At 70.6% G+C, this 42,236-nt stretch carries 42 protein-coding genes, 1 rRNA gene and 1 pseudogene (1 of these 44 only partly in view); 15 read left to right on the top strand and 29 right to left on the bottom strand.

Annotated features, from left to right (window positions below):
• A 5S ribosomal RNA gene (gene rrf, locus NMK44_RS42945) occupies positions 1-67 on the top strand; the annotation flags it as partial.
• Positions 68-214: 147 nt separating this feature from the next.
• On the opposite strand, the gene NMK44_RS34745 is transcribed toward rrf, so the two are convergent.
• The 7 genes from NMK44_RS34745 to NMK44_RS34715 all read right to left on the bottom strand — a co-directional run bounded on the left by NMK44_RS34745 (position 215) and on the right by NMK44_RS34715 (position 8,426).
• Positions 215-1,906 carry a type IV secretory system conjugative DNA transfer family protein gene (locus NMK44_RS34745; RefSeq protein WP_254750687.1) on the bottom strand — a complete coding sequence of 564 codons (1,692 nt, stop codon included), beginning with the start codon at positions 1,904-1,906 and terminating at the stop codon, positions 215-217.
• Position 1,907: 1 nt separating this feature from the next.
• Positions 1,908-3,311, bottom strand: a complete 1,404-nt coding sequence (locus NMK44_RS34740; protein ID WP_302888980.1) for an ATP-binding protein — start codon at positions 3,309-3,311, stop codon at positions 1,908-1,910.
• A gap of 75 nt (positions 3,312-3,386) precedes the next feature.
• Positions 3,387-4,952 (bottom strand): SCO6880 family protein, encoded by a 1,566-nt coding sequence (locus NMK44_RS34735; RefSeq protein ID WP_254750683.1) that lies wholly within the window; start codon positions 4,950-4,952, stop codon positions 3,387-3,389.
• Positions 4,949-6,307: a hypothetical protein gene (locus NMK44_RS34730; RefSeq protein ID WP_254750681.1), complete on the bottom strand. Its 1,359-nt coding sequence runs from the start codon at positions 6,305-6,307 to the stop codon at positions 4,949-4,951. Before NMK44_RS34730 ends, NMK44_RS34735 begins: the two co-directional genes overlap by 4 nt.
• Entirely contained in the window at positions 6,297-7,187 is an 891-nt protein-coding gene (locus tag NMK44_RS34725) for a DUF8175 domain-containg protein (RefSeq protein WP_254750679.1), read from the bottom strand. The genes NMK44_RS34730 and NMK44_RS34725 overlap by 11 nt, the downstream gene beginning before the upstream one ends.
• 385 nt (positions 7,188-7,572) lie before the next feature.
• On the bottom strand, positions 7,573-7,881 hold the full coding sequence (locus tag NMK44_RS34720; RefSeq protein WP_009716148.1) for a DUF8827 family protein: 309 nt from the start codon (positions 7,879-7,881) through the stop codon (positions 7,573-7,575).
• Positions 7,882-8,219: 338 nt separating this feature from the next.
• Entirely contained in the window at positions 8,220-8,426 is a 207-nt protein-coding gene (locus NMK44_RS34715) for a DUF397 domain-containing protein (protein WP_254750677.1), read from the bottom strand.
• Between the two features lie 200 nt (positions 8,427-8,626).
• Between NMK44_RS34715 and NMK44_RS34710 the strand changes: the two genes are divergently transcribed.
• Positions 8,627-9,652: a C40 family peptidase gene (locus tag NMK44_RS34710; protein WP_254750675.1), complete on the top strand. Its 1,026-nt coding sequence runs from the start codon at positions 8,627-8,629 to the stop codon at positions 9,650-9,652.
• A gap of 252 nt (positions 9,653-9,904) precedes the next feature.
• On the top strand, positions 9,905-10,627 hold the full coding sequence (locus tag NMK44_RS34705; RefSeq protein ID WP_254750673.1) for a phosphatase PAP2 family protein: 723 nt from the start codon (positions 9,905-9,907) through the stop codon (positions 10,625-10,627).
• Between the two features lie 73 nt (positions 10,628-10,700).
• Here the strand turns inward: NMK44_RS34705 and NMK44_RS34700 are convergent, their stop codons facing one another.
• Entirely contained in the window at positions 10,701-12,299 is a 1,599-nt protein-coding gene (locus NMK44_RS34700; RefSeq protein WP_254750671.1) for an FAD-binding oxidoreductase, read from the bottom strand.
• Between the two features lie 281 nt (positions 12,300-12,580).
• On the bottom strand, positions 12,581-12,799 hold the full coding sequence (locus NMK44_RS34695) for a hypothetical protein (protein WP_254750701.1): 219 nt from the start codon (positions 12,797-12,799) through the stop codon (positions 12,581-12,583).
• Positions 12,800-12,890: 91 nt separating this feature from the next.
• On the opposite strand from NMK44_RS34695, the gene NMK44_RS34690 reads away from it, so the two are divergent.
• Positions 12,891-13,802, top strand: coding sequence for an SCO4651 family lipoprotein (locus tag NMK44_RS34690; protein WP_254750669.1), 912 nt, complete (start codon positions 12,891-12,893; stop codon positions 13,800-13,802).
• Between the two features lie 52 nt (positions 13,803-13,854).
• Positions 13,855-14,250: a hypothetical protein gene (locus tag NMK44_RS42510; protein WP_254750699.1), complete on the top strand. Its 396-nt coding sequence runs from the start codon at positions 13,855-13,857 to the stop codon at positions 14,248-14,250.
• A 141-nt stretch (positions 14,251-14,391) separates the two neighbouring features.
• Here NMK44_RS42510 and NMK44_RS34680 read toward each other — a convergent pair whose 3' ends face one another.
• Positions 14,392-14,796, bottom strand: a complete 405-nt coding sequence (locus NMK44_RS34680) for a metal-sensitive transcriptional regulator (protein ID WP_254750667.1) — start codon at positions 14,794-14,796, stop codon at positions 14,392-14,394.
• Positions 14,797-14,988: 192 nt separating this feature from the next.
• Here NMK44_RS34680 and NMK44_RS34675 point away from each other — a divergent pair, with 192 nt between their 5' ends.
• Entirely contained in the window at positions 14,989-15,609 is a 621-nt protein-coding gene (locus NMK44_RS34675; RefSeq protein ID WP_254750665.1) for a DUF47 domain-containing protein, read from the top strand.
• Between the two features lie 8 nt (positions 15,610-15,617).
• On the top strand, positions 15,618-16,616 hold the full coding sequence (locus tag NMK44_RS34670; protein WP_254750663.1) for an inorganic phosphate transporter: 999 nt from the start codon (positions 15,618-15,620) through the stop codon (positions 16,614-16,616).
• A gap of 219 nt (positions 16,617-16,835) precedes the next feature.
• On the opposite strand, the gene pstB is transcribed toward NMK44_RS34670, so the two are convergent.
• The 4 genes from pstB to pstS form a co-directional block, all read right to left on the bottom strand.
• Entirely contained in the window at positions 16,836-17,612 is a 777-nt protein-coding gene (gene pstB / locus NMK44_RS34665) for a phosphate ABC transporter ATP-binding protein PstB (protein WP_254750661.1), read from the bottom strand.
• A 23-nt stretch (positions 17,613-17,635) separates the two neighbouring features.
• Entirely contained in the window at positions 17,636-18,715 is a 1,080-nt protein-coding gene (gene pstA / locus NMK44_RS34660; protein ID WP_254750659.1) for a phosphate ABC transporter permease PstA, read from the bottom strand.
• Positions 18,712-19,701, bottom strand: coding sequence for a phosphate ABC transporter permease subunit PstC (gene pstC, locus NMK44_RS34655; protein ID WP_254750657.1), 990 nt, complete (start codon positions 19,699-19,701; stop codon positions 18,712-18,714). The genes pstA and pstC overlap by 4 nt, the downstream gene beginning before the upstream one ends.
• Before the next feature lie 112 nt (positions 19,702-19,813).
• Positions 19,814-20,932, bottom strand: a complete 1,119-nt coding sequence (pstS, locus tag NMK44_RS34650) for a phosphate ABC transporter substrate-binding protein PstS (protein WP_254750655.1) — start codon at positions 20,930-20,932, stop codon at positions 19,814-19,816.
• A gap of 604 nt (positions 20,933-21,536) precedes the next feature.
• On the opposite strand from pstS, the gene NMK44_RS34645 reads away from it, so the two are divergent.
• Positions 21,537-22,643: a C40 family peptidase gene (locus tag NMK44_RS34645; RefSeq protein WP_254750653.1), complete on the top strand. Its 1,107-nt coding sequence runs from the start codon at positions 21,537-21,539 to the stop codon at positions 22,641-22,643.
• Positions 22,644-22,650: 7 nt separating this feature from the next.
• Here the strand turns inward: NMK44_RS34645 and NMK44_RS34640 are convergent, their stop codons facing one another.
• Positions 22,651-23,169: an O-acetyl-ADP-ribose deacetylase gene (locus NMK44_RS34640; RefSeq protein ID WP_254750651.1), complete on the bottom strand. Its 519-nt coding sequence runs from the start codon at positions 23,167-23,169 to the stop codon at positions 22,651-22,653.
• 236 nt (positions 23,170-23,405) lie between these two features.
• Between NMK44_RS34640 and NMK44_RS34635 the strand changes: the two genes are divergently transcribed.
• Positions 23,406-24,638 (top strand): PP2C family protein-serine/threonine phosphatase, encoded by a 1,233-nt coding sequence (locus NMK44_RS34635; protein ID WP_254750649.1) that lies wholly within the window; start codon positions 23,406-23,408, stop codon positions 24,636-24,638.
• Positions 24,639-24,659: 21 nt separating this feature from the next.
• Here NMK44_RS34635 and NMK44_RS34630 read toward each other — a convergent pair whose 3' ends face one another.
• The 3 genes from NMK44_RS34630 to NMK44_RS34620 form a co-directional block, all read right to left on the bottom strand.
• Positions 24,660-25,004: a DUF2516 family protein gene (locus NMK44_RS34630; RefSeq protein ID WP_254750647.1), complete on the bottom strand. Its 345-nt coding sequence runs from the start codon at positions 25,002-25,004 to the stop codon at positions 24,660-24,662.
• 110 nt (positions 25,005-25,114) lie between these two features.
• The gene (locus tag NMK44_RS34625) at positions 25,115-25,738 is read right to left on the bottom strand and encodes a hypothetical protein (protein WP_254750645.1); all 624 of its coding nucleotides are present in this window, start codon (positions 25,736-25,738) and stop codon (positions 25,115-25,117) included.
• A gap of 17 nt (positions 25,739-25,755) precedes the next feature.
• Complete coding sequence (locus NMK44_RS34620; RefSeq protein ID WP_254750644.1) at positions 25,756-26,160, bottom strand: helix-turn-helix domain-containing protein; 405 nt, start codon at positions 26,158-26,160, stop codon at positions 25,756-25,758.
• A gap of 139 nt (positions 26,161-26,299) precedes the next feature.
• Here NMK44_RS34620 and NMK44_RS34615 point away from each other — a divergent pair, with 139 nt between their 5' ends.
• Both NMK44_RS34615 and NMK44_RS34610 read left to right on the top strand, forming a co-directional pair.
• Complete coding sequence (locus NMK44_RS34615; RefSeq protein WP_254750642.1) at positions 26,300-27,187, top strand: oxidoreductase; 888 nt, start codon at positions 26,300-26,302, stop codon at positions 27,185-27,187.
• A 77-nt stretch (positions 27,188-27,264) separates the two neighbouring features.
• Positions 27,265-27,801, top strand: a complete 537-nt coding sequence (locus NMK44_RS34610) for a GNAT family N-acetyltransferase (protein ID WP_254750640.1) — start codon at positions 27,265-27,267, stop codon at positions 27,799-27,801.
• Between the two features lie 36 nt (positions 27,802-27,837).
• Here NMK44_RS34610 and NMK44_RS34605 read toward each other — a convergent pair whose 3' ends face one another.
• From NMK44_RS34605 to NMK44_RS34595, 3 genes and pseudogenes are all read right to left on the bottom strand, one after another.
• Positions 27,838-28,713: an SCO4651 family lipoprotein gene (locus NMK44_RS34605; protein WP_254750638.1), complete on the bottom strand. Its 876-nt coding sequence runs from the start codon at positions 28,711-28,713 to the stop codon at positions 27,838-27,840.
• Between the two features lie 92 nt (positions 28,714-28,805).
• Positions 28,806-29,577 (bottom strand): annotated as a pseudogene (locus NMK44_RS34600) (NAD(P)H-dependent oxidoreductase).
• Between the two features lie 81 nt (positions 29,578-29,658).
• On the bottom strand, positions 29,659-30,471 hold the full coding sequence (locus tag NMK44_RS34595) for a TetR/AcrR family transcriptional regulator (RefSeq protein WP_374215384.1): 813 nt from the start codon (positions 30,469-30,471) through the stop codon (positions 29,659-29,661).
• 67 nt (positions 30,472-30,538) lie between these two features.
• On the opposite strand from NMK44_RS34595, the gene NMK44_RS34590 reads away from it, so the two are divergent.
• Both NMK44_RS34590 and NMK44_RS34585 read left to right on the top strand, forming a co-directional pair.
• Positions 30,539-31,525, top strand: a complete 987-nt coding sequence (locus NMK44_RS34590; RefSeq protein ID WP_254750636.1) for an ATP-binding cassette domain-containing protein — start codon at positions 30,539-30,541, stop codon at positions 31,523-31,525.
• Positions 31,476-32,261, top strand: a complete 786-nt coding sequence (locus NMK44_RS34585) for an ABC transporter permease (protein ID WP_302888965.1) — start codon at positions 31,476-31,478, stop codon at positions 32,259-32,261. Before NMK44_RS34590 ends, NMK44_RS34585 begins: the two co-directional genes overlap by 50 nt.
• 55 nt (positions 32,262-32,316) lie before the next feature.
• Here NMK44_RS34585 and NMK44_RS34580 read toward each other — a convergent pair whose 3' ends face one another.
• On the bottom strand, positions 32,317-32,943 hold the full coding sequence (locus NMK44_RS34580; protein ID WP_254750632.1) for an NADPH-dependent FMN reductase: 627 nt from the start codon (positions 32,941-32,943) through the stop codon (positions 32,317-32,319).
• Between the two features lie 52 nt (positions 32,944-32,995).
• On the opposite strand from NMK44_RS34580, the gene soxR reads away from it, so the two are divergent.
• Positions 32,996-33,454, top strand: coding sequence for a redox-sensitive transcriptional activator SoxR (gene soxR / locus NMK44_RS34575; RefSeq protein ID WP_254750630.1), 459 nt, complete (start codon positions 32,996-32,998; stop codon positions 33,452-33,454).
• 35 nt (positions 33,455-33,489) lie between these two features.
• On the opposite strand, the gene NMK44_RS34570 is transcribed toward soxR, so the two are convergent.
• Entirely contained in the window at positions 33,490-34,734 is a 1,245-nt protein-coding gene (locus NMK44_RS34570) for a GNAT family N-acetyltransferase (protein WP_254750628.1), read from the bottom strand.
• A gap of 277 nt (positions 34,735-35,011) precedes the next feature.
• The gene (locus tag NMK44_RS34565) at positions 35,012-35,659 is read right to left on the bottom strand and encodes an RsiG family protein (protein ID WP_254750626.1); all 648 of its coding nucleotides are present in this window, start codon (positions 35,657-35,659) and stop codon (positions 35,012-35,014) included.
• A gap of 146 nt (positions 35,660-35,805) precedes the next feature.
• Between NMK44_RS34565 and dtd the strand changes: the two genes are divergently transcribed.
• Positions 35,806-36,231, top strand: a complete 426-nt coding sequence (gene dtd, locus NMK44_RS34560) for a D-aminoacyl-tRNA deacylase (protein WP_254750624.1) — start codon at positions 35,806-35,808, stop codon at positions 36,229-36,231.
• A 19-nt stretch (positions 36,232-36,250) separates the two neighbouring features.
• Here the strand turns inward: dtd and NMK44_RS34555 are convergent, their stop codons facing one another.
• The 5 genes from NMK44_RS34555 to NMK44_RS34535 all read right to left on the bottom strand — a co-directional run.
• The gene (locus NMK44_RS34555; protein ID WP_254750622.1) at positions 36,251-37,201 is read right to left on the bottom strand and encodes a carbohydrate ABC transporter permease; all 951 of its coding nucleotides are present in this window, start codon (positions 37,199-37,201) and stop codon (positions 36,251-36,253) included.
• Positions 37,198-38,568, bottom strand: a complete 1,371-nt coding sequence (locus NMK44_RS34550) for an ABC transporter permease subunit (RefSeq protein ID WP_254750620.1) — start codon at positions 38,566-38,568, stop codon at positions 37,198-37,200. The genes NMK44_RS34555 and NMK44_RS34550 overlap by 4 nt, the downstream gene beginning before the upstream one ends.
• 9 nt (positions 38,569-38,577) lie before the next feature.
• On the bottom strand, positions 38,578-39,894 hold the full coding sequence (locus NMK44_RS34545; RefSeq protein ID WP_254750618.1) for an ABC transporter substrate-binding protein: 1,317 nt from the start codon (positions 39,892-39,894) through the stop codon (positions 38,578-38,580).
• A gap of 23 nt (positions 39,895-39,917) precedes the next feature.
• Positions 39,918-41,609: a glycoside hydrolase family 13 protein gene (locus NMK44_RS34540; RefSeq protein ID WP_254750616.1), complete on the bottom strand. Its 1,692-nt coding sequence runs from the start codon at positions 41,607-41,609 to the stop codon at positions 39,918-39,920.
• Positions 41,610-41,829: 220 nt separating this feature from the next.
• A protein-coding gene (locus NMK44_RS34535) for an ABC transporter substrate-binding protein (RefSeq protein WP_254750614.1) crosses the window boundary here: on the bottom strand, positions 41,830-42,236 show its 3' end. 874 nt of this gene lie beyond the right edge of the window; the window shows 407 of its 1,281 coding nt (coding positions 875-1,281); its start codon lies beyond the right edge, outside the window; the stop codon is at positions 41,830-41,832.

The raw sequence follows: 42,236 nt of genomic DNA, 5'->3' as shown, positions 1-42,236 counted from the left end.
AGCTAAGCCTTTCAGCGCCGATGGTACTGCAGGGGGGACCCTGTGGGAGAGTAGGACGCCGCCGAACAATTTTTAGCCTCGGTCCCGGACATTCAATGTCCGGGACCGAGGCATTTTTGCGTTCAGGGACATTCTCCTTCCCTGGCCACGGGCGCATGCGCACCGCGCGGGCGGTACACCACCCATGGCAGGTGCTCGTGCGGCTGGCGGGCCGTCAGTCCTGGTCCTGAGCCGCCAGGGTGCGGTGCGGCCAGCGAGCCCGTGCCTGTTCCTGCGAGCGCATCAGCGCCAGGGTGGGCATCCCCTGGGCCGCTCCCTGGGCCAGCAGATCGGGCAGGGCCGGGAGAGGGGCCACAGCAGCCACATCGTCCAGGACGAGGGTGAGTGGTGGGTCGAGCCGACCGGAGGATGACCGTTCGGCCATGCGCCGGCCGTGCTCGACCACGTGCGAGGCGAGTGCGGTCAGCAGGGGCATCGCACCCGGATGGGTCCGCGGATCCTCAATGGATTCGCCCATCACATAGAGCGTTCCCCCTTCGCCCACGAATGACTCCAGCGCGAGGGAATCGGCACGGCCCGGATTGCACGCGTCCCGGATATGGATCGAGGACAGTGCGCCGAGCGCCCGGGCCGTCAGTTCCTGGGCCAGGTCCCGCCGTTCGGGATGAGCGGTGAGCGTCGCCTCCAGCTCGCCCGCGGTACCGCCCGCCGCCTTGGGGTTCGTCCGCAGGATCCGTACGGGCTCGTGTGCGGAGTTGCCCTGGGCCCAGCGGTGCACCTGGCGGAAGGGACGGCCGTCCACCGCTGCGGCGTGCAGCCAGCAGCGCAGCAGTGTCTCCGCGGCCTCCGCCATGGGCTTGTCCATGGCGTGCGCGGGGCGTACGGGCGCGAGGAGCGCTGCGGCGCGTGCGGCCGCGATGTCACGGGACCCGCAGTCCGACGCCGGGTTCCAGCGCAGCCGGGCGGGGGTGTCGAGGAGATGGGACGGATCGAAGACATGGGTGGGGCCGAACCTGCTCCGGGCGTCCTTTGTCGCGGACCAGAGCGCGGCGTCGCTGGTGACCACCAGGACCGGGCCGGCCGCCTCCAGGACGGCTTCGGCGGCCGATGTACCGCGCTGGGCGCCGTAGAGGACACGGGACCGGGTCAGTTCGCCACCGGAGAGCGTGGCGCTCACCGGGTCGGCGGGCGCATGCGGTGCGGCAGCGGTGGCCGGGGCGGACGTCGCGGATCCGGGCGCGGTGTCGGCGGCGGCGACCGTGGGGGCCACGTCGGAGGGCGGGGGGCCGCCGGGGCCCGGAACCGTCGGGGCGCTCGCGGTGGCCACCGGCGGGGGCGTCGCCTCCGCACGGGGGGTGCCGTAGCCCGCCGTTTCGATGCCGGACGCGTTCGCCGGGTACGTTCCACCGGGGGCCTGAGCGGACGGGGCCGGCCCGGCGGCGCCGTTGACCGTTCCCCGCCGCTTCGCGTCGGTGTCCGCCTGTGCCTCGGCCGCCGCCTGGATCGCCTCGGCACGGCGTCTGGCGCGGACCGCGCGGTAGCGGGTCAGCGTGCCGACCGTGAAGACCGTCAGCACGATCAGCACCATCAGCTCGCTGATGAAGAGACCCCAGAAGAGTCCGTAGCCGGACAGTTGGGCCTTGGGGGTGTCGGGCCAGGCCGCCGCGAGGTTGTGCGGCTCCTCGACCAGATGGCGCAGAGCCAGCGGTGTGCGCATGAAGGCCAGGCCGTCCGGCCAGGCGCCGTGCGCGAAGAGCCCGGCCAGGCCGGTCGCGGACCACACCAGACAGGTCAGGCCCAGCAGGAAAGCCATGATGCCGATCAGCAGCCCGTCCGGAATACCGCGCTCCGGGCCGGGAGGTCTCCCGTGTTCCGCGGGTCCGCCGCGGTTCAGCCCCGCTGTCATCTCATGCCACCGTGGATCCGTACGACGGTCCGCCGTATGCCTCCGCCTCCGCTGCCTCGACCGCCGCGGCGGCCCGTTCCTCGGCTTCCGCCTCGGCCGCCATCTGGACGGCCAGCCCGTCCTCCGTCATCGCCCGGTCGGTGTAGACGAGGGGGCGTTCGGCCTCGGTGATCAGGTGTTTGACGACCTGTACGTTGCCGTTGACGTCCCAGACCGCGATACCGGGGGAGAGCGTCGGAATGATTTCCACCGCCCAGCGCGGCAGACCGAGCACCCGGCCGGTGGCTCGTGCCTCGTCGGCCTTCTGGGCGTAGATGGTCCGGGTGGACGCCATCTTGAGGATCGCCGCGGCTTCCCGCGCGGCCGCTCCGTCGACCACGTCGGAGAGGTGGTGGACCACGGCGACGAAGGACAGACCGAGCCGGCGGCCGAACTTCAGCAGCCGCTGGAAGAGCTGGGCGACGAAGGGCGAGTTGATGATGTGCCACGCCTCTTCGACCAGGAAGATGCGCTTCTTGCGGTCCGGCCGGATCCAGGTGTGCTCCAGCCACACGCCCACGATGGCCATGAGGATCGGCATCGCGATCGAGTTGCGGTCGATATGGGACAGGTCGAAGACGATGAGGGGCGCGTCGAGGTCGATCCCGGCCGTGGTCGGTCCGTCGAACATGCCGCGGAGGTCACCGTCGACCAGCCGGTCCAGTACGAGGGCGACGTCCAGGCCCCAGGCCCGTACATCGTCTATGTCGACGTTCATCGCCTCGGCGGACTCGGCCTCGGGGTGCCGGAGCTGCTCGACGATGTCGGTGAGCACCGGCTGACGGTCGACGATGGTCTCGTTGACGTAGGCGTGCGCGACCTTGAGGGCGAACCCGGAGCGCTCGTCGAGCCCGTGGCCCATCGCGACCTCGATGATGGTGCGGAGCAGGGCGAGCTGACCGGTGGTGGTGATGGACGGGTCCAGCGGGTTGAGCCGGATACCGCCGTCGAGGGCCGCCATCGGGTCGAGCCGGATGGGCGTTATACCGAGCTCCTGGGCGATGAGGTTCCACTCGCCCACGCCGTCCTCGCCCTGGGCGTCCAGCACCACGACCTGGCGGTCGCGGAAGCGCAGCTGGCGCAGGACGTAGGTCTTCTCCAGGGCCGACTTGCCGTTTCCGGATTCGCCGAGCACCAGCCAGTGCGGGGCGGGCAGCTGCTGTCCGTAGAGCTGGAAGGGGTCGTAGATATAGCCCTTCCCGGAGTACACCTCACGCCCGATGATGACGCCGGAGTCACCGAGGCCGGGTGCCGCGGTGGGGAGGTAGACGGCCTGTGCCTGTCCGGTGGAGGTGCGGACGGGCAGCCGTGTCGTCTCCACCTTTCCGAACAGGAAGCTGGTGAACGCTTCGGTGAGAGCGCTCATCGGATCGGCCACGGCGGAGCCCCTATCTCCTTGTCGTCCCAGTCGTCTCTGTCTGCTCTACCGGCTCGGCCGGCGCTAGCGGCGGATGCCGGTCGCGAACGGCAGCGTGTTCACAAAGGCCCGGTGGTGCTCACGGTCGCACCACTCCAGCTTGAGATAGCTCTTCCCCGCCGAGGCCCGGATGGTCCGCTTGTCACGCGCGAGTGCCTCCGGTGAGCGGGAGGAGACGGTGATGTAACCGACGAGGTTGACGCCCGCGGCGCCGCTGGCGAGGTCTTCGCCGCGCTGGTCCAGCCGGCCGTGCGCAGCGATGTCACGGGGGTCGACGGTGCGGTTCATCTTGGCGGCGCGGCTGGCCTCGGCCTCGTCGTTGGTCTTCTCGGTGAGCATCCGCTCGATGGCGATCTCGGTGGGCTCCAGGTCCATACAGACCGCGACCGTACGGATGACGTCGGGGGTGTGGACGAGGAGCGGGGCGAGGAAGTTGACCCCGACGGGCGTCATGGGCCACTCCTTGACCCACGCCGTGGCGTGGCACCAGGGCTCGCGGGTGCTGGACTCGCGGGTCTTGGCCTGGAGGTAGGTGGGCTCCATCGCGTCCAGCTCGGCGGGCCAGGCGTTCCGCTTGGTCATGGCCTGGATGTGGTCGATGGGGTGGTCCGGGTCGTACATCGAGTGGACCAGCGAGGCCAGGCGGCCCTGTCCGAGGGGCTGGCGGACGCGGATGTCGGCCTCGGCGAGCCGGGCGCAGATGTCGGTCAGCTCGCGGGCCATGACGACGGCCAGGCCCGCGTCCTTGTCCAGGCGGCGGCCGCCGGAGCTGTGGCGGGTGGCGCGGGCGATGGCCTGGGCCTCGGCGGCCAGGTCGCGGGTGTAGTGCATACAGGCGACCAGATAGGCCCGGTGCTGCTCGGAGGAGGTCGAGACCATGGACTGGAGCTGGTCGTAGGAGTCCTTGAGCCAGTGGGGCGCGGCGCGGTCGCCGCGCCGCTCGACGTCCTTGGCGTGGGCGTCGGGGTCGGCGGGGAGGGTGCGGGCCAGCATCTGCAGGCGCGTCACGAAGCCGTCGCCGTTGGCCACGTGCTTGAGCAGGGTGCCGAACCGGTCGACGAGGGCCTCCTGGTCCTCGCTGTCGCGCAGACCGACGCCGGGGCCCTCGATCTCGATGGCGGCGGTGACGGTGCGGCGGTCGGCGTGCAGCAGCACGGCGATCTCGTCGGGGCCGAAGGGGGCGGCGAGCCAGCTGATCCGGCCGATGCCGGGGGGCGGGCCGACCTCGATCTCACGGCCGTCGAACCGGGTGCCCGCCTCGGCGGCGGAGGAGCGGTAGCCGGTGGCGCCCTTGCGGACGGCACGCTTGAAGGAGCGGTTGATCTCGAACCACCGGTAGAAGGTACGGCCGTTGTACGGCACGTACACGGCGGCGAGGGCGAGGGTGGGGAAGCCGACCAGGGCGACGATGCGCAGGCTGAGCACCGGCACCAGCAGCCCGCACATCATGCCGATGAACGCGCCCCCGATGATCAGCGCGATCTCGCCGGTCTCGCGGTTCTTGCCGACGATCGCGTTGGGGCGGGCGCGGCCGATCAGATAGGTGCGTCGGGTCGCGTGGACGGGATGGGCCTGGGCGTCGAGCGTCACCGCCGGTCACCTCCCGGGGTGTTGCCGGAGCTGCGGTTCGGGGTGCGGGGGGCGCTGCCGCGGCTGCCGCCGGGGTGGCCGGTGCGGCTGGCGGCGGAGCCTCCGCCGCCACCGCTGCCGCCGGGAGTGCCGCCTCCCCCGCCGCCTCCGCTGGAGCGGGTGCTGTGGGCGGCCACACCGCCGGAGACGGGGTTGGCGGGCTTGCTCGGCGCGGAGCCGCCGCCTCCGCCGTCGCCCCCGCCGCGGGCGCTGTGGGTGTTGATGCCCTGCTTCACCAGGGCGGCGGGGGAACTGATGATGGCGGCGGCCTGGCGCGAGGCCGGGTCGGCGCTGGCGCTGCGGGCCTTGACGATCTCGTCGCCGAAGCCGGGCACGAAGCGGTAGATCATCGCGCTGGCGAAGATGGCGAGGATGATGATGGAGAGTCCGGAGACGACGGCCGAGAAGGCGTCGGGTTCATCACCGGAGGTGGAGAGCGCCCCGGCGAGGGCGAGGACCGTGACGACGACCGGCTTGACCAGGATCACGGCGATCATGATCCCGGCCCAGCGGCGGACGTGGCCCCACATGTTCTTGTCGACCAGGCCGGAGTAGACGGCGGTGCCGAGCAGCGCGCCGACGTAGAGCAGGGCGGCGCGGATGACCAGCTCGAGGCAGAGGACGCCGGCGGCGAGGATCGTCACCAGGGACACGACGATGAGCATGATGGGGCCGCCGCCGATGTCCTCGTCCTTCTTGAGGGCTTCGGCGAACGACCCGAAGAAGGCGTCGTTGTCCGCACCGGTGCCGGAGGCGATGGCCTCGGTGACGGCGTCGGTGGCGGTGACGACGGTATAGAGGATGAGCGGGGTGAAGGCGGAGGCCAGGACCGTCAGCCAGAGGAAACCTATGGCCTCGGAGAGCGCCTCGCCGAGCGGGGCGCCGCGGATGGCGCGCTTGGCGACGGCGAGCAGCCAGAGGATGAGGGTGAGGACGGTCGAGGCGGCGAAGACGACGGCGTACTGGCGGAGGAAGGCCTCGTTGGTGAAGTCGACGTTGGCCGTCGCGTTGACCAGTTTGGAGAGCTTGCCGACGAGCCAGGCGGCGGCGTCGGCGCAGCCGCGCGCGAGGGAGGCGGCGGGGTCCAGGGGGTTGGAGGGGTCGGGGGGGCCGCCGGAGCCGCCTCCGCCACCGGCGTTCTTCTTCTCGCAGTTCTCCTTCATCGTCCCGTGGAGGAAGCTGCAGTCCTCCTTGGTGGGACTCGGGGTGGGGGAAGGAGCGGCCGCGGCACGGGTGGCCAGCAGAACGGCGGTTGTCTGAAGAGCCGCCAGAATGCCCGTGAGCGTCAGAGTGCGGCGGCGCGAACTAGCGGGCATAGGTGAACCCTCCGTACTGCTCGACTGCCTTGGCGATCTCGTCGGCGCTGGATGCGGCGCGGTCACTGTTGATCGGGGCAGGTCCGTCCTTCTGGGAGAAACTCTCCGCTCTCCAGTCGCCGCCCACCCACCGCAGCTTCAGCGTCATGGTGAACCAGTCGTTGGTGACCGGGGTCTTCGAACCCTCACCGGCCGTACCGAACACTCCGGTGCACCAGACCTCGACCGTCGCGGCGGTGGTCGCGAACTTGCTGACCTTGGTGCCGATGGGGGCGCTGCGCGAGACATACGTCATCCCCTCGGGCGCCTCGCCATCCGCGTTCAGGCCGATCTTCTCCAACGATGCGATCGAGTACGCCTTGTCCAGCTTCCTCTGGAGCTCGGAGGCCCGCCCGCTGGTGAAGATCTCCGGCACCAGCTCATGCCGCGCGTCCCGCTTCAGCATGTCCGCCGATGTCAGCGCCACCGCGTAGTTCGCCGCCGCACTCTGCGCCCCCTGTTCCGTCTTGGGGAAGCCGGAGGCGATGCCCGTCACGCTGTTCTTGCCTTCGACCGGGCGCTCGCCGGACGGTGCGGTGGGCCGGCTCTCGGAGCTGGTGCCGTTGGAGCCGCCGCCGTCGGAGTCGTCGTCCTTGCCGCCGCCGCGGTTGACGAAGGCGATGGCTGCCAGGAGCAGGACGACGACGCCGACCACGGTGATCAGGTTGCGGCTGGGCTTGGCCGTGCGGCCGGCGCCGCGGCGGGGCGGGCCGTAGGGGTCGCCGTCGCCCTCGGGCAGGCGGGTGCGCGTGAGGTGGTCGCCGGAGGCCGCGCCGCGGGGGCGGCCCGTGTCATGGCCGTCGTAGTCGCCGCCGTATCCGTCGTCGCCGCCGAGACTCATCGTGCGTACGCCCCTTCAACCGTGCCAAGCCTGCCGCCGACCGGATCGCGTCTGCCGCCCGTACCGGCCACGTCGACCATGGTCGCTCTTCCGCCACCCGTATACGACGGTAACGGTGCGGACTGACGCTCGGGCGCGGTGGTGTGAGTGGACATCAAGCTGACACGACCTCAGCGGGAAGGGCGGGCATCAGGGAGCAGCCTCGGGTAGCGGGAGTGGGGCCGGTAGAGGGGATCGGGGGCGGAGGCTCGGAGGTGGGGGCGTACGCCGGGGGCTGGGGGCGGCTCCGGGGCTCGAAGCGCGGAGCGCACTCCGTGCTCCGGCGCGTCCGCCGTGCCACGGGTTCCACGCTCCCCTCCCGGCCCGTCCGCCGCTCCGGGCGGGGCTAGATGGCCATGCCGTACACGATCGTGAAGAGGGTGCCCAGTGAGCCGATGATGAACACGCCGGTCAGACCGGCGACGATCAGCCCCTTGCCCTGTTCCGCGCTGAAGGTGTCGCGCAGTGCCGTGGCGCCGATCCGCTGCTTGGCCGCGCCCCAGATGGCGATGCCGAAGCAGAGCAGCAGCGCGACGGCCATCACGACCTCGATCATCACGCGGGCCTCGCTGCCCAGGCTCCCGAAGGGACCCCAGTCTGGGGCGATTCCGCCGATGATGGTGTTGATGTCGCCCTTTTCGGCCGCTAGGAACATTTTGAACTCACCGCCCCTTATGGGTAGTTGTATCTGGCTCGCCGTCACGGCGTGGGCCGGTCTCTATCTTCGCTGACGATTCCGCTTCCGCATGTCGACTTGGCGGCATTTCTTGGCGGATCTCGCACAAGTTGTGGACGGCGGCGGCCCGGCCGGTGGGCGGAACCCGCCGCAACCGGGCCCTTTGGTTACTCTGTGTATCACGCACCCTGGGGTCGGGCAACGATCAGTGACCGCCATCAGGCCCAGTGCCATGTCACCCGACACGCCGACCGGGCACGCCGTTCGGCGCGCCGGGTCCACCCGTCCGGAGTCGGTCCGACGGCCCGTCACCTCCCTCACCCCTCGGTGAAGTCGTCGAACTCGCCCGCCTTGACCCCCCTGACGAACGCCTCCCATTTGGCCGGGGTGGTGATCACGACCGTCCGCGGGGCGTCGCTCTCCCGCAGGTGGATCCGTCCGTCCGGGGCCACGGCCACCTCCAGGCGGGCGGCGTCCGACCCTCCGTCACCGGCCGGGCCGCGCTGCCAGTCGAGCTCCGTCATCTCCGCCTCCCCGCCTCCCCCGGACGTGGGCCGGGCGCTCGGCTGCGCCGGACTCTACGCGGTGTGCGGCCCGCCGGGAGGCGGCCCGGGCGGAGCGGCGAGGCACGGGGGGCGCGTGGCGCGGCCCCCACCGTATGGTTTCGGCTGGGAAGCGGCTGGATTTCGCCGTGGGTACGCAAACGCGTTCGTGCCGCGGGCGGATGGGGGAGGATGGCCGGGTGCGGAAGGTCTGGCTGGGCGTCAGTGTCGGTCTCGGGGTCTCGGCCTCGTTCGTCAGTCTGCTGGTCGTCGGTACCTATATGGTCGCCGCTGATCTGACCGGCGGCGGTGGCGGCAGGACCGTCGGGCTGGCCAGAGGTGCCGTCCCGGCCGCGTATGAGTCGCTCGTGCAGAAGTGGGGCAATTCCTGCCCCGCCATCAACCCCGCGCTGCTGGCCGCACAGCTCTACCAGGAAAGCGGCTGGAACGCGAAGGCGCAGAGCCCGGCCGACGCCAGGGGGATAGCGCAGTTCATCCCCTCCACCTGGGCCGCGCACGGCGTGGACGGCGACAAGGACGGCGACCGGGACATCTGGGATCCGAAGGATGCCATCGCGTCGGCGGCCGCCTATGACTGCTCGCTCGCCAAGTACGTGAAGGACGTGCCGGGCAACGCCACGCACAACATGCTGGCCTCGTACAACGCGGGCGCCTATGCCGTGATCAAGCACGGTGGAGTGCCGCCGTACCGCGAGACGCAGAACTACGTGAAGACGATCACCACCCTCGCCAAGAGCTTCGAGGCGCCCGTCCAGCGGGTGCGTCCCTCGCAGCAGTCGGCCGGGGCGATCTACTTCGCGCAGAAGCAGCTCGGCAAGCCGTATCTGTGGGGCGGTAACGGTACGCCCGAGCAGGACGGCAGGTTCGACTGCTCGGGGCTCACCAAGGCGGCGTACAAGTCGGTCGGGATCGAGCTCCCGCGCGTGGCCAACGACCAGTGGAACGCCGGGCCCCACCCGAAGCGGAACGAGCTGATCCCCGGGGACCTCGTCTTCTTCGCCTACGATCTCGACGATCCGAGGTCGATCCACCACGTGGGGATGTATGTGGGCGGCGGGTACATGATCAACGCTCCCTACACCGGAGCGGTGATCAGGTTCGACAAGATCGACACCCCCGACTACATCGGTGCGACGCGGGTGACGCAAGATGGCGCAAAAGCATTGCCACGGGCGAACTCCGCGTAAAGATTCCCCCTGAGCTGCGACGATGGGTCACCCTTCGATAACGTCCCGGTGATCGTTGGGTTGAGAACGGAACGCCAGGCCGAAAGAGGGCGTTCCCTTGAGAGTGGATCGATTCCATCGACGGGATCAGCGTGGTCCGGCGCGGACGGCTGGCGGTTTCTCCGGCACCGGTCGCGGCGGCCACCGGTCGTCACCACCACGGGGGCCGTCAGCGGCATGTAGCGACAGGCAAGAGATAAGGGGCCACGGCACATGGCTGGACTCGCACTGGACGGGTCGAACCCCGATGTCAGCCTGCTCTACGACATCAACGGACTCGCCAAGGACGCCCCCCACTGGTTCGACCGCGTCATGGAGTTCGTCGGCGAGTTCGGGATCGTCATCGGGCTCGTCCTGGTGGCGTTCGGCGCCTGGTGGAGCGTGCGCAAGCGGCCGCAGGAGGCGCCGTCCGCCGTCGCGGGGCTGATATGGGCGCCGCTGGCGGCCGGGCTCGCGCTGATGGCCAACATCCCCATCCGCGGCATCGTGCAACGGCCACGCCCCTTCAAGGACCACCAGGGGCTCGACGTCCTGGTCGCGGGCAAGACCGACTACTCCTTCGTCAGCGATCACGCGACGCTGACCATGGCCATCGCGGTCGGCGTCTTCATGGCCCACCGCGCCTTCGGGGTCGGCGCCATAGCGCTGGCGCTGTTCGAGGGCTTCTGCCGGGTCTACATGGGTGTGCACTACCCCACGGACGTGATCGGCGGGTTCGCGCTGGGCACGGCGGTCACCCTGCTGCTGGCGCCGCTGGCGATGATGCTGCTCACCCCGCTGACGACCGCCATCGCGGGCTCCCGCGCGGGCTGGCTGGTACGGGACGGCCGCGCCGCCCGCGCCGTCGGGGCCGCGGGCGGGGAGGGGCGCCCGGAAGAGATGCCCGAGCGCCGGGCGCCGGGCGGTCAGCGCGGCAGCAAGGACCTCGCCGCCTAACGCGGCACCGGTACACGGACGAAGGCCCGGCGGAGAACCGCCGGGCCTTCGTGTGTACGCGGGTGCGCGGGCGCTACAGGGCCTGCGGGAAGTCGAAGAGCCGGTCCGGGTCGTAACGCTTCTTCACCTTGGTCAGCCGGTCCGCGGCGGATCCGTAGTACGCCTTGCGCCAGTCGCGCAGGGTCGCGTCGGTGTAGTTCTGGTACGCCGCGCCCGAGGCGTACCGGCGCATGGCCGTATGGGCACCGGCCAGCCAGGAGTTCTGCGCGTCGCCCGAGCCGCCCGCCCCCCAGGAGCCGGTGTACTGCGCGAGGAACCGTGAGCGGCGGTGGACGAACGCGCTGCTCCCGGCCGGCACCCGGTTCACCGCGCCGCCCAGCGCGGTGAGCGCGATGCTGACCGCGCCGCCGCCGCTGGTGCGCCGTCCGAACCGTTCGACCTGGTCGAGCATTGCGCGGACGCCCGCCGCGCTCAGCGAGCGGTCGTAGAAGTCCGAGCGCGCCGCGTAGGTCTCGCGCTGGAGCACTCCGGAACTGCTCTGGCCGGGCTGCCGGCCGGGCAGGTGGCATTTGGTGGTCGAGGTGTCGCCGCAGCCCGCGTACATCCGCATCGCGTCGACGTAGCCGCGGCGGCGCAGGGTCACCCGGGTGGCCGGGCCGGGGCCGCCCGGACCGTCGGCCAGCCGGTCCACGGCGTTCTGGAGGTCGCCGTAGCTGCCCAGCGAGAAGCAGCTCACGGAGACGGTGGGGGTGCGGCCGGGGACGGCCGACAGGTGCAGCGAGGACCAGATCTCGTCCGGCTGGTCCGGACCCCACTTCTGCCAGGCGCTCAGCACCTTCGCCGCCTTGGACCAGGGCCATGACATATAGGCGGTGACACCGTCAGGGGTCTTGTGGGTGCGGAAGCGGAGTTCGGTGACCACGCCGAAGTTGCCGTTCCCCGCGCCGCGCAGGGCCCAGAACAGATCGGCCTCGCGGTCCTTGGACACGTCCAGCGTCTTGCCGTCCGCGGTGACGATCTTCGCGCCGATGAGGCTGTCCGAGGTCAGTCCGTACGCCCGGGAGACCACGCCGTGGCCGCCGCCCAGCGTCAGACCGGAGATGCCGACCGTGGGGCAGGAGCCGCCGGGGACGGTGGCCCCGCGCGCGCCGAGCGTGGTGTAGACGTCGATGAGCTTGGCCCCGCCGCCGATCCGGGCCTCGCCGGTGGTGCTGCGGATCGAGCGCAGCGCGGAGACGTCGATGATGAGGCGGCCGTTGCCGCTGGACCACCCGGCGTAGCTGTGGCCGCCGTTGCGGATGGCCACCGGGGTGTCGTGCCGCCGGGCGAAGGCCAGACAGGCGGCGATGTCCGCGGTGTTCTCTATATAGGCGACACCGGCCGGGCGCAGATGGTCGAAGCGGGTGTTGTAGAGGCGCCGTGCCGAGGTGAAGTCCGAGTCGCCGGGCCGCAGCAGATCGCCCTGGAGATCACGGCTCAGCGCGGTCCAGTCCGCGGCCCGTGCCGATCCGGCCAGTGCACCGGGGCGGCCGGAGGCGGCGGCCGAGCGGGCGTCCGACCCGAGGGCGGAGCGGGAGGGCGCGGCCCGGCCCGCATCGTCGCTGCACGCGGTGGCCAAGCCGGCCGTGGCCGTCAGCCCGGTACCCGCTGCCAGCAGTGTCCGCCGGTTCATGGCGGTGTCCCCTCCCTGTCGACCTGTGTTCCAACGGTCGACCGGGCCGCCGCTCGGCGGGCCCGGTCTCTTGGTCAGAGGGTTGGCCGGGCGCGGTGGTTCCGCTTGTTCGGGGAGGAGTTCGGCGTTTCGGCCATCAAGCGGCCATCAACCGGCCACCAGGGGGCGGTCGGTGAGGACGGCCGCGGGAGAGGGCGGCCAGGGGTGCCCCGAAGCGGGGGAGGGCGGAAAGAGGGGAGGGCGGCGCCGCCGGCATCGGCGCGCGCCGGGGAGCTCCGCCGTCAGGGTGAGCCGGGCACGGCGTGACGGGCCGTCGCATGCGCCGTCGCGTCCTCGCGGGCCAGCCCGCGGGCGCGCCGCGCCGGTCCGGACCAGCCGCAGCTACAGCGGGCCAGACAGAAGGAACCCCGCTCCACGGTGGACGTGAGGGGGCGGTCGGCGGCCGTGTCGCGCAGGCCGCCGTCGTCCGCGCCGGGGCCCGTGTCACCTGAGTCGAGCACATGACCACGCTACCGGGCCGTGACGGGCTGCCCGACCGGATCGTTAAACGAACAAGTACCAAGACGAGCGTGGCCAGGGGGTCGACGGTCGATGGAGTTCCAGCGGCGCGGACTCGGCGTACGGAGACGGGTGAGAGCGGTCGCCGGGGTCATGGCGGGCGGTCTGCTGGCTGCGCTCCTGGCGACGATCAGCGGCTGTTCCTCCGAGACGGTGGCCGATGAGCGGCCCGGCGGGGTCGCCCCGGACGAGACCGCGGTCGCGGTGCTGCACCGGGCGGCGGATGTCCTGGTCCGCGAGGGCAGTTCACGGGTGCGTACGACGATGGAGACGGCCACCGGCGGCACCCGCGTGGCCATCCGCGGCACCGGGGCGTACGACTTCGAGAAGCGGCTGGGGCGGCTGCGGCTGTTGCTGCCGCGGGATGCGATGGGGGCCGCCGAGCATGAGCCGATCACCGAACTCCTCGCCTCCGGGGCGCTCTTCATGCGCAATCGCGGTGCGGGGATCCCGCCCGACAAATGGGTCCGGGTGGACACCACCGACATTCCGGACGGCAATCTGGTCACCGGAGGCGCGACGGACCCGCTGGCCGCCGCCGAACTGCTGCGCGGGGTCCGGGAGGCGAGCCTGGTGGGGGAGGAGGGGATCGACGGTTCCCTGGTGCGCCACTACCGCGGCACCACCGACATCGGCCGCGCCGCGCGGGCGGCATCCCCGGCGGCGCGCGGGGCGCTGACCGCCGCGGCCGACGGCTTCGACGACGGCACGGTCCCCTTCGACGCGTATCTCGACGGCCTCGGGCGGCTGCGTGAGGTGCGTCACCGCTTCACCGTGGGTACCCAGGCCAGCGGGCGGGAAGCAACCCGGGCGCGGGGCACCGCCGGCCATGCGGTGGGAGTGTCGTCCACCACCGAGCTGTACGACTTCGGGGTCCCGGCCCGGGTCGAGCTGCCCAAGCCCGCGGATATCTACACAGGGAAGGTCGGATCACCTCAGAAGTAGTCGGAGGGGCCCGCTCTGCCCTTCGAAATGGCCCATCCGTGCCATGCGCGGAGTGTGTACCGATCCCTACGCTGGGAAGCCGCTGCTCGAAAGTGCTCGCAGGTGCTCGCAGGAGGAGGTGAAACACGTGGTTGCGCGTCGCGGCTCGCCAGGCCCGGACCCCGTGGCCCTCGTCGAGATCGATCTCTACGGTGATTTGATGATCGCTGCGTCGAGCGCGGACGAGGACAGGCTCAGTACGGACCGCATCGACGAGGTTCTCCGGGTGGAGGCCGACCGATCACATTCGGCCGACCGCGCGAAGGCCGACCGATCACATTCGGCCGACCGCCGTAGGACCGACCGCCCCGTGGCCGACCGTCCCGCCGCCGGCCGTCCCACGGCCGACCGGGATCCGGCTCCGGCCGCGAACCGGGATCCGGACGCCGACGATCCGGACGCCGGGTGAGACACCCCGGACATCAGGTGGAGTGACCTGGACACCAGGTGAAAGACGCCGGGTGAGGGATGTCACCGCCTCGCCGGCGGGCGCGGAGCGCTCCGCCCGGTGGGGTCCGGCGCGGCCCGCGCCGGACCGGAAAGGGCGCGGTCAGGTCCGCAGCAGCCGGGCGATGGCCGCTGTGGCCTCCGCCACCTTGGCGTCCACCTCGCTGCCGCCCTCGGGCTCGCCCTGGGCCGCGCTCTCCACGGCCGCGCTGGCGACACAGTGGCGCAGATGCTCCTCCAGCAGCTGGAGGGCGAAGGACTGGAGCGCCTTGGTGCCGGCCGAGACCTGGGTGAGTATGTCGATGCAGTAGACGTCTTCCTCGACCATCCGCTGCAACCCCCTGACCTGGCCCTCGATCCGGCGGAGCCGCTTGAGGTGCTGGTCCTTCTGTTTGGCGTACCCATGGCCGCCTTGGCCCTCGGGGGCCGGTCCCGACGCCTGGCCGGACGCCTCGCCCCCGGTGCCGCCCTCAAGGGGTGCGCCGGTGTCGGCTGCCGTGGTCGTCATGGCGTCCTCCCGTTGATCACTCTTTGTCCCCATATACCCCCACTGGGTATATGGTACCGGGTTTTTCGGCCGAACCAGGCCCCTGTGAAGAGCACTCTCCCTGATGGGCGACACTGGGAGCGCCGGTTACCGTGGCCGGAAGATGCGCCTAGCATCGTCGAGTCCCCATCCGCCGCATCCCGAGGATCCCCAGTGCGCTTTCGTCTGACCCCCAGGGAGACGAGCTTCTACGACATGTTCGCCGCTTCCGCGGACAACATCGTCACCGGCTCCAAGCTCCTGATGGAACTGCTCGGGGCGGACTCCTCCGCTCGTGCCGAGATCGCCGAGCGGATGAGGGCCGCGGAGCACGCGGGAGACGACGCCACCCACGCGATCTTCCACCAGCTGAACTCCTCCTTCATCACGCCGTTCGACCGCGAGGACATCTACGCCCTCGCGTCGTCCCTCGACGACATCATGGACTTCATGGAGGAGGCCGTCGACCTGGTCGTCCTCTACCAGGTCGATGAGCTGCCCAAGGGTGTCGAGCAGCAGATCGAGGTGCTGGCGCGCGCGGCCGAGCTGACCGCCGAGGCGATGCCGAACCTGCGCACCATGACGAACCTGACCGAGTACTGGATCGAGGTCAACCGGCTGGAGAACCAGGCGGACCAGATCCACCGCAAGCTGCTGGCCCACCTCTTCAACGGCAAGTACGACGCCATGGAGGTGCTCAAGCTCAAGCAGATCGTGGATGTGCTGGAAGAGGCGGCGGACGCCTTCGAGCACGTGGCCAATACGGTCGAGACCATCGCCGTCAAGGAGTCCTGAGCCCCGGCATGGACACCTTCGCGCTTGTCGTGACCATCGCGGTCGCGCTCTTCTTCACCTATACCAACGGCTTCCACGACTCCGCGAACGCCATCGCGACCTCGGTCTCCACGCGGGCGCTGACCCCGCGGGCGGCGCTGGCGATGGCCGCGGTGATGAACCTCGCCGGTGCCTTCCTGGGCAGCGGGGTCGCCAAGACCGTCAGTGAGGGGCTGATCGCCACCCCGACGGGCAAACAGGGCATGATGATCTTGTTCGCCGGTCTGGTGGGTGCGATCACCTGGAACATGGTGACCTGGTACTTCGGACTGCCGTCATCGTCCTCGCACGCCCTGTTCGGCGGTCTGGTGGGCGCGGCGCTCGCCGGTGCCAGCACGGTCCACTGGGACGGTGTGCTCGAGAAGATCGTCATCCCGATGGTGATCTCGCCGATCGTCGGCCTGGTGCTGGGCTACTTCGTGATGGTGATCATCCTCTGGATGTTCCGCAACTCCAACCCGCACAAGGCCAAGCGCGGCTTCCGGATAGCGCAGACCGTCTCGGCGGCGGGTATGGCGCTGGGTCACGGTCTCCAGGACGCCCAGAAGACCATGGGTGTGGTGGTGATGGCCCTGGTCATCGCCGGTGTCGAGGACCAGGGTGACCCGATTCCGGTGTGGGTGAAGATCGCCTGTGCCGCGATGCTCTCGCTGGGCACCTACGCGGGCGGCTGGCGCATCATGCGCACCCTGGGCCGCCGGATCATCGAGCTGGACCCGCCGCAGGGGTTCGCGGCCGAGACCACGGCCGCCTCCGTCATGTACTCCGCGTCGTTCATGTTCCACGCGCCGATCTCCACCACCCATGTGATCACCTCGGCGATCATGGGTGTGGGCGCCACCAAGCGGGTCAGCGCGGTGCGCTGGGGCGTCGCGAAGAACATCATCATGGGTTGGTTCATCACCATGCCCGCGGCCGCCGGTGTGGCGGCGGGCAGCTACTGGATCGTGAACCTGGCCTTCGGCTGATGGTCTGACGGCCACCCCCTTCGCGGCCCGCGGCGGCGTCTCCACGCCCCGCGGGCTTCGCCATGTACAGGCCCGCGCCATGTACAGGCCCGTACGCAGCAGGCCCGTAGACAGGAGGCCCGCCCCCGGGAGCCAGGGGCGGGCCTTTCGTCGTGCGGTGGCACCGCCATGCAGCACCGCAGGACGCCTCCTCCTCGCCGGATCGCGAGGGGCCGTGGGTCAGCCGAAGCGGCCCGAGATGTAGTCCTCGGTCGCCTGTACCGACGGGTTGGAGAAGATCCGCTCGGTCTCGTCGATCTCGATCAGCTTGCCGGGCTGGCCGACGCCCGCCAGGTTGAAGAAGGCCGTGCGGTCCGAGACACGCGCCGCCTGCTGCATGTTGTGCGTCACGATGACGATCGTGAAGCGCTCCTTGAGCTCACCGATCAGGTCCTCGATGGCGAGGGTGGAGATCGGGTCCAGCGCCGAGCAGGGCTCGTCCATCAGCAGCACATCGGGCTCGACCGCGATGGCGCGCGCGATGCACAGCCGCTGCTGCTGACCGCCGGAGAGTCCGGCGCCCGGCTTGTTCAGCCGGTCCTTGACCTCGTTCCAGAGGTTGGCGCCCTTCAGGGACCGCTCGACGACACTCTCCAGCTCGCTCTTCTTGTACGAGCCGTTGAGCTTCAGCCCGGCCGCGACGTTCTCGAAGATGGACATCGTCGGGAACGGGTTGGGGCGCTGGAAGACCATGCCGACGGTGCGCCGCACGGAGACCGGGTCGACACCGGAGCCGTAGAGGTTCTCGTCGTCGAGCATCACCTTGCCCTCGACCCGGCCGCCGGGGGTCACCTCGTGCATCCGGTTCAGGGTGCGCAGGAAGGTGGACTTGCCGCAGCCGGAGGGACCGATGAAGGCGGTCACCGAGCGGGGCTCGACGGTCATCGAGATGTCCTCGATGGCCTTGTGGTTTCCGTAGTAGGCGGTCAGGCCGCTGACGTCGATGCGCTTGGCCATGTGAATCACTTCTCTTCTTGGCCTCAGCGGCCGGTCTTCGGGGCCTTCCAGCGGGCGATGCCGCGGGCGACCAGGTTCAGGATCATGACGAAGGCGATGAGGACGAGCGCCGCGGCCCAGGCCCGGTCGAAGGAGGCCTCGTTGCCCAGCTGCCACTGTTCGTAGATGTAGTAGGGCAGCGAGGACTGGGCACCGTCGAACGGGTTGTTGTTGATCCCGGCGGCGCCGAAGACCAGCAGCACGATGGGCGCGGACTCTCCCGCGACACGGGCGACGGCGAGCATCACACCCGTGGTGATCCCGCCGACGGCGGTGGGCAGCACCACCTTGAGGATGGTGCGCCACTTGGGCACGCCGAGCGCGAGCGAAGCCTCACGCAGCTCGTTCGGGACCAGCTTGAGCATCTCCTCGGTCGAGCGCACGACCACCGGCATCATCAGGATGGCCAGCGCCATCGCACCGGCGAACCCGGAGTAGCTGAAGCCCAGGATGATGATCCAGAAGCTGAGGATGAACAGACCGGCGACGATCGAGGGGATGCCGGTCATGACATCGACGAAGAACGTCACGGCCTTGGCCAGCCGCCCGCGGCCGTACTCCACCAGGTAGATGGCGGTCAGCAGACCGATCGGGGCGGCGATGAGGGTGGCGATGCCGACCTGCTCCAGGGTGCCGATGATCGCGTGGTACGCGCCACCGCCGGGCAGGATCGTCTGCACGCCCTCCATGGAGTGGCCCAGGAAGTAGCCGTCGAGCACGGTGCGGCCGCGGTCCACGGTCTCCCAGATCAGGGAGACCAGCGGGACGACGGCGAGCACGAAGCAGACCCACACCAGACTGGTGGCCAGCCGGTCCTTGGCCTGGCGGCCGCCTTCGACGGCGGCGGCGAGGCCGTAGGTGCCCAGGATGAACAGCGCGGCCGCGATCAGGCCCCACTGGAGGGTGTTGCCGAGACCGGCGGCGGTGCCGATGCCCGCGCCCGCCGCGGCCGAGACCACGACCAGGACCGGCGGCACCCAGCGGGGCAGCCGGGCCTGACGGAGGGACGAGGTGCCCGCGGGGGCGCCGCCCGTCTCGTTCTTGGTGATCGTCGCGTTGCTCATGCCGCGGCCCCCGAGTACTCCTTGCGCCGGGCGATGATCATCCGCGCGGCACCGTTCACCAGCAGGGTGATGACGAACAGCACCAGACCGGAGGCGATCAGCGCGTCACGGCCGTTGTCGTTCGCCTCCTTGAAGTGGCTGGCGATGTTCTGGGCGAAGGTGCCGCCGCCCGGGTCCAGCAGGCTGGCGTCGATCAGATAGCTGGGGGACAGCACGGTGGCGACCGCCATGGTCTCGCCCAGCGCACGGCCCAGGCCCAGCATGGAGGCGCTGATGATGCCGGAGCGGCCGAAGGGGAGGACCGACATCCGGATGACTTCCCAGCGGGTGGCGCCGAGCGCCAGCGCCGCTTCCTCGTGCATCTTCGGAACCTGCCGGAACACCTCGCGGCTCACGCTGGTGACGATCGGCAGGATCATGATCGCCAGCAGGATGCCGACGGTGAACAGGGAGCGCGCGGCGCCGCCCTGGTAGCTGAAGATCCCGGTCCAGCCCAGGTACTCGTCGAGCCAGGTGTACAGCCCGGTCAGATGCGGGACCAGGAAGAGCGCGCCCCACAGGCCGTAGACGATGCTGGGGACGGCGGCGAGCAGGTCGATGACGTACGCCACCGGGGTGGCCAGCCGGCGCGGGGCGTAGTGCGAGATGAACAGCGCGATGCCGACCGCGACCGGGACCGCGATGACCATCGCGATGACCGAGCTGATGACCGTGCCGTAGGCGAGGACGGCGATACCGAACCGCATCGGCTCGGTGCCGGTGTTCCACTCGAAGGCGGTGAGGAAGTTGGCCTCGTCCTTGGAGATCGCGATGACGGCGCGGTAGGTGAGGAAGGCCGCGATGGCGGCCATGATCACCAGCAGGATGATTCCGGAGCCCCGGGAGAGGCCGAGGAAGATCTTGTCACCGGCGCGGCCCGTGGAGCGGGTCCGGAGCCGGGGTGGTGACCCGGCGGGCGTGTGTGTGGGTTCTATGTCCGTTTTCATGGGTTCTCCGGTCTGCGGAGCCGATCGGGACCGGCTCCTGCGTGCGGCGGTGCACCGGACGATGCGGCCGGCCCCGCCGCGCGTTCACGCGGTGGAGCCGGCCGCTTTCGGGTCAGGAGAGGCTCTTGACGGTCTCGCGGACCTTCGTGGCGATCTCGGTCGGGAGCGGGGCGTAGCCGAGCTCCTTGAGGGAGGTCTGGCCGTCCTCGCTGGCGACGTAGTTCAGGAAGGACTTGGTCGCGGCGAGGGTGCCGGGCTTGTTGCCCTTGTCGCAGGCGATCTCGTAGGTGACCAGGGTGATCGGGTAGGCGCCGTCGGCCTTGGTGTCGTACGCCAGGTCCAGGGCCAGGTCCTTGCCGGTGCCCTTGACCTTGGCCTCGGAGATGGCCTTGGAGGCGTTGTCGACGGTGGCCTGGACCGGGGCGGAGGCGCCGGTGTCCAGGTCGACGGTCTTGATGCTGTTGGCGGTCGCGTAGGACAGCTCGAAGTAGCTGATCGCGCCGGAGACCTGCTTCACCTGGGAGGAGACACCGGAGGAGCCGTCGGCCGACTGGCCGCCCTTGCCCTCCCACGCCTTGCCCGGCTCGTGCGGCCACGCCTTGGGGGCGGCGGCCTTGAGGTACTTGGTGAAGTTGTCGGTGGTGCCCGACTCGTCGGAGCGGTGGAACGCCTGGATCTTCAGGCTCGGCAGCTTGGCGTCCTTGTTGAGCGCCTTGATCGCCGGGTCGTCCCACTTGGTGATCTTCGAGTCGAAGATCTCGGCGAGGGTCTTGGCGTCCAGGACCAGCTTGTCCACGCCCGGGACGTTGAAGCCGACCGCGATCGGGCCGCCGACCATCGGCAGGTCGATGCCCTGGCCGCCGTCGCAGACCTTCTTGGAGTTTGCGATCTCATCGGGCTTCAGGGCCGAGTCGGAACCGGCGAACGCGGTCTTGCCCTGGAGGAACTCCTGGATGCCCGCACCGGAGCCGGTGGCCTTGTAGTTGATCTTGGTGTCCTCGCAGGCGGCACCGTAGTTCTTGATCCACAGGTCCATGGCGTTCTTCTGCGCCGAGGAGCCGGAGGCCAGGAGCTGGCCCTTGCCATCGCACTTGATGTTGCTGGCCTTGGTGTCGCTGCCACCGCCGTTGTTGTCGTCCGAACCGCAGGCGGTGAGGACGAGGGCGCTGGAGACGGCGAGGGCACCGGCGGCGACGGCGCGAAGCCGGTTCTTGCGCTGAAGCTGCTTCACTTTCGGGAGTTCCTTCCAGTTGCCGCCGGTGGGGACGGCGCGCGAGACGGATGAGGCGCACTGTTGAGCGGCGCTTGTCGGGGTCGAGCCGGATTTCAGCCCCGGCTCTCTCCCAGTAGGGCCGAAATTAGGCAGAACAGGTGAAGCGACCTCAGGGGGTGAGTTAACGCATGGTGAACCTCGGCCGTCAGGGTGGTGGCCAGGTCACGGCCAGGTCACGGCGCGATCGCGGGCCGGACCGCCGCCCTCCCTGGTGCTCCGTCCCCCACCCGCGGACCGTGCGCACCGCCCCGGGCCTGGGCACATCGCTTCCGCACGGTCGCCGGACGGGGGAGCCGGGGCCGCCGCGGCATCCTGGCGCACCCGCCCTGCCACCGCCCGGCGCCCGTGCGGCGTCCGGGTGACAGCCGTATGACTTCCCGAATGAACGCCCGCGGTGTCCCGGATCCGGGGATGGCGAGGACAACTCCCGCGTGTCTCTGTCGGATTGCGGTACGGCATGCCACTATCCGTCCCTACGTGCCGGTACGTCAGGTCCGGTACGCGATACCCACGGCTGCGCGTACGGCCTCGGCGGGCGACAGCGGATGAGAGGAGACGGCGCGTGAGGCGGGACGGGAGAGGGCGGGGTGCGAGCGCTGCCGCGGCCACCGCGCTCGTATGCGCGCTGGGGGTGACGGCGGTCCCCGAAGCGGCGTACGCGGTACCGGACGATCCGGCGCCACGGCCGGACGCGGGTGGCTCGGGCGGCTCAGGCGGTTCGGAGGGTTCCGGCACCACGAGCCTGGAGGGCGTCCGCTCGGAGATCGACGCCCTGTACCGCAAGGCCGAGAAGGCCACCGACGCCTACAACCTCGCGCGGGAGCGCCAGACCCGCCAGGAGAAGGCGATCGTGAAGATCGCGCGGGCCGTGGTGAAGGCGCAGAAGGAGATGTCCGGGCTGCGCAAACGGGCCGGGGCGATGGCCCGCGCCCAGTACCGCGGCGGCGGGATGCCCGCCGAGGCGCGGCTGCTCCTCAACGACGACCCCAGCGACTTCCTCAACGGGGTCACCCTCGCCCGCAAGGGCCAGCAGGCCACCCACGGGCTGATGAGCAGGCTGGAGCGCACCCAGGCCGCGCTCGACCGCTACGCCGCGTCCGCCTCCCGGGAGTGGGAGCGGCTGGACGGGAGCCGGAAGAAGAAGGCGGCGGCGAAGCGGCAGATCACGGCGAAGCTGGCGAAGGCGCAGCGGCTGGAGTCCCGGCTGGAGAAGAAGGAGCGGGAGCGGCTGCGGCGGCTGGAGGAGGACAAGGCCCGCGCCTCCCAGGCGAAGTGGCTGGACACCGGGATACTGCGGGAGCTCGGTGCGGGCGCGACCGCGACGGGCAAGCGTGCGGTGTCCTTCGCCTCGGCCCAGATCGGCAAGAACTACGTCTGGGGCGCGGTGGGTCCCGACGCCTACGACTGCTCGGGGCTGACGCAGCGGGCCTGGGCGGTGGCCGGGCGGTCGATCCCGCGGACCTCACAGGAGCAGTGGCGGCTGCTGCCGAAGGTGGGCATCGGGAACATGCGCCCGGGTGACCTGATCATCTACTACCCGGACGCCAGTCACGTCGGGATGTACGTGGGGAACGGCGCGATGGTGCACGCCCCGCGCCCCGGCCGCCAGGTGACCGTGGCGGGGGCGGGTTCCATGCCGATCCTGGGCGTCGTCCGTCCGGGGGCGTAGCCGGTGCTCAGTCGTGCTGCCGCAGGGCCGCCTGGAAGGCGTCGTAGGCGGGCTGGTCGAACAGGACGAAACGGACCTCGCTGACCGAGGTGTCCGCCGCGCGGACCGTCTCCACCGCGATCCGCGCCGCGTCGTCCAGCGGCCAGCGGTAGACGCCGGTGGAGACGGCCGGGAAGGCGACCGTTCCGGCGCCGAGCTCGTCCGCGACGCGCAGCGACTCCCGGAAGCAGGAGGCGAGGATCCCGGAGCGGTCCTCGCTCGCGGAGTGCACCGGGCCGACGGTGTGGATCACCCAGCGGGCGGGCAGCCGTCCGGCCGTGGTGGCGACCGCCTGGCCCGCCGGGAGCCCCTTGCCGTAGTGGGAGGCGCGTAGTTTGCGGCATTCATCCAAGATGTCTGATCCGCCCCGGCGGTGGATGGCGCCGTCCACCCCGCCCCCGCCCAACAGGGATGAATTGGCCGCGTTCACCACGGCATCGGTGTCCTGTTGAGTGATATCACCCAGAACCAGCGTGATGTTCGTCATTCCGCGATTCTCCCGTTGTCTGCCAAGTGCCGCAGCACGTGGGGCATATGACAAAAGTCGATGCCTGAAGGTCATTCCGTAGAGCCGCGCCCTAGCGCTAAGGTCGCCTGGCAGTATCCGGCACCCACGCCTGTGAAACCTCTGAAACCGACTAGTCGGTGTGCGTGCCGGGGAATGTGCGGACCGCCGGTCGGTGGCGGGTGCCGCGCCCTCGGGGGGAGGGAAGGAATCGAGCGATGTCCGTACCCGTGCCGAGGCAACGGGAGGCGCTGGCCACTGAGGCCCGCCCTGCCCCGCTGCCCGACAGCGGGCTCACCCTGCTGGTGATCGAGGACGATCCGTCCGGTGCCTTCACCGTCCCCGAGATGCTGGACACCGAGGGCAATCGGGTCCGTATCCGCACGGCCCGCAACCTCACCGAGGCCACCCGGCTGCTGACCGACGGTGTGCAGTGCATCCTCCTCGACCTGGCCCTGCCCGGTCCGGAGCGCGAGGCGGCGGACGCGCTGGACACCCTGCGCGCGGTGCTCAAGCTGGCGCCCTCGCACGCGGTCCTCGTACTGACCGCCGAGGACGACGCCGAACGCGCCGCCGAGGCGGTGCGGGTGGGCGCCCAGGACTTCCTCTTCCGCGATGAGCTGGACGGCCGTGTCCTCAGCCGCGCCATCCGCTACGCCGTGGAGCGAAAACGCTCCGACCTCGCCCAGCGCCAGCTCACCGAGTCCCGGCTGCGCGCCCAGGAGAACGCCCGGCTGGAGCGTGGACTGCTCCCCACCCCGCTGCTGCAGGACTCGGGGCTGCGGTTCGCCGCCCGCTACCGGCCCGGCCGCAGCCGTGCCCTGCTCGGCGGCGACTTCTACGACACCGTGCGCACCCCGGACGGCACGGTCCACGCGATGATCGGCGACGTCTGCGGCCACGGCCCGGACGAGGCCGCCCTCGGGGTGGAGCTGCGGATCGCCTGGCGCGCGCTGACCTTCGCCGGACTCTGCGGTGACCAGTTGCTGGGCACCCTCCAGCAGGTCCTGGAGAACGAGCGGCCGGACGACGAGATCTTCGCGACCCTGTGCACCGTGGACATCGCCCCGGACGGGCGGCGGGCCGGGGTCTGTCTGGCCGGGCACCCCTCACCGCTGGTGATCCGGCCCGGAATGGCGCCCCGGCTGCTGCCGACCGATGAGAACGGCCCGGCGCTGGGGCTGCTGCCGAACGCCCGCTGGCCGCGCCGGGAGATTCAGCTCGGCGGCTCCTGGAGCCTGATGATGTACACCGACGGGCTGATCGAGGGCCGGGTCGGGCCGGGCGTGCAGCGGCTCGGGCAGGAGGGGATGGTCGAGATCGTCGCCCGCCAGCTCGGGGAGGGGCGGCGCGGTGAGGAGCTGCTCGACGCGACCGTCACCGAGGTGCGGACGCTCAACGGCGGGGAGCTGACCGACGACCTCGCGGTGCTGCTGCTCGACCGCGGCTGACGGCCGCCGCCCCGGTCGTTCCTAGTGCCCGTTGAACGGGCCGTACGGGCCGTCGGAGCTGGAGCCGCGGCCCCGGTTCCAGCGGCCGCCGCCCCCGGAGACCTGACGCAGCGCGGGCCGGACGTCCACGATGTACACGATCGTCGCGATCAGCCCGATGATCGGCAGGAAGCTCAGGATGCCCATGAAGAAGTTCACCGCGGCCGCGAGGCCGAGGATGATCAGCCAGAAGGGCTTGGTCTGCTTGTCCGCGGCTCGGTAGGCGTCCTCCCGGCGGAACGCGGAGTCGACGAAGGCGAACAGGCTGAAGACGAGCAGGCCCAGGGAGACCCAGTCCAGCACCTCGCCGAAACCTTGCACCAGCACGCTGTCCACCGCCTAGAAGTCATGAAATGGGGAGCGTTCTCGGGCCACCGTACCCGGTGAGAGGGCCGGGCACGCAGGGCGAGCCCGGCCCTCTCACGGACGCCCGTGGGTCAGCCGGCCGACTTCGGGTCGGTCTTCTTGCCGGTGGCGGGCTTGCGCGCCGGGGCCTTCTTGGCCGGGGCGCTCTGCCCGGCGGGCTTGGCCGCGGGCTTCGGGGCCTCCTTGGAGGAGTCCACCGTGACCGACCGCGACGGGGTCGTGGACTGGGCCGCGGCCGTGGTGGGCCTGCCGTCCTTGGGCTCGATCGCGCTGGCGATGTCCACGACCTCGTCGGCCGCCTCACCGCGCCAGGTCTTCACGACCTCCTGGCCGTGCTCGGCCACCTCGTCGTAGCGCTCCCGCGCCTTGACGGCGAACTCGGCGGCCCGGCCGACGCCCTGGAGGGCGAGGTCCTGGGCGGTGTCCCGCAGCCGCTTGAGGTCGGTGTCCAGCGAACCGAGCATCTCGGTCAGCTTGTCCTGCGCCTCTTTCGCCTGCTGGCTGACCCGGTCCTGGACGGACTTCGGGTCGGTGTTGCGCACCGCGTTGAAACGCTCGGGGGCCTCGGCGACGATCTTCTCGACCAGCGACGGCACCTCCTTGAGCTTCTGCGCTGCGAGGTCCGCCGTGCCCGCCACGAAGTACAGCGGGGTCGGGTCGGTGAGGGTCTTGCGTACGTCGTCGGTGATGGCCATCTGCTGGTCCTCCCGGATCAGGTCGAGGGTGGGGTGACGTCGGCGTCCGCGGCGGGGGTGCCGGCCGAGGCGGTCGGGTGTCCGTTCTCCTTGCGGAAGGACTCGTAGATCTGGAGCAGCACCGCCTTCTGCCGCTCGTTGATCGAGGGGTCGGCGAGTATCACGCTGCGCACCTCCGCCTCCTCCCGATCGCGCTCGTCGAGGATCCCCGCCTGTACGTACAGGGTCTCGGCGGATATCCGCAGCGCCTTCGCCAGCTGCTGGAGGATCTCGGCGCTCGGCTTGCGCAGCCCGCGCTCGATCTGGCTCAGGTACGGATTGGACACCCCGGCGGCGTCGGCGAGCTGCCGCAGTGAGAGCTGCGCAGTGCGGCGCTGCTCCCGCAGGAACTCGCCGAGATTGCCGACGTTCAGTGATGCCATGCCTCGATGCTGCCCCATGAGTGCTAACTATTGCAAGCAAGTGCTTGCAATAGTGGTGTGTGCCACGCGGCGACCGGGTGACGGGCCGGACCGTAGACCTGATCTTGTGATGTGCCCGGAAACCTGCGCATGCTGCCCCATGACCTCACCTTCTTCTGCTCTTACATCGACTTCGGCATCGGCATCGGGCACCTTCGCGCTGGGCGGGGAGATCGCCGTGCCCCGGCTGGGCTTCGGGGCGATGCAGCTGCCCGGCCGGTGGACGCGCGTGGTCGAGCGGGACACGGCGGTCGCGGTGGCGCGGGGGGCCGTGGACCTGGGCGTGCGTTTCATCGACACCGCGGCGTTCTACTTCTCGCCCCGCGCACGGGCCAACGACATCCTGCGCGAGGCGCTGCACCCCTATCCGGCGGACCTCACCATCGCCACCAAGATCGGCCCGTTGCGGGACGCCGACGGGGAGATGTACGCGGAGGCGACCGCCGGGCAGATCCGGGAGCTGGTGGAGGAGAACCTCGCCCAACTCGGAGTGGACCGCCTGGACCTGGTGTCCCTGCGGGTGGGCAGGCTCGGCGCGGTGGGCGGGGTGTCCATCGGTGAGCGGTTCGAGGCGCTGGCCGCGCTGTGGGAGGAGGGTCTGGTCCGGCACCTCGGACTGAGCAATGTGAGTGCGGAGCAGCTGGCCGAGGCACGTGCCATCGCGCCGGTCGCGGCGGTGCAGAACCGGTTCGGGGTGCTCGGCCAGGAGGACGCCGCGCTGGTCGACCGGTGCGCGGCCGACGGGATCGCCTATATGCCGTTCTTCGCGCTCGGCGGGGGACACTCCGCGCTGGAGGGGGCGGGGCTGCGGACGGTCGCGGAGCGGTACGGCGCCACCGAGCACCAGATCGCGCTGGCGTGGGGGCTGGCCCGGTCGCCCTCGGTGGTGCAGATCCCCGGTACCGCCTCGCCGGCCCATCTGGAGCAGAACGTGGCGGCGGCGCGGCTGGTCCTCGACGAGGAGGACATGGCGCTCCTCACCGTGTGAGGGGGCGTTGTCGTACCCCCGTGGTCGAATGTGAGCCGGGGGACGGCGGCCGGACGAAGTGTGCGGGAGGCGGACGGATGGCGGATACGACGGACGGGGACCGGCCGGTGGTGCGGCTCGAGCCGTGGGAGGACGATCCGTCCTTCCTGGAGCTGCTGCGCCGCGCCAACACCCCGGAGATGACGCGTCACCTGGGCGGGCCGGAGAGCGAGGAGAAGGTGCTCGACCGGCACCGCCGCTACGCGGGGATGCGTGACGGAAGCCGGGGGCGGATGTACCGGGTGGTGCTGCCGGACGGGGCGGCGGCCGGGGCCATCGGCTTCTGGGAGAAGGAGTGGCGGGACGACACGGTGTACGAGACCGGCTGGTCCGTACTCCCCGAGTGCCAGGGCCGGGGCGTCGCGGCCGCGGCGGCCCGGCTGGTGGCCGCGGCCGCCGCGGCGGAGAAGACCCACCGCTGGCTGCACGCCTTTCCCTCACTGGGGCATCCGGCGTCCAACGCGGTATGCCGCAAGGCGGGGTTCACCCTGCTCGGAGTCTGTGACTTCGAGTATCCGGCGGGCAATCCGATCCAGTGCAACGACTGGCGGCTGGAGCTCCTCGACCGGATGTGAGGGGCGGGAGGCCCCGGCCGGGCCGGGGCCACCTCGTCAGCCCTGGGCTCCCTCGGAGAGATCGGCCAGGTCGCGGGTCTCGCTCGCGGGCGGCGCCTTCACCGTGACCGGCTTGTTGATGCTCAGGAAGGTGACCGTGTTGTCCAGCGGACCCTTGTCGCCCTTGCCACGCATCCGGAACCGCTTGGTGTGGTGCTCCCCGTCGATCCACATGTCCATGGAGACCCGTTCGATGCCCATCTCGTCGAGCTGCTCGAAGTTCTTCTCCCGGCGCTCGCGGGTTTCGGCGTCCTCGCCCTTCAGGCTCGCGCGCATCTGGTCGACGGTGACCGTGCCCCGGTAGTGGGTGGTGCTGACGCCGTCGATGGTCTCCTTGCCGACGCGCTTCACGTTGTCGGAGCTGGAGAGGAAGGTGGACTCGTCGGCCGGGTTCTTGTCCGCCTGGCCGGAGAGCGAGGAGGCGGACCGGTCACCGGAGCCGCCCTTGCCCAGGGTGGAGACGTCGAGCTTGATCCAGCGCTTGCCCTCCATCTCGGGCGCGAACTCGTCCGAGCCCATGTACATCGTCTTGCCGATGAACCGCATCTCCAGCGAGACGTCGTCTCCCTGGTCCAGGGTACGCATCGTCATCCGCATCGCCTTGGGCTTGAACGAGATGGCGCCCTCGCCCGAGAACCGGCCTTCCTCCGGGGTGCGGCCGGACATCCGGTAGCTGAGCGAGGTCAGCTTCTCGGTGTTCTTGGCCGCCGCCTTCACGGCCGCCACCGGTGACATCGCCGGTGTGTCCGCCGACTTGTCACCGGCCTTCTCGCTGCCGCAGCCCACCGCGCCCGCGCACAGCAGCGCGGCGGTGAGCAGCGCCCCCGCCGCCTTGGTGCGTCTGGCGGTTCCGGTGTGTACGACGGTGCCCAACTACCCCACCCCTTGTCATGACCATCTGATCATTTCCGATCGATGTCGGGACATTAGCCTATGGAAGAAGTCAGGAGCGATCGGATTGATGCTCAACTCCGTGCGTAGTGCACGGCGAGTCCGGAGCGGCCCGGCAGCAGATCCGGCCGCAGCACCAGCCGCTCGTCGTAGTCCCCGCCGTTCTGGCGGCGGAACGGCAGCGGTTCGGCGGTGGGCAGCGTGCGCAGCCGCTCCCGCAGGTCTCGTGCGTTCTCCCGGTACGCCTCCGGGGCCAACCGGTCAGCGCCGTAGACGACATGGGGCGGCAGAACGGACATCCCGCTGTACCAGAGGGTGCCGTGCTGGAGCGGGAAGAGCAGTTGGTCGACATCGCCGTTGATACCGCGCGGGCCCATGGACTCCTCGGGTGCCCCGGCGGTCAGCACCACCATGGCCCGCTTCCCGGACAGCGCGCCGTCGCCGTAGCGCAGGGTGCGGCCGTCGGGCCCGGTCACCCCCGTAGGCGAACCCCTTGACGAAGACGCGGTCGAACCAGCCTTTGAGGATCGCGGGCATGCCGTACCACCACAGCGGAAACTGGATCACCAGCGCGTCGGCCCAGGCCAGCTTCTCCTGCTCGGCGCGGATGTCGTCGCTCAGCGTGCCCTCGGCGTAGGCGCGCCGGGAGGTGGCTCCGACGATGAGCCGCCGCTCGCCGTCATGGCGGAAGTCGCCGCCGTCGACGACGGGGTTCCAGTGCATCGCGTAGAGGTCGGACTGCCGGGTGTCATGGCCGAGTTCCCGCAGGGTGCGCAGTCCCTCGTCACGCAGGGCGCCGCTGAGTGAGCGCGGTTCGGGATGGGCGAATATCCACAGCACGTTCATGCCGTCCATGGTGGGAAACCGGCCCGGCGGCAACGAGTGGCCAGATGGACAGCAAGTGCAAATATCTGGCCATGGGCCGGCTCAGCCGCGCGGGGTGACCAGGGCTTCCACCCCGTCGAGGATCCGGTCCAGGCCGAAGATGAACTCATCGTCCGGACCGCCCGGGGTGTACAGCTCCCCGGCCCGCAGCGCCGCGGTCACCGCGGGGTAGCGCTCGGCGTCGGTCAGCTTCTCCAGCAGCCGGGCCCATGCCGACATCGACTGCTCGGGGCTGTTGCCGGAGCGCCGGGCGGCGTCCTGGAGATCGGCTGCGAGCCGTACCTCATTGCGGACGAACCCGCTGACCAGCATGAGGATCGAGATCTTCGCGCCCTCGCCGAGTCCGGTGTCGCGCAGACAGGCGAGCCCGTGCTCCATCCAGGCCACCGAGTTGGGGGTGCAGGGCGGTGTGCTGATCGGGATCCGTACCGCCCACGGGTTGCGGATCAGTGCCCCGCGCAGCGCCCAGGCCCAGCCGCTCATCCCGGTCCGCCAGTGCTCGTCGGCGCCGGGGCCGGACGGCGGGGGGCCGTAGGCCGCATCCTCCATCAGCAGCAGCAGTTCGTCCTTGGCCGAGACATAGCGGTACAGCGACATGGTGGAGACGCCGAGCTCCGCCGCGACCCGGCTCATGGAGACCGCGCCGAGGCCGTCCGCCGCGGCCAGTTTCACGGCGGCGTCGACGATCCGGGGCAGGGTCAGCCCGGGGCGGGGCCCCTTGGCGGGGCGCTCCCTCAGCCCCCAGGCGGCCTCGATGCTGGTCGGCAGGCCGGTGCCGCCGTTCGCCTCCGTGGCCATGGCCTTGAGGACCTCCGTCCGTCTCGTCCGCCGGTCTTCCTCCCGGTTGACTGCCATCCTAAGAACTGTGTATACCCTACGCAGTAGTGTGTATGGCATACGCAGAAGAAGGAGCGGGGGAGTCATGACCGATGAACCGGCCATCGAGGCGCGGGGCCTGGAGAAGTCCTATGGGGCGGTGCGCGTCCTGGAGGGCGTCGATCTGAGCGTCGCGCGCGGCAGCGTCTTCGCCCTGCTCGGCCCGAACGGGGCGGGCAAGACCACGACGGTGCGCATCCTGGCCACCCTCACCACCCCCGACGCCGGGCGCGCCCGGGTCGCGGGCTTCGACGTGGTCGCCGAACGCCGCCGGGTGCGCCGCGCCATCAGCCTCACCGGCCAGTACGCGGCGGTCGACGAGACCCAGACCGGTGCGGAGAACCTGTGGATGATGGGGCGGTTGACCCGGCTCGGCCGGGCCGACGCCCGCCGCCGCGCCCAGGAGCTGCTGGAGCGGTTCGACCTCGCCGACGCCGGACGCCGTGCCGTCGGCACCTACTCCGGTGGGATGCGCCGCCGTCTCGATCTCGCGGCCGGTCTGGTCGGCCGCCCCGAGGTCATCTTCCTGGACGAGCCCACGACCGGGCTGGACCCGCGCAGCCGCCAGGCCATGTGGGAGGTGGTCAAAGGGCTGGTGGGGGACGGGGTGACGGTCTTCCTCACCACCCAGTACCTGGAGGAGGCCGATCAACTCGCCGACCGGATCGCCGTGGTGGACGGCGGCCGGGTGGTGGCCGAGGGGACCTCCGCCCAGCTCAAGGAGCGGGTCGCCGGACAGCGGCTGGACCTGGTGCTCGACGGTGCCGACGCGTTCGCCGAGACTGCGCGCCTCCTGGGCGCCCGGCTGGTGTGGAGCGACGCCGACCGGCTCACCCTCGGCGTCGCCACCGACGGCAGCGCCGCCCATATCCGCGGACTGCTCGACGAGATCGACCCCGGACGCCGCGCGGTGGACCGCTTCACCGTGCGCGGCGCCACCCTCGACGACGTCTTCCTGGCCCTGACCGGGCACGGCGCCGCCCATGACACCACCCCCGGCACCGCCGGAGACAAGGAGTCCACCCGTGTCTGACGCGATCGTCCTCACCGGCCGGGCCATCCGGCTGAGCAGGCGCAATCTCGACGCGGTGCTCACCGCGATGCTGCTGCCCGTGATGCTGATGCTGGTCTTCGTCTACTTCTTCGGCGGGGCCATCGACACCGGTACGGAGTACGTCACCTATGTGGTCCCCGGGGTGATGCTGCTGTGCGCGGGCTTCGGCTCGGCCAACACCGCGGTCACCGTCACCCACGACATGACGGGCGGCATCATCGACCGCTTCCGCTCGCTGGACGTCGGCGGCACCGCGATCGTGGCGGGCCATGTGGCCGCGAGCGTGCTGCGCAACGCCGTCGCGACCGCCATCGTCTTCGGGGTCGCCTTCCTGATCGGCTTCCGGCCGGCCGCGGGTCCGCCGGCGTGGCTGGCGGTGGCGGGGATCCTGCTGCTGTTCATCCTCACCATCTCCTGGCTGTCGGCCTGTTTCGGGCTGATCGCCAGATCGCCGGAGGCGGCGGGTGGATTCACCTTCCTGATGATGTTCCTGCCCTATCCCAGCAGCGCGTTCGTCCCCATCGACACCATGCCCGGCTGGCTGCACGGCTTCGCGCAGCACCAGCCCGTCACCCCGGTGATCGAGACCCTCCGGGCGCTGCTGCTGGACCGGCCGGCCGGAGACAGCGCCTGGCAGGCCCTGGTCTGGTGCGGCGCCATCCTGGCGGTGGCGGTCGCCCTGTCCGGGGTGCTCTTCCGGCGCCGTACGGCATGAGGGCGTGGCCGGTGGGGCGCGCGGGGCGTCCCACCGGCCGGGCCGACGCGCGGGATCAGCCGCCGTAGGGGCTGGTCTCGCGGGCGGTGCGCAGGGCACGGCCCCACCAGTGGAGCTGGTCGAGCATGGTGGTGGCCGCCTTGTCCGCGGCGGCGGAGTCCGTCAGCCGCCCCTCCGGGCCGAACAGGTCCCAGGCGTTGTGGAAGCTGACCGAGTCGCGCACGGTGACCGCGTGGACCTCGGCGAAGACCGGCCGCAGATGTTCGACCGCGCGCAGTCCGCCGGAGATCCCGCCGTAGGAGACGAAACCGACGGGCTTGGCCCGCCACTGGCTGTAGTGCCAGTCGATCGCGTTCTTCAGGGCGGCCGGGTAGCTGTGGTTGTACTCGGGGGTGATCACGGCGTACGCGTCGGCCGCGTCCAGCCGTGGGCTCACCGCCTGAAGGGCCCGGCTCTCCTCGGGGCCGGGGGTATGGGTGAGGTCGAAGGGCAGCGGGGTGTCGGCCAGGTCGATCACCTCGACGTCCATGTCGTCCCGGAGCGCGGCGCGCTCGGTGAACCACCGCGCGACCTTCGGCCCGAAGCGTCCCTCGCGGGTGCTGCCCACGACGACGGCGAGGCGGAGCGGAGCGGTGCCGGTGGTGCTGCTGGAAGCGGTGGAGACCGCGGTCTGTGAGGTCATGGGAAGAGCCTCGGACTTAAACTTAAGTTGAAGTCAAGCTACTCTCGGCAGTATGACGCAACTGACCTGGAAGACCCATGAGCTCACGGTCGGCGATCTCTCCCGGCGCAGCGGGGTCCCGGCCTCGGCGCTGCGCTTCTACGAGCGCGAGGGGCTGATCCACAGTCGCCGTACCAGCGGCAACCAGCGTCGCTACACCCGTGACACACTGCGCCGCGTCGCCTTCGTCCGCTCCTCGCAGCGGGTCGGCATCCCGCTGGCCCGGATCCGGGAGGTGCTCGCGCTCTTCCCCGAGGACCATGTGCTCAGCAAGGAGGACTGGGCCCGGATCTCGGAGTGCTGGCGCGCGGACCTCTCCGAGCGCATCGAGCAGTTGGAGAACCTGCGCGACCACCTCACCGACTGCATCGGCTGCGGCTGTCTGTCGATCGACAAGTGCGCACTGGCCAACCCCTACGACCAGATGGCCGAGCAGGGCTCGGGTCCGCACCGGTTCCTCAAGTCCGGCTGATCCCACAGGGGTTGACCCTGCTCCCGGAGGCGCCCTCAGAAGACGTCGGGGCACCAGGGGCGGCGGCCCGCCTGCAGCAGCCGGTCCGCCAGTGCCACCGCGCCCGCGCGCTCCTCGGCCACCCGGCCCAGCGCCGCCAGCCGTACCGTCGACTCATCACCCAGCCACAGGGTGCCCAACTCGGCGATGTCCAAGGTCAGATCGGCGGAGCGGGTGGTCGGCACACAGGTGGCGCCGTCCGGGCCCGCCTCCAGGGCGAAGCGTCCGCCCGCGAGCCCGGCCCGGTCGTGCACATCGAGGACGAGGGAGCCGTCGGCCGGGTAGCCGCGGGAGGTCAGCAGCCGGGGTACGTCCAGCGGGCGCAGCCACAGGAAGTCGGCGTGGGTGGTGACCCGCGCGGCGCGTGGATCGCCGAGCAGCAGCGGCAGAAGGTCGTCCGGGGCGCGCAGCCCGGTGTCGACGCAGGTGACCCAGTCGATGGACAACAGGAAGTGCCACAGGGCGCGTTCGGCGGCCGGGGTGACCGCGATCAGATCGCGGACGGTCGCGGTGTTCCGCGGCCGCTTGCCCTCCCAGCGGTCATCGGCGGAGTAGACGAGCAACCCCTCCACGGTGCCCTCGGCGGACCGGTACACCGCGTAGAACGGTTCCTTCCAGGGGTGGCCCGGGGAGGGATGGAGGCCGGTGTTGACCCGCCACCAGAGCTCGGACCGGTCGATCACACCGTGCGTCCCGGCGCGCAGCCGCTCGTGCAGCGCGGGGCCGAGCTTCCGCACCTCGTCACCGTCGGCGAAGTCGACCCGGCCGCCGTCCGCGGGTCCGGAGTACCGCGGGTCCAGACCGGCCCGCGCCACATCCACCCGCCATTCGGTGACCCAGGTGGCCGGGCCGAAGCCGTACCGTCCGTAGATCGGGTACTCGGCGGCGATCAGACTGGCCACCACCTCGCCCCGCTCCTTGGCCGCCCGCAGGTCGCGGTCCATCATCCGGCTGAGCAGCCCGCGGCGGCGATGGGTGGGGGAGACGGTCACATTGCTGATCGCGCCGGCCGGTACCCCGGCGCCGCCGACCGCCGTCAGCCGCTGCGCGAAGCTGCGGAAGGTGGCGACACAGCGGCCCCCGTCGTACACCCCCTGCACCCGGTCCGGATCCACCTGTGACCGGCGCAGTGCCACCTCCTCCTCGGACACCTCCGGCGGCCGGAGGAAGCCGGTGTTGAGCCCGCGGCTCCAGGAGGTCAGATCGGTGTCGGCGAGCGGGGTGCGGATCTCGATGGCCATGGGGGCACGCTAGGCGTACGCCTTTCCCGGGCGCACGCGGATTTTCCCGCCCCGTCGCCGCCCGGGACCCCGTGCCCAGGACAGGGCCAGGGCGTGTCCGCAAAGTCGCGTCGGATCAGCCCGCGGCGTCAGGGGGCACCTCCCGGCGGTAGCCGGGGGAGCGTGCGATCGCAAGGCGGAGGGTCGTCCTCGTAGTGGGCCTACTCGGATGATCCCGACAACGCAGCGAGCGTGCGTGCCAGGCGTCGCGGGCCCGGCGGGACTTTGCGGACACGCCCTAGCCGAGCAGATCGTCCACCTGCGCTTCTCCCTCGCGGTACCGGCGGGCGATCTCCGCACTGCAGCCGTCGGCGGTGCGCTGGAGCTCCTGCCGACGCCGGGAGACCTGCTGCTCGTACCCGACCAGGCGGCCCATCGCGCCGTGCAGTTCCTCATCGGTGCGGGCCCCCGGGTCGGACAGGCCCACCTCGGCGAGCATCTCCTCCGCCAGCCGCTCGTACTCCGCGCTCCGCGGGGTTCCGAGCGTCACATGGCGGGCGGAGGAGCGCTGCCGGGACGGGACGTCCGCGAGGATCTTCGGCAGCAGCTCCACCAGGGCCGCGGGCGGGGCGTCCGGCACCACCGGGGGCGCCGGATCGCTGCGGCGCTCCAGTTCGGCGCGGAGGATGTCGATCCGTCCCTGCAACAGCCTGCGCACATAGCTGAGATCCGCCTCCTCGAGCTGCGCGGTGCGGCGCAGTGCCCGCAGCTCGGGCAGCCGCAGCCCGGACAGGCTCTGTCCCGCGGCCCCGGTGTCGGCGGCGTTGGCGGCGGCGTTCGTGGTCAGCGCCACGGAGTCGGCCAGGCGGCCGCCGCGCTGGCTCGGCGGCCGTGGCGGCAGCAGGCCCTCGGTGGCCGTGTGCTGCTCGGTGCCCGGTGTGATCATTTTTGTCCGTCCCCTCCAGCGGTGCGTCGTTCCCGCAGTTCCTGCCCACCTGCACCGCCTGCACGCATCGTGCCACCGTGGGTGCACCCTGTGCAGCGGCTCTCCACCCGTTCGGCCCCGGATGGACGCACGGCATGATGGTCCGTATGCGTGCTGTGGTACAGAGAGTGAACGGGGCGAGCGTCGTCGTGGACGGCGAGACGGTCGGGGAGGTCGTCGGCCCGGGGCTGTGCGTCCTGGTGGGGGTGACCCATGACGACACCCCCGAGAAGGCGGCCCAGCTCGCCCGCAAACTGTGGTCGGTGCGGATCCTGGAGGACGAGAAGTCCTGCTCGGACCTGGCCGCCCCGCTGCTGGTGATCAGCCAGTTCACGCTCTACGGCGACGCCCGCAAGGGCCGCCGCCCCACCTGGAACGCGGCGGCGCCGGGCGAGGTGGCCGAACCGCTGGTGGACGAGGTCGTGGCGCGGCTGCGGGAGCTGGGCGCAACAGTGGAAACGGGCCGGTTCGGAGCGGACATGAAGGTCACGCTCACGAACGACGGCCCGTTCACGGTGATCGTCGAGGTCTGAGAGGTCTCGGAGATCCGGGTTACTTCACCGACCCCGCCATGACGCCCTGGACGAAGTGCTTCTGGAAGGCGAAGAACACCACCAGCGGCACGATCAGGGAGAGGAAGGCGCCCGGCGCCAGCACCCCGATGTTGCTGCCGAACTGCCGGGTCTGGGTCTGCAGCGCCACGGTCAGCGGCTGCGACTCGTTGTCGGCGAAGATCAGCGCGACCAGCATGTCGTTCCAGACCCACAGGAACTGGAAGATGGTCAGACTGGCGATGGCCGGGCGGCCCAGCGGCAGCACCAGCCGGGTGAAGATCCGCCACTCGGTGCCGCCGTCCATCCGGGCCGCCTCCAGCATCTCCCGGGGAATCTCCGCGAAGTAGTTGCGGAGCAGGAAGATGGCGAACGGCAGTCCGTAGGCGACGTGGAAGAGCACCACACCGGGGATCGAGCCGAACAGCCCGAGCGAGCCGAACAGCTTGGACACCGGCAGCAGTCCGATCTGCACCGGCACCACCAGCATCGCCACGACCACCAGGAAGACCCAGTCCCGGCCGGGGAAGTCCAGCCAGGCGAAGGCGTATCCGGCCAGCGCGGCGATCACCACGACCAGCACGGTGGCGGGGACGGAGATCGCCACCGTGTTCCAGAACGCCTGGACCATGTCGGACTGCTTCAGCAGTTCCTGGTAGTTGTCGAAGGAGAGCGAACTGGGGCTGGTGAACGCCTTCCACCAGCCGGAGGTGGAGTTGTCCTCCTCCGAACGCAGCGAGGACATGAAGAGCCCGGCCGCCGGGGTGAGCCAGATCAGCCCGATCAGCAGCAGGAACGCCTGGATGAGCCCGTTGCTGAGCTTCTTGGCCAGCCAGGCGGCCGGCCCCCGCCCGGCCCGGCGGGGAGCGGGGGATGTCTTCGCGGGCGTCGCCGTGGCCGGGGCGGCCGCGGACGCGCCGGGTTCCCGCCCGGCGGTGTCGGAGAGGGTCATGACTGGCTCCTGCGGAAGCGACGGATGTTGAGGGCCATGGCGGGGACCACCAGCAGCAGCAGCAGAACGCCGAGCGCGCTGCCGAGACCCTGGTTGTTGCCGCCGCCGAAGGAGACCAGCCACATCCGGGTGGCCAGTACGCTCGCGTCCTGCTGCACCGGCCCCGGCGCGATGATGTAGACGAGGTCGAAGACCTTCATCACATTGATCACCGTGGTCACGAAGACCACGCCCAGTACCGGGCTGAGGAGCGGGACGGTGATCTTCCGGAAGATCTGCCACTCATTGGCACCGTCCATCCGGGCCGCCTCCAGGGCGTCACGCGGCAGCGAGGCCAGCCCCGCGCCGATGAGCACCATCGAGAAGCCGGTCCAGATCCACAGATAGGCGCCAATGATCGCGGGGGTGATCAGTGAGGGGCCCAGCCAGGAGATCCCCTGGTACGCCTCGGCGAAGTCCTTCTGGGGCAGTTGCAGGTGGTAGTCGCCGGACGGCAGGTCCTCGAAGCGGTACGTACCGTCGTTCCCGGTGGTGGCGGTGGCGACGACCTCGCCGCCCTTCACCGCCTCCACGGCGAGCCCCGGCAGTCCGCGTTCGGTGGGGTCGACGCGGCCCGGCTTGCCACCGCCGCCGAGGGTGAAGTCGATGAAGACCACACCGCGCAGCTCGCCCTTGGCCGCGGGGGCCGAGGACGCCGCGGCGGCGGGCTTGGCCGCCTTGGGAATGTCCTTGGGCGGTACGCCGACGAGACCGAGGTCGGCCGTGTCCCCGGGGGAGACGGACTTCGCCGTGCGGTACGAACCGTCCTTCTGCGCCGGGATGGTCCGCGGGTTCTGGGGGTGGGCCGTCGGATAGCCCTTGGTGTCCCCGGAGAAGGCGTCGTGGACGCCGACGGTCATCGCGTTCAGCACACCCCGCTCGGGGTCCGCCTCGTAGGCGACGCGGAAGATGATGCCCGCGGCGAGGAAGGAGATCGCCATCGGCATGAACATCAGCAGCTTGAAGGCGGTCGCCCAGCGGATCTTCTCGGAGAGCACCGCGAGGATCAGACCGAGCCCGGTGAGCAGGACCGGGGCCACGATGACCCAGATCGCGCTGTTGCGGATCGCCTTCGTCGTCGCCGGGTCCTGGAACATCTCGGTGTAGTTGTCGGCACCGACGAAGGTGTCGCCCGAGGCGTCGAAGAAGCTGCGCCCGACCGAGAACAGGATGGGATAGGCGACCAGGGAGCCCAGCAGGAGCAGCGCGGGCAGCAGGAAGCCCAGCGAGACCAGCTTCCTGCGGCGGGCCGCGCGGCTCCGGGGCGTGGGCCCGGACGGGGTGCTGCCCGCGTTCGCGGGCAGCACCTTGCGGACAGTGGCAGACATGACGGGCACTCAGTCCTTGTACGCCTTGGCCGCGGCGGCCTCGAGCTTGCGCGCGGTGCCCTTCGCGTCCGACGGGCTCTTCAGGAAGTCCTGGAGGATCTTCCACTCACCGGTGCCCACGGTCCCGCCGAAGGCGGCCGGGGCCTGGTCCGACATGTCGAACCGGACACTGTCCCCGGCGTCGACCAGCGATTCGGCGATCGCGCGGGTGGTCTCGTCCTTGTACGCGGTGGGCTTGAGGTTGGTGTTGGGGGAGACGAAACCGCCCGCCTCGGCCCACACCGCGGCGGCCTCGGGGCTCGCCAGGTACTCCAGGAACGCCATGGCGGCCTTCTGGTTCTTGCCCGCCTTGAGCACCACGGCCGCGTCACCGCCGCTGACCACCGGGGCCTTCTTGCCGTCCACCGCGGGGAAGGGGAAGAACCGGGCTTCCTCGCCGAGCTTCTTGTGGAACTGGCCGGAGATCAGACCGCCCACGAAGTCGCCCTCGTAGACCATGCCCGCCTTGGGCTCGCTGCCGAAGACGTTCTCCACCGACTCGGGGAAGTCGGTGCGCAGCGCCTCCGCGCTGCCCCCGGAGACCAGGTTCTTGTCGCCGAACAGCTTGCCCAGGGTGGTCAGCGCCTTGACCACGCTGGGGTCGGTCCACGGGATGCTGTGGGAGGCCAGCTTGTCGTACATCTCCGGACCGGCCTGCGAGAGGTAGATGTTCTCGAACCAGTCGGTGAGGGTCCAGCCGTCCTCGCCGCCGACGGAGAAGGCGGGCGTCCCGGAGTCGGAGACGGTCTTGGCCGTCTTGAGCATCTCGTCGTAGCTCTTCGGCGGCTGCACCCCGGCCTGCTCGAACGACTGCGGGGTGTACCAGACCGTGGACTTGTGGGTCGCCTTGAAGTACAGGCCGTAGTACGTGTTGTCGACGGTGCCGTACTTCTTCCACACGGTGGCGAAGGTGGCCCCGGCCTTCTCGCCGACCTTCTTCGACAGCGGGGTGAGCCAGCCCTTCTTGGCGAACTGCTTGAGCACGCCGACCTGCGGCACCATCACCACGTCGGGGGCCTTGCCGCCCTCGATCTTGCTGCCGATGACGGTGGAGACGTTGTCACCGGTGGGCACGAAGTTGGTCTTGGCGCCGGTCTTCTCCGAGAAGGCGTCCAGCACCTTCTTGAAGTTCTTCATCTCCACACCGGTCCAGACCCCCGCCACGTTCACGGTCTGGCCCTTGAGCTTCTGCTCGCCCTTGGCGGAGTCGTCGTCGCCGCCGCCACAGGCGGTCGCGGTCAGCGCCAGGCCGAGGACGGTGGCGGTCGCGGTGATTATTCGTCTCATCGTGGAAGTCCTTTCGCGGGAGGTCATCGGGGGTCGATGTCGCTGATCCACCAGGCGGCGGTGGAGCCGGGGAGGATGCCGGCCGGGCAGTCGCCGCTGGCCAGCAGGGGAGGTCCGGAGACCGGGGCGGGGGCCGGTTCGGTGCCGAAGTTCACGGCGCACACCAGACCGTCGCCCCGGACGAAGGCGAGCACCTCGGGCGGGGTCTCCAGCCAGCGCAGTCCGCCCTCGCCGAGCTGGGGGAGGCTGCGGCGCAGATGCAGGCCGTCGCGGTAGAGGTGCCAGAAGGAGCGGGTGTCGGCCAGCGCCCGGTCGGTGGCGTGCTCGGCGAACCACTCGGGCTGCGGCAGCCACGGCCGGGCGCCGCCCTCGGCGGGGGTGAAGCCGAACGGGGAGGCCAGCCCGGACCAGGGCAGCGGCACCCGGCAGCCGTCCCGGACGTGCCGACGGCTGCCGGTGCGGCGGAAGATCGGGTCGGTGAGCACCTCGTCGGGCAGGTCCAGCACCTCGGGCAGGCCCAGTTCCTCGCCCTGGTAGACGTAGGCGGCGCCGGGCAGCGCCAGCATCAGCAGGGCGGCGGCGCGGGCCCGCGCGGGGCCGTGGTCGGTGGTGGTGTCGCCCTCGCCGGCCGGGCCGGAGGCGTACCGGGTCACGGTCCTGACCTGGTCGTGGTTGTTGAGCACCCAGGTGACGGTGGAGCCGGTGCCAGCGATGTCGCGCAGCGCCTCGGTGATGGTGTTCTTGAAGGCGTCCACGTCCCAGCGGGCGCTGAGCAGGTGGAAGAAGAACGCCTGGTGCAGCTCGTCGGGGCGGACGTAGGCGGCGTGCTCCCGGGCGGTGGGCACCGACACCTCGCCGACCAGCAGCCGGTCGTGGCCGTCGGCTTCCGCGTACTCGTCGCACAGCGCGCGCCAGTCCCGCCACACCTGGTGCACCTCGGGCTGGTTCCAGGCCAGCGGGTTGACCGAGTCGCGGGTGCGCTCATCGGCCTCCGGGTCGGGGGAGTCGGGGAGCTCGGGGTGGCGGAAGAGGCCCGCGGCCACATCGATGCGGAAGCCGTCGACACCGCGGTCCAGCCAGAACCGCAGGACGTCGAGGAAGTACTCGCCGACCGCCGGGTTGCGCCAGTTGAGGTCGGGCTGCTCGGGGGTGAACAGGTGGAGGTACCACTGGCCCTCGCTGCCATCGGCCTCCCGGATCCGGGACCAGGCGGGGCCGCCGAACATCGCGCGCCAGTTGTTGGGCGGCAGTTCGCCGTTCTCCCCGCGGCCGTCGGCGAAGTGGAAGTACTCCCGCTCCGGGCCGCCGGGGGCGCCCGCCAGCGCGGCCCGGAACCAGGGGTGCTCGCTGGAGCAGTGGTTGGGGACGATGTCGACCAGGATCTTCATGCCCAGCCGGTGGGCGTCGGCCACCACGCTGTCGAACTCGGCGAGGTCGCCGTAGACCGGGTCCACCTCGCGGTAGTCGGCGACGTCATAGCCGTGGTCGTGCTGGGGCGAGGGGTAGAACGGGCTCAGCCAGATCCCGTCCACGCCCAGCTTCTTGAGGTAGGGAAGTCCGGCGCGGACCCCCGCCAGATCGCCTATGCCGTCACCGGTGCTGTCCAGAAAGCTGCGGATGTAGACCTGGTAGATCACCGCGTCGCGCCACCAGTGCCGCTGCGCGAGGTCCGCAGGGGACGGTGAGGGGCCGTTCGCGGCCGTGGCTGTGAGCATCGTGCCGTTTACCCGTTCTCAGCGGGCGTGCGCCGCACGCCATCGTCGGCTGTTATGCATGCATGTTAAGTAAGCGTTGCGAACGGGTGTCAACGAAAATCACAGAAGTAGCGAAGCACTGTCCGGTTTTGCGTTGTTTTATCCATCGCCGGAGCGCGACTGAGCTACTTAACGGGTAAGTAGGAAAGGGTCTCGCTGACGGGCGGGACGGTCCGGAGGGTCAGTCCGTGCGGACGACGTCGCCGAGCTCGCGCCGCAGCCGGGTGACCGTCTGCTCGGTGGACTGCCGCTGCGCCAGCGCGTCGTGCACCACGGCCTGCACGGTCAGGCTCACCTGGTCGTAGCGGGGGCTCTTGGGGCGCGGTTTGGCCGCGAGCACACCCTTGCGGAGCGTCGGCAGATACGGGTACTTCCGCACCAGCGCGGGATCGGTGTACAGATCGGCCCACACCGGCGGCAGTGCCCCCTCGGTGAGGACCCGGCGCTGGACCGCCTCGCTGGTCAGATAGGCGATCAGATCGGTGGCCGACTTCTGGTGCCGGGATTGCGCGTTGACGGCGAGGTTGGAGCCGCCCAGGACGCCGGAGCCGGGGCCGTCCGGGCCCGGCAGCGGGACCGCGCCGACCT

The organism is Streptomyces cucumeris (assembly GCF_024295805.1).
Classification (GTDB): Bacteria; Actinomycetota; Actinomycetes; order Streptomycetales; family Streptomycetaceae; genus Streptomyces; species Streptomyces cucumeris.
This window is presented reverse-complemented; position numbering and strand designations above follow the sequence as displayed.

Bases quoted from the DNA above. Each gene is read 5' to 3' on its own strand.
- NMK44_RS34745 (WP_254750687.1), bottom strand. From the start codon at position 1,906: ATGACAGCGGGGCTGAACCGCGGCGGACCCGCGGAACACGGGAGACCT.
- NMK44_RS34740 (WP_302888980.1), bottom strand. From the start codon at position 3,311: ATGAGCGCTCTCACCGAAGCGTTCACCAGCTTCCTGTTCGGAAAGGTG.
- NMK44_RS34730 (WP_254750681.1), bottom strand. From the start codon at position 6,307: ATGCCCGCTAGTTCGCGCCGCCGCACTCTGACGCTCACGGGCATTCTG.
- NMK44_RS34725 (WP_254750679.1), bottom strand. From the start codon at position 7,187: ATGAGTCTCGGCGGCGACGACGGATACGGCGGCGACTACGACGGCCAT.
- NMK44_RS34720 (WP_009716148.1), bottom strand. From the start codon at position 7,881: ATGTTCCTAGCGGCCGAAAAGGGCGACATCAACACCATCATCGGCGGA.
- NMK44_RS34715 (WP_254750677.1), bottom strand. From the start codon at position 8,426: ATGACGGAGCTCGACTGGCAGCGCGGCCCGGCCGGTGACGGAGGGTCG.
- NMK44_RS34710 (WP_254750675.1), top strand. From the start codon at position 8,627: ATGGGGGAGGATGGCCGGGTGCGGAAGGTCTGGCTGGGCGTCAGTGTC.
- NMK44_RS34705 (WP_254750673.1), top strand. From the start codon at position 9,905: ATGGCTGGACTCGCACTGGACGGGTCGAACCCCGATGTCAGCCTGCTC.
- NMK44_RS34700 (WP_254750671.1), bottom strand. From the start codon at position 12,299: ATGAACCGGCGGACACTGCTGGCAGCGGGTACCGGGCTGACGGCCACG.
- NMK44_RS34690 (WP_254750669.1), top strand. From the start codon at position 12,891: ATGGAGTTCCAGCGGCGCGGACTCGGCGTACGGAGACGGGTGAGAGCG.
- NMK44_RS34680 (WP_254750667.1), bottom strand. From the start codon at position 14,796: ATGACGACCACGGCAGCCGACACCGGCGCACCCCTTGAGGGCGGCACC.
- NMK44_RS34670 (WP_254750663.1), top strand. From the start codon at position 15,618: ATGGACACCTTCGCGCTTGTCGTGACCATCGCGGTCGCGCTCTTCTTC.
- pstB (WP_254750661.1), bottom strand. From the start codon at position 17,612: ATGGCCAAGCGCATCGACGTCAGCGGCCTGACCGCCTACTACGGAAAC.
- pstA (WP_254750659.1), bottom strand. From the start codon at position 18,715: ATGAGCAACGCGACGATCACCAAGAACGAGACGGGCGGCGCCCCCGCG.
- pstC (WP_254750657.1), bottom strand. From the start codon at position 19,701: ATGAAAACGGACATAGAACCCACACACACGCCCGCCGGGTCACCACCC.
- NMK44_RS34640 (WP_254750651.1), bottom strand. From the start codon at position 23,169: ATGACGAACATCACGCTGGTTCTGGGTGATATCACTCAACAGGACACC.
- NMK44_RS34635 (WP_254750649.1), top strand. From the start codon at position 23,406: ATGTCCGTACCCGTGCCGAGGCAACGGGAGGCGCTGGCCACTGAGGCC.
- NMK44_RS34625 (WP_254750645.1), bottom strand. From the start codon at position 25,738: ATGGCCATCACCGACGACGTACGCAAGACCCTCACCGACCCGACCCCG.
- NMK44_RS34620 (WP_254750644.1), bottom strand. From the start codon at position 26,160: ATGGCATCACTGAACGTCGGCAATCTCGGCGAGTTCCTGCGGGAGCAG.
- NMK44_RS34615 (WP_254750642.1), top strand. From the start codon at position 26,300: ATGACCTCACCTTCTTCTGCTCTTACATCGACTTCGGCATCGGCATCG.
- NMK44_RS34610 (WP_254750640.1), top strand. From the start codon at position 27,265: ATGGCGGATACGACGGACGGGGACCGGCCGGTGGTGCGGCTCGAGCCG.
- NMK44_RS34595 (WP_374215384.1), bottom strand. From the start codon at position 30,471: ATGGCAGTCAACCGGGAGGAAGACCGGCGGACGAGACGGACGGAGGTC.
- NMK44_RS34590 (WP_254750636.1), top strand. From the start codon at position 30,539: ATGACCGATGAACCGGCCATCGAGGCGCGGGGCCTGGAGAAGTCCTAT.
- NMK44_RS34585 (WP_302888965.1), top strand. From the start codon at position 31,476: ATGACACCACCCCCGGCACCGCCGGAGACAAGGAGTCCACCCGTGTCT.
- NMK44_RS34580 (WP_254750632.1), bottom strand. From the start codon at position 32,943: ATGACCTCACAGACCGCGGTCTCCACCGCTTCCAGCAGCACCACCGGC.
- soxR (WP_254750630.1), top strand. From the start codon at position 32,996: ATGACGCAACTGACCTGGAAGACCCATGAGCTCACGGTCGGCGATCTC.
- NMK44_RS34570 (WP_254750628.1), bottom strand. From the start codon at position 34,734: ATGGCCATCGAGATCCGCACCCCGCTCGCCGACACCGATCTGACCTCC.
- NMK44_RS34565 (WP_254750626.1), bottom strand. From the start codon at position 35,659: ATGATCACACCGGGCACCGAGCAGCACACGGCCACCGAGGGCCTGCTG.
- dtd (WP_254750624.1), top strand. From the start codon at position 35,806: ATGCGTGCTGTGGTACAGAGAGTGAACGGGGCGAGCGTCGTCGTGGAC.
- NMK44_RS34555 (WP_254750622.1), bottom strand. From the start codon at position 37,201: ATGACCCTCTCCGACACCGCCGGGCGGGAACCCGGCGCGTCCGCGGCC.
- NMK44_RS34550 (WP_254750620.1), bottom strand. From the start codon at position 38,568: ATGTCTGCCACTGTCCGCAAGGTGCTGCCCGCGAACGCGGGCAGCACC.
- NMK44_RS34545 (WP_254750618.1), bottom strand. From the start codon at position 39,894: ATGAGACGAATAATCACCGCGACCGCCACCGTCCTCGGCCTGGCGCTG.
- NMK44_RS34540 (WP_254750616.1), bottom strand. From the start codon at position 41,609: ATGCTCACAGCCACGGCCGCGAACGGCCCCTCACCGTCCCCTGCGGAC.